Annotated in this window: 50 protein-coding genes and 1 riboswitch (1 of these 51 only partly in view); of the genes, 29 read left to right on the forward strand and 21 right to left on the reverse strand. The window is 71.3% G+C overall.

The window, feature by feature from the left end; all coding sequences use genetic code 11:
• The first annotated feature begins 309 nt into the window (after positions 1-309).
• The 7 genes from KB893_RS02470 to KB893_RS02500 all read left to right on the forward strand — a co-directional run bounded on the left by KB893_RS02470 (position 310) and on the right by KB893_RS02500 (position 7,830).
• The gene (locus KB893_RS02470; protein WP_246505264.1) at positions 310-2,517 is read left to right on the forward strand and encodes a TonB-dependent siderophore receptor; all 2,208 of its coding nucleotides are present in this window, start codon (positions 310-312) and stop codon (positions 2,515-2,517) included.
• 38 nt (positions 2,518-2,555) lie between these two features.
• Positions 2,556-2,873: an iron uptake protein gene (locus KB893_RS02475; protein ID WP_211925687.1), complete on the forward strand. Its 318-nt coding sequence runs from the start codon at positions 2,556-2,558 to the stop codon at positions 2,871-2,873.
• Entirely contained in the window at positions 2,873-4,567 is a 1,695-nt protein-coding gene (locus KB893_RS02480) for a PepSY-associated TM helix domain-containing protein (RefSeq protein WP_211925688.1), read from the forward strand. Before KB893_RS02475 ends, KB893_RS02480 begins: the two co-directional genes overlap by 1 nt.
• Entirely contained in the window at positions 4,560-4,904 is a 345-nt protein-coding gene (locus KB893_RS02485; RefSeq protein WP_213173400.1) for a DUF3325 domain-containing protein, read from the forward strand. Before KB893_RS02480 ends, KB893_RS02485 begins: the two co-directional genes overlap by 8 nt.
• 154 nt (positions 4,905-5,058) lie before the next feature.
• A complete protein-coding gene (locus KB893_RS02490; RefSeq protein ID WP_211925690.1) occupies positions 5,059-5,757 on the forward strand; it encodes a class I SAM-dependent methyltransferase in 699 nt (232 codons plus the stop codon).
• Between the two features lie 185 nt (positions 5,758-5,942).
• On the forward strand, positions 5,943-7,070 hold the full coding sequence (locus KB893_RS02495) for an alpha/beta hydrolase family protein (RefSeq protein ID WP_211925691.1): 1,128 nt from the start codon (positions 5,943-5,945) through the stop codon (positions 7,068-7,070).
• Between the two features lie 178 nt (positions 7,071-7,248).
• Positions 7,249-7,830, forward strand: coding sequence for a hypothetical protein (locus KB893_RS02500; protein ID WP_211925692.1), 582 nt, complete (start codon positions 7,249-7,251; stop codon positions 7,828-7,830).
• 186 nt (positions 7,831-8,016) lie between these two features.
• On the opposite strand, the gene KB893_RS02505 is transcribed toward KB893_RS02500, so the two are convergent.
• The gene (locus tag KB893_RS02505; protein ID WP_211925693.1) at positions 8,017-8,940 is read right to left on the reverse strand and encodes an AraC family transcriptional regulator; all 924 of its coding nucleotides are present in this window, start codon (positions 8,938-8,940) and stop codon (positions 8,017-8,019) included.
• Positions 8,941-9,046: 106 nt separating this feature from the next.
• Between KB893_RS02505 and KB893_RS02510 the strand changes: the two genes are divergently transcribed.
• A complete protein-coding gene (locus KB893_RS02510) occupies positions 9,047-10,003 on the forward strand; it encodes a quinone oxidoreductase family protein (RefSeq protein WP_211925694.1) in 957 nt (318 codons plus the stop codon).
• Between the two features lie 279 nt (positions 10,004-10,282).
• Here the strand turns inward: KB893_RS02510 and KB893_RS02515 are convergent, their stop codons facing one another.
• Positions 10,283-11,176, reverse strand: coding sequence for a LysR family transcriptional regulator (locus KB893_RS02515; protein WP_211925695.1), 894 nt, complete (start codon positions 11,174-11,176; stop codon positions 10,283-10,285).
• A gap of 120 nt (positions 11,177-11,296) precedes the next feature.
• Here KB893_RS02515 and KB893_RS02520 point away from each other — a divergent pair, with 120 nt between their 5' ends.
• On the forward strand, positions 11,297-12,406 hold the full coding sequence (locus tag KB893_RS02520) for an aldo/keto reductase (RefSeq protein ID WP_211925696.1): 1,110 nt from the start codon (positions 11,297-11,299) through the stop codon (positions 12,404-12,406).
• Between the two features lie 164 nt (positions 12,407-12,570).
• On the opposite strand, the gene KB893_RS02525 is transcribed toward KB893_RS02520, so the two are convergent.
• On the reverse strand, positions 12,571-13,179 hold the full coding sequence (locus KB893_RS02525; RefSeq protein WP_211925697.1) for an FMN-dependent NADH-azoreductase: 609 nt from the start codon (positions 13,177-13,179) through the stop codon (positions 12,571-12,573).
• A gap of 211 nt (positions 13,180-13,390) precedes the next feature.
• Entirely contained in the window at positions 13,391-14,584 is a 1,194-nt protein-coding gene (gene hmpA, locus KB893_RS02530; RefSeq protein ID WP_211925698.1) for an NO-inducible flavohemoprotein, read from the reverse strand.
• A 141-nt stretch (positions 14,585-14,725) separates the two neighbouring features.
• Between hmpA and norR the strand changes: the two genes are divergently transcribed.
• Entirely contained in the window at positions 14,726-16,276 is a 1,551-nt protein-coding gene (gene norR, locus KB893_RS02535) for a nitric oxide reductase transcriptional regulator NorR (protein WP_211925699.1), read from the forward strand.
• A 10-nt stretch (positions 16,277-16,286) separates the two neighbouring features.
• Here the strand turns inward: norR and pdxR are convergent, their stop codons facing one another.
• Together pdxR and KB893_RS02545 are read right to left on the reverse strand one after the other, a co-directional pair.
• The gene (pdxR, locus tag KB893_RS02540; protein ID WP_211925700.1) at positions 16,287-17,702 is read right to left on the reverse strand and encodes a MocR-like pyridoxine biosynthesis transcription factor PdxR; all 1,416 of its coding nucleotides are present in this window, start codon (positions 17,700-17,702) and stop codon (positions 16,287-16,289) included.
• A gap of 122 nt (positions 17,703-17,824) precedes the next feature.
• On the reverse strand, positions 17,825-18,745 hold the full coding sequence (locus KB893_RS02545) for an SDR family NAD(P)-dependent oxidoreductase (protein WP_211925701.1): 921 nt from the start codon (positions 18,743-18,745) through the stop codon (positions 17,825-17,827).
• Positions 18,746-19,228: 483 nt separating this feature from the next.
• On the opposite strand from KB893_RS02545, the gene KB893_RS02550 reads away from it, so the two are divergent.
• From KB893_RS02550 to KB893_RS02585, 8 genes are all read left to right on the forward strand, one after another.
• Positions 19,229-20,143 (forward strand): restriction endonuclease, encoded by a 915-nt coding sequence (locus KB893_RS02550; RefSeq protein WP_425491095.1) that lies wholly within the window; start codon positions 19,229-19,231, stop codon positions 20,141-20,143.
• Positions 20,140-20,436, forward strand: coding sequence for an excalibur calcium-binding domain-containing protein (locus KB893_RS02555; protein WP_211925703.1), 297 nt, complete (start codon positions 20,140-20,142; stop codon positions 20,434-20,436). The genes KB893_RS02550 and KB893_RS02555 overlap by 4 nt, the downstream gene beginning before the upstream one ends.
• 60 nt (positions 20,437-20,496) lie before the next feature.
• Complete coding sequence (locus KB893_RS02560; RefSeq protein WP_211925704.1) at positions 20,497-22,065, forward strand: ATP-binding protein; 1,569 nt, start codon at positions 20,497-20,499, stop codon at positions 22,063-22,065.
• A gap of 23 nt (positions 22,066-22,088) precedes the next feature.
• A complete protein-coding gene (locus KB893_RS02565; RefSeq protein WP_211925705.1) occupies positions 22,089-22,811 on the forward strand; it encodes a TOPRIM nucleotidyl transferase/hydrolase domain-containing protein in 723 nt (240 codons plus the stop codon).
• Complete coding sequence (locus KB893_RS02570) at positions 22,808-24,655, forward strand: UvrD-helicase domain-containing protein (RefSeq protein ID WP_211925706.1); 1,848 nt, start codon at positions 22,808-22,810, stop codon at positions 24,653-24,655. The genes KB893_RS02565 and KB893_RS02570 overlap by 4 nt, the downstream gene beginning before the upstream one ends.
• A gap of 104 nt (positions 24,656-24,759) precedes the next feature.
• The gene (locus tag KB893_RS02575) at positions 24,760-26,085 is read left to right on the forward strand and encodes an SNIPE associated domain-containing protein (RefSeq protein WP_213173401.1); all 1,326 of its coding nucleotides are present in this window, start codon (positions 24,760-24,762) and stop codon (positions 26,083-26,085) included.
• Positions 26,086-26,268: 183 nt separating this feature from the next.
• Entirely contained in the window at positions 26,269-26,634 is a 366-nt protein-coding gene (locus KB893_RS02580; protein WP_213173402.1) for a hypothetical protein, read from the forward strand.
• A gap of 134 nt (positions 26,635-26,768) precedes the next feature.
• Entirely contained in the window at positions 26,769-26,987 is a 219-nt protein-coding gene (locus KB893_RS02585; RefSeq protein ID WP_211926821.1) for a hypothetical protein, read from the forward strand.
• 19 nt (positions 26,988-27,006) lie between these two features.
• Here KB893_RS02585 and KB893_RS02590 read toward each other — a convergent pair whose 3' ends face one another.
• A complete protein-coding gene (locus KB893_RS02590; RefSeq protein ID WP_211926820.1) occupies positions 27,007-27,675 on the reverse strand; it encodes a thiopurine S-methyltransferase in 669 nt (222 codons plus the stop codon).
• Between the two features lie 118 nt (positions 27,676-27,793).
• Between KB893_RS02590 and KB893_RS02595 the strand changes: the two genes are divergently transcribed.
• Positions 27,794-29,098: a PQQ-dependent sugar dehydrogenase gene (locus KB893_RS02595; protein WP_213173403.1), complete on the forward strand. Its 1,305-nt coding sequence runs from the start codon at positions 27,794-27,796 to the stop codon at positions 29,096-29,098.
• Between the two features lie 117 nt (positions 29,099-29,215).
• On the opposite strand, the gene KB893_RS02600 is transcribed toward KB893_RS02595, so the two are convergent.
• Both KB893_RS02600 and KB893_RS02605 read right to left on the reverse strand, forming a co-directional pair.
• Positions 29,216-29,593, reverse strand: a complete 378-nt coding sequence (locus tag KB893_RS02600; RefSeq protein ID WP_211926818.1) for a hypothetical protein — start codon at positions 29,591-29,593, stop codon at positions 29,216-29,218.
• Positions 29,590-29,892, reverse strand: coding sequence for an autorepressor SdpR family transcription factor (locus KB893_RS02605; protein WP_211926817.1), 303 nt, complete (start codon positions 29,890-29,892; stop codon positions 29,590-29,592). Before KB893_RS02605 ends, KB893_RS02600 begins: the two co-directional genes overlap by 4 nt.
• Before the next feature lie 220 nt (positions 29,893-30,112).
• Between KB893_RS02605 and KB893_RS02610 the strand changes: the two genes are divergently transcribed.
• The 5 genes from KB893_RS02610 to KB893_RS02630 all read left to right on the forward strand — a co-directional run bounded on the left by KB893_RS02610 (position 30,113) and on the right by KB893_RS02630 (position 36,469).
• Positions 30,113-30,790 carry a TetR/AcrR family transcriptional regulator C-terminal domain-containing protein gene (locus tag KB893_RS02610; protein WP_211926816.1) on the forward strand — a complete coding sequence of 226 codons (678 nt, stop codon included), beginning with the start codon at positions 30,113-30,115 and terminating at the stop codon, positions 30,788-30,790.
• 89 nt (positions 30,791-30,879) lie between these two features.
• A complete protein-coding gene (locus KB893_RS02615; RefSeq protein ID WP_211926815.1) occupies positions 30,880-31,974 on the forward strand; it encodes an efflux RND transporter periplasmic adaptor subunit in 1,095 nt (364 codons plus the stop codon).
• Positions 31,971-35,054, forward strand: coding sequence for an efflux RND transporter permease subunit (locus tag KB893_RS02620; protein ID WP_211926814.1), 3,084 nt, complete (start codon positions 31,971-31,973; stop codon positions 35,052-35,054). Before KB893_RS02615 ends, KB893_RS02620 begins: the two co-directional genes overlap by 4 nt.
• Positions 35,055-35,554: 500 nt before the next feature.
• Complete coding sequence (locus KB893_RS02625; RefSeq protein ID WP_211926813.1) at positions 35,555-35,917, forward strand: VOC family protein; 363 nt, start codon at positions 35,555-35,557, stop codon at positions 35,915-35,917.
• 108 nt (positions 35,918-36,025) lie between these two features.
• The gene (locus KB893_RS02630; protein WP_211926812.1) at positions 36,026-36,469 is read left to right on the forward strand and encodes a TonB-dependent receptor domain-containing protein; all 444 of its coding nucleotides are present in this window, start codon (positions 36,026-36,028) and stop codon (positions 36,467-36,469) included.
• A 224-nt stretch (positions 36,470-36,693) separates the two neighbouring features.
• Here the strand turns inward: KB893_RS02630 and KB893_RS02635 are convergent, their stop codons facing one another.
• Positions 36,694-37,272, reverse strand: a complete 579-nt coding sequence (locus KB893_RS02635) for a DUF308 domain-containing protein (RefSeq protein WP_211926811.1) — start codon at positions 37,270-37,272, stop codon at positions 36,694-36,696.
• Between the two features lie 28 nt (positions 37,273-37,300).
• On the reverse strand, positions 37,301-37,882 hold the full coding sequence (locus KB893_RS02640; RefSeq protein ID WP_211926810.1) for a TetR/AcrR family transcriptional regulator: 582 nt from the start codon (positions 37,880-37,882) through the stop codon (positions 37,301-37,303).
• Positions 37,883-38,308: 426 nt separating this feature from the next.
• On the opposite strand from KB893_RS02640, the gene KB893_RS02645 reads away from it, so the two are divergent.
• Positions 38,309-38,716 carry a nuclear transport factor 2 family protein gene (locus KB893_RS02645; RefSeq protein ID WP_213173404.1) on the forward strand — a complete coding sequence of 136 codons (408 nt, stop codon included), beginning with the start codon at positions 38,309-38,311 and terminating at the stop codon, positions 38,714-38,716.
• 37 nt (positions 38,717-38,753) lie between these two features.
• On the opposite strand, the gene KB893_RS02650 is transcribed toward KB893_RS02645, so the two are convergent.
• The 5 genes from KB893_RS02650 to ahcY form a co-directional block, all read right to left on the reverse strand.
• Positions 38,754-39,446, reverse strand: coding sequence for a DUF2894 domain-containing protein (locus KB893_RS02650; protein ID WP_211926808.1), 693 nt, complete (start codon positions 39,444-39,446; stop codon positions 38,754-38,756).
• Complete coding sequence (locus KB893_RS02655; RefSeq protein WP_211926807.1) at positions 39,436-40,086, reverse strand: OmpA family protein; 651 nt, start codon at positions 40,084-40,086, stop codon at positions 39,436-39,438. Before KB893_RS02655 ends, KB893_RS02650 begins: the two co-directional genes overlap by 11 nt.
• A complete protein-coding gene (locus KB893_RS02660) occupies positions 40,083-42,443 on the reverse strand; it encodes a DUF802 domain-containing protein (protein ID WP_213173405.1) in 2,361 nt (786 codons plus the stop codon). The genes KB893_RS02655 and KB893_RS02660 overlap by 4 nt, the downstream gene beginning before the upstream one ends.
• A gap of 10 nt (positions 42,444-42,453) precedes the next feature.
• Positions 42,454-43,122 (reverse strand): DUF3348 domain-containing protein, encoded by a 669-nt coding sequence (locus tag KB893_RS02665; protein ID WP_211928135.1) that lies wholly within the window; start codon positions 43,120-43,122, stop codon positions 42,454-42,456.
• A 131-nt stretch (positions 43,123-43,253) separates the two neighbouring features.
• Positions 43,254-44,699: an adenosylhomocysteinase gene (ahcY, locus tag KB893_RS02670; RefSeq protein ID WP_211928136.1), complete on the reverse strand. Its 1,446-nt coding sequence runs from the start codon at positions 44,697-44,699 to the stop codon at positions 43,254-43,256.
• A 29-nt stretch (positions 44,700-44,728) separates the two neighbouring features.
• Positions 44,729-44,813, reverse strand: a riboswitch (S-adenosyl-L-homocysteine riboswitch).
• A gap of 129 nt (positions 44,814-44,942) precedes the next feature.
• Between ahcY and KB893_RS02675 the strand changes: the two genes are divergently transcribed.
• Positions 44,943-46,700: a LysM peptidoglycan-binding domain-containing protein gene (locus KB893_RS02675; RefSeq protein ID WP_213173406.1), complete on the forward strand. Its 1,758-nt coding sequence runs from the start codon at positions 44,943-44,945 to the stop codon at positions 46,698-46,700.
• Positions 46,701-46,830: 130 nt separating this feature from the next.
• Here the strand turns inward: KB893_RS02675 and metK are convergent, their stop codons facing one another.
• A complete protein-coding gene (gene metK / locus KB893_RS02680; protein ID WP_211927427.1) occupies positions 46,831-48,042 on the reverse strand; it encodes a methionine adenosyltransferase in 1,212 nt (403 codons plus the stop codon).
• Between the two features lie 247 nt (positions 48,043-48,289).
• Here metK and olsF point away from each other — a divergent pair, with 247 nt between their 5' ends.
• From olsF to KB893_RS02695, 3 genes are read left to right on the forward strand one after another with little or no spacing between them, the layout of a single operon-like run.
• Positions 48,290-50,002: a bifunctional ornithine lipid synthase OlsF gene (gene olsF / locus KB893_RS02685; RefSeq protein ID WP_211927428.1), complete on the forward strand. Its 1,713-nt coding sequence runs from the start codon at positions 48,290-48,292 to the stop codon at positions 50,000-50,002.
• The gene (locus tag KB893_RS02690; RefSeq protein WP_213173407.1) at positions 49,999-50,811 is read left to right on the forward strand and encodes a UDP-2,3-diacylglucosamine diphosphatase; all 813 of its coding nucleotides are present in this window, start codon (positions 49,999-50,001) and stop codon (positions 50,809-50,811) included. Before olsF ends, KB893_RS02690 begins: the two co-directional genes overlap by 4 nt.
• A 34-nt stretch (positions 50,812-50,845) precedes the next feature.
• Entirely contained in the window at positions 50,846-51,901 is a 1,056-nt protein-coding gene (locus KB893_RS02695; RefSeq protein ID WP_211927430.1) for a metal-dependent hydrolase, read from the forward strand.
• Here KB893_RS02695 and KB893_RS02700 read toward each other — a convergent pair.
• The 4 genes from KB893_RS02700 to KB893_RS02715 all read right to left on the reverse strand — a co-directional run.
• Complete coding sequence (locus KB893_RS02700) at positions 51,877-52,968, reverse strand: transporter substrate-binding domain-containing protein (RefSeq protein ID WP_211927431.1); 1,092 nt, start codon at positions 52,966-52,968, stop codon at positions 51,877-51,879. The genes KB893_RS02695 and KB893_RS02700 overlap by 25 nt on opposite strands.
• A gap of 79 nt (positions 52,969-53,047) precedes the next feature.
• Positions 53,048-54,034 carry a tRNA dihydrouridine synthase DusB gene (gene dusB, locus KB893_RS02705; RefSeq protein ID WP_213173408.1) on the reverse strand — a complete coding sequence of 329 codons (987 nt, stop codon included), beginning with the start codon at positions 54,032-54,034 and terminating at the stop codon, positions 53,048-53,050.
• A gap of 200 nt (positions 54,035-54,234) precedes the next feature.
• Complete coding sequence (locus KB893_RS02710; protein ID WP_213173409.1) at positions 54,235-55,266, reverse strand: ribokinase; 1,032 nt, start codon at positions 55,264-55,266, stop codon at positions 54,235-54,237.
• Positions 55,267-55,269: 3 nt separating this feature from the next.
• Positions 55,270-55,434, reverse strand: partial view of a NupC/NupG family nucleoside CNT transporter gene (locus KB893_RS02715; protein WP_211927697.1) — the 3' portion only. 1,164 nt of this gene lie beyond the right edge of the window; only the last 165 of its 1,329 coding nucleotides appear in the window; the start codon falls outside the window, past its right edge; the stop codon is at positions 55,270-55,272.

The raw sequence follows: 55,434 nt of genomic DNA on the forward strand, positions 1-55,434 counted from the left end.
GGGGGAGCGGGGAGCGGGGAGCGGGGCTAAGCGCTTCGCTTCTGGCCTCTGCCACCTGCCGGGAAACGCCGGCCTCGTTGCAGAATGCGACTAATTCGCATTTAATGTACGCGCAGTCTTCACCGGTCCGGAGCGGCCGGCGTCTGCTCCGGTCCGCCCGTCCACCGACGTCCGCAGCCGGCTGCGACGCGTCATCGGCCGCCGGATCCGCGGCGACTGCACATGCCGCGAACGCTCCGATGGGTCCTGCCCGCCGGGCGTCCTCGCACCCTTCCGTCTTCCACGCACCCCCGCAAGGTCATCCGCTCCATGCCATCGACGCCCGCCCGCTTCCCGCACCCCGCATCCGCGCACGCCGCCGCGTCCCGTCCCGCGGGAGGCCGCGCGCTGGCGCTGGCGATCGGACTGGCCCTGGGCGCCGTGCCGGCCGGCGCGATGGCGGCGCCGCAGACGGTGGGCAACCCCGACGCGGTCGAGGACAGCGACCTGAGCCCGACCCAGCTCGACGCCATCCTGGTCGTCGCCCAGCGCGCCGAGCGCGTCAGCAACGGCGCGACCAACCTCGACATCGCGATCAAGGACACGCCGCAGTCGATCAGCGTCGTCAGCCAGGAGCAGATGCAGCGCTTCGGCGCCGACAGCCTCAACGAGGCGCTGCGCCTGGCCACCGGCATCCAGGTCGAGGAGTGGGAGACCAACCGCACCAACTTCACCGCGCGCGGCTTCGACATCGCCAATACCCAGATCGACGGCGTCGGCCTGCCCAACGGCTGGGGCATCGTCACCGGCGCGCAGGACACCTTCGGCTACGAGAAGCTCGAGGTGATCCGCGGCGCCAACGGCCTGCTCACCGGCGTGGGCAACGCCGCCGGCACCATCAACTACGTGCGCAAGCGCCCGACCAACACCGCGCAGGGCCAGGCCGGGCTCAGCTGGGGCTCGTGGGGCACGGTGCGCGGCGAGGTCGACTACTCGACCCCGTTCACCGCCGACGGCACCTGGGCCGGGCGTATCGTCGCCGCCCACGAGCAGGGCGATTCGTACCTGCGCGACAAGGAGGACGAGCGCGACTTCATCTACGGCGTGGTCGACGGCCAGATCGGCGACAACGGCACCCTGACGCTCGGCTACTCCTGGCAGGACGCCCGCACCGACGGGAACATGTGGGGCGCGCTCGCCTTCATGTACAGCGACGGCACCCAGGCGGAATGGGACCGCGGCGCCTCGACCACGCAGGACTGGACCTACTGGGACACCACCACCCAGACCGCCTTCGTCGAATACGCCCACCAGCTCGGTGCCGACTGGCTGCTGAAGCTGACCTACAACCGCCGCGACATCCGCAACGACGACCGGCTGTTCTACGCCACCGACTACGCCGGCACCGGCCTGGAGCCTGGGACCAACCTCGGCCTCTACGGCTATCCCTGGGGCGGCAACGACGAGCTCGAGGCCGACCTCGGCACCGCCACGCTCAACGGCCACTTCGACCTGTTCGGCCGCGACCAGGAACTGATGCTGGGCGTGAGCTGGTCGCGCAGCGAGCAGACCAACAACGAGTACGCCGGCGCCCTCTGCGGCGAGGTGGTGTGCGGCTACCTGCCGATGCCGGCCTTCCCCTGGGACGGCGACGTGGTGCCCGAGCCGGTGTGGGGCGAGGATTCGGTCTACAGCACCCTCAACGAGCGCCTGAAGCGCGCCTACGGCGCGACCCGGCTGTCGCTGACCGACCGCTTCAAGGCCGTGCTCGGCTTCAACTACGCCGAGTACCACCGCGACGGGGTCAACTACGGCGTCGCCTTCAACCAGACCGAGAACGAGACCAGCCCCTACGCCGGCCTGACCTTCGACTTCACCGACCGCGTGCTGGGCTACGTCAGCTATTCCGACATCTACCAGCCGCAGAGCCAGTCCGACGCCGAAGGCCGCTACCTCGACCCGACCCAGGGCAAGAACTACGAGATCGGCGCCAAGGCCGAGTGGCTCGACCGGCGCCTGCTGACCACGCTGGCGGTGTTCCGCGCCGAGCAGAACGGGCTGGCCACCGCCGCCGGCTACAACGACAACAACCAGCTCTACTACACGGGCGTCGACGTCGAATCCAAGGGCGTCGAGCTCGAGGCCACCGGCCGCATCAACGACCACGTCGACCTGCTGTTCGGCTACACCGCGCTGCGGCTGACCGGCCAGGACGGCGACGACACCTACAGCTGGGTGCCGCGGCGCACGGCGAACCTGATGCTGAGCGCGCGCATGCCCGACTACGAGGCGCTGTCGTTCGGCATCGGCGGGCGCTGGCAGAGCGACATCTCCAACGTCGAGACCAGCGGCTTCACCGTGCGCCAGGACAGCTATGCGGTTTTCAACGGCTTCGTCGCCTGGGACTTCGTGCCCGACGCCACCCTGCGCCTCAACGTCAACAACATCGGCGACGAGACCTACATCAACACCCTGCGCTACAGCGGCTACTACGGCGCCCCGCGCAACTACATGCTGAGCCTGAACTGGCGGTTCTGACCGCCGTCCATCCACCGAGCCCAAGACCAGCCGCCGCCATGTCCCACGCCGCCACCCTGTCCGCTCCCCCGCGTTCGCCGCGCCTGCGCACGGCCACGCGCATCGGCGCCGCCGTGTTCGGCGGCTACGCCTTCACCTGGGGCCTGGTCGCCGCCGGCGCCGCGCTGCTGTTCAAGGCGGGGATGGATTTCCACGACGCGGAGTTCCTGGCCAGCGCGAACGGGCTGCTCGCCTTCCTCGGCGTGTTCCTGTGGACGTTCGCGACGCGTCGTCCCGGCCTGGTCGGCCTGGCGCTGGTGGGCACCGGCGCGCTGCTGGCCGGCGCGGCCTCGCTGGTCCAGGCGAGCATCGTCTGATGGCCGCCAGCGCGTTTTCCGCCGCCGCGCCGAGCTTCCGCCAGGCGATGGCCTGGCTGCACACTTGGTTCGGCCTGGTGCTGGGCTTCGTGCTGATGGCCGCCTTCTTCTTCGGCGCGATGTCGGTGTTCGACCGCGAGATCGACCGCTGGGCGATCCCGTCCACCCGTTTCGAACCGCAGCCGATGCCCTCCTACGAGGCGATCCTGCGGCCGGCGTTCGAGCGCATGCAGCCCACGCAGCAGGCGATCGATGCGATGGCGCCGCGGGTCGACGGGCCGATGCCCGAGCGTTTCGACACCGTGGCCAGCTGGAGCGCCTACACCACCCACCGCGACCCGGTGCTGCAGCTCTTCGCCGGCTACCAGGTGCCGAACGCGAAGGACCCGGACGACGCGATCTGGGCCGACGCCACCATCGATCCGCGTGACGGCGCGCCGCTGCCGGTCGATCGCCTCAAGGTCGGCAGCGGGTTCTTCTACCCGATGCACTACAGCCTGACCCTGGACTGGAAGAACCTCGGCATCTGGATCGTCGGCTTCTCCGCGCTGGTGATGCTGGCCGCGCTGGTCAGCGGCGTGGTCATGCACCGCAAGCTGTTCCGCGAGCTGTTCACCTTCCGCCCGGGCAAGGGCCGCCTGCGCAGCGCGCTCGACCTGCACAACCTCACCGGCGTGACCGCGCTGCCGTTCCACTTCTTCTTCGCCTTCACGGGGCTGGTCATCTTCTCGGCGACCTACTTTTTTCCGGTCGGCCACACCCAGCTCCACGACCTGCACGACCTGCATGCGGAGATCGAATCGCGCGAGCTCGGCCTGCCGCACGGCCGCGCCGGCGTGCCCGCGGGGCTGGCCAACGTCGACGCGATGGTGGCCGAGGCGCAGCGGCGCTGGGAGGCGCGCGGCATGGCCGGCGACGTCGGCTTCCTGGTGCTGCAGCACGTCGGCGACGCCAACGGCTACGTGAGCGTGTACCGCGCCGGCACCGACCGCATCGCGCTGGTCGGGCAGGGCATCCACTTCAAGGCCGACACCGGCGCGCTGCTGCGCGAGGACCCGCCGGCCAGCGCGGTCGGCAGGGTCGCGGAGTTCCTGACCGGCCTGCACCTGCAGCATTTCCGCCACTGGCTGCTGCGCTGGCTCTACGTGCTGGGTGGCCTGCTCGGCGCGGTGTGCATCGCCACCGGCTTCGTGTTCTTCGTCGAGAAGCGCAAGCGCCAGCACGCCGCCCGCGGCAGCCAGGGCGCGCGCGTGGTCGACGCGCTGGCGGTGACCACGATCACCGGCATGGTCGCCGCCGCGCTCGGCATCCTGGTCGCCAACCGGCTGCTGCCCGAGGACCTGCCGGCGCGCGGCGACTGGGAGCGCTATGCGTTCTGGGGCACCTGGGCGCTGGCGCTGGTGCATGCGGGCCTGCGCAGCGCGCCGGTTGCGCGCGGCCTGACGAACCCCGCATGGCGCGAGCAGTGCTGGGCGATCGCCGCGCTCGCCGTCGCCGCCGCGGTGCTGAACTGGATCACCACCGGCGACCACCTGCTGCGCACGCTGGCCGCCGGCTACTGGCCGGTCGCCGGCGTCGACCTGGCGTTGCTCGCCACCGCCGCGATCGCCGGCACCACCGCCTTCGCGCTGCGGCGCCGCGCCGCCAGGGCGGTGCCGCTCGCGGCGCCTCCGCACGGTGCCGCCCATGCATGAGGGCGCCGCCGCCGGCTGGCTCCTCGCCGGCGCCCTGCTCGCCAGCCTCGCCGGCATGGGCTGGCTGGCGCTGGCCATGCCCGCGCACGCGCAGCAGGTCTGGGGCCGCGCCGCGTCCCCTGCAGTGGCGCGCACGCTGCGCACCCTCGGCGCGCTCGGCCTGTGCACGGCGCTGGTGCTCTGCCTCGCCGCCGACCACGCGACCATGGCCGCCCTGGTCTGGGTGATGTCGCTGGCCGGCGCCGCCGTCCTCGTCGCCATGACGCTCGCCTGGCGCGCCCCCGTGCTCGGCGTGCTGGCACCGTGGGGGCGGCAAGGCACTGCGACAGAGCGCTGAGCCGCAGGCCGCCTGCGGGCTGCAAGCGGGCGGACGCGAGCATCGGGCCTGTCGCAGCGCCGCTGGCTCGGCGTCGGGCTTGACCCTCCAGGCATGCTGGATGCTCCGCGGCGCGATCCCATCGCGCGCCGCCGCACCGCAACCGGAGCCATGCATGCAGCCCGATGAACTCGTCTCCCTGTTCGACCAGCAGGCCGCCGGCTATGACCGGCAGTGGGCGAAGACCGCGGCGATCCGCGAGTGCCTGTACTTCCTGCTCGAACCGCTGCTCGCCGGGCTGCCGGCCGAGGCGCGGGTGTTGTGCGTCGGCGCCGGCACGGGCGCGGAGATGGCGCGGCTGGCGCAGGCCTTCCCTGGCTGGCGCTTCACCGCGGTGGAGCCCTCCGGCGCCATGCTCGAGGCCTGCCGCGCGCGCGCCGAGGCGGAGGGCATCGCCGGACGCTGCGACTTCCACCGCGGCTTCCTCGATTCGCTGCCCGCGGGCGCCCCGTACGACGCGGCGACCTGCTTCCTCGTCTCCCAGTTCATCGTCGACCGCGCGGCGCGCACGGCGTTCTTCGCCGGCATCGCCGCGCGCCTGCGCCCGGGCGGGCTGCTGGCGAGCTCGGACCTCGCCGCCGACACCGCCGCGCCGGCCTACGACATCCTGCTGCCCGCGTGGATGCGGATGATGGCCGCCGCCGACGTTCCGCTGGAGGCGCTCGCGCGCATCCGCGAGGCCTACGCGCGCGACGTGGCCGTGCTGCCGCCGGCCGAGGTCGCCGCCCTCATCGCGGCCGGCGGCTTCGGCGACCCGGTGCAGTTCTTCCAGGCCGGGCTGATCCACGGCTGGCTGAGCCGGCGTCTGGGGTAGGACGTGCGCCGGGACCGACCGCGGCGCTCGTGAATCGGCAGGATGCGGACGGCCGCGCCGGCGCGCGTGCCGCAGCGCGCAGAGGCCTGGTCGCGGTCCGCGGCCGTCCGTCGGCACGGCAGCAGGCCCGTCAACCCTTGCCCTGCGGCCAGCATCGAAGCTGGGAAAGACCGGAGCCTGCCGCTATGCATACCCGCCGCGACCTCCTCGCGCTCATGTTCGCGGCACCGCTCGGTACCGCCCTCGGGATCGACTTGGCATCCGCGTCGTCCGGCTCCGGCGTGCGCCGCGCCGGCGCGATCGCGCCGCGCTCGTCCCTCCTGCCCCTGCTGGGCGACATGCCGCGTCGGCCGACGCCGGCGTGGCGCGTCCTGGAGACGGTGCCCGTGGAGGGAGGCACGCGCGCGCTGATCGAATACCTGGCCGAACCGGCCGGCGTGCTGGGGCAGCCGGAGGACCGCGTCCGCGCCTGGCTCTTCCGGCCGCCGCTCGGTCGCGGCGCGCGGCGGCCGGCGATCCTGGCCATCCACCAGGACGGCGCGCACACGCACATCGGCAAGGCGGAACCGGCGGGTCTGGCCGGGGATGCCCAGTTCTTCCAGGGACTCGACCTGTTTCGTCGCGGCTACGTGGTGCTGTGCCCGGACCGCTTCTATCACGCCGAGCGCCGGCGCCGGCCGGACAACGGCCCCGATGCCATCGACCCGGCCCGCGACGAAGCCCTGCTCGGGCACCGCCTCGGGCAACTGCTGATGGCGGGGCGCACCGGCTTCGGCAAGGAGGCCTACGACCTCATGGTCGCCGTCGACGTCCTCGCTGCGATGCCGGAGGTCGATGCCGCCCGCATCGGCGCGATCGGGCACTCGGCGGGCGGCAATGCGCTGATCTACGCCATGTGCTGCGACCCGAGGATCGCCTGTGGGGTGTCGTCATGCGGGTTCTTTGGACTGGAAGCGTTCTTCGACGAGCACGCGCCCAGGCCACGTTCGCCGCTTGGCGCCCTGCCCGGGCTGCTGCGCGTCGGCACCACGGCGGATTTCCTCGCCGCCATCGCGCCGCGGCCGATGCTGCTGACCCGCGGCCTGTGGGAATGGGGCGGCGACGACGCGACGCAGCGTGGGTGGAGCCGTGCCCACGTCGCCGACACCCGTGCCATCGAGGCGCACGCCCGGCCGGCCTGGGGCCCGCACGGCGACCGGCTCGACGTGCGGTACTTCGCCGAAGGCGGCGGCGCGCATGCACTGCCGCCAGGCGAACGCGCCCACGCCTACGCGTGGCTGGACCGCCAGCTCGCCGCGCCTTCTCCTGCCTGACCCCCGTCCACCCCGGCGCCTGCCGCCGGCCGTCGATCCGGCGGCCGGAACGGCGCAGCGCGCGCTACCTGCAGGTGCCGGGCCAGGGTAAGCGGTGCGTGCGGGACCGAGGCATTGCCGGTCTCTTCAGCACCGCACCGGTAGGACTGCATCCGCCCTCCGCCCGACAGGAGCTTCCATGCGTCCGAACCGCCTGCTGATCGTCCCCCTGCTGCTGGCCTGCGCGTCGTGGATCGCCGCGTGCGGCGGCACGCCGCCCACGTCCGTCGAAGCCGAGGCGCCTGCCGCCGTTGGGGTCCCGATGCCCGGCGTCGATCGCCGCGCCGCGCAGGCGCCCGCCGATGCGGATGTCGCGCCGGACCAGGCCTCGACGTCGCCTGACGACGCGGGCGCCGCATCGCCCGACGACACCCGCGCCCGCATCGACACGCTGCTGGGCGACGCCGGGCAGTACGAGGCGGTGTTCGACGGCTTCAAGGCGGCGGTGACGGCCGACGACCGCACGGCGGTGGTCGAGTACCTGCGCTTTCCGCTCCGCGTCGGCGCCGGCAGGGAGGTCGCCGACGCCGAGGCCTTCCTGCGCGACTACGACGCAATCGTGACCCCCGACGTCGCCGATGCCGTGGCGGCGCAGGAGTTCGGGGACCTGTTCGTGAACCAGGACGGCGTGATGATCGGCCGCGGCCAGGTCTGGTTGAACGGCACCTGCCTCGACGACGCCTGCGCGCGTACCGAGGTGAGGGTGGTCACGATCCAGTAGCGGGCATGAGGGTCGCAATCGACTCCCGGCCTGCCGAGTGCCGCAGTGGCCCGTACGACCTGCGCCAGGCAACGTCGGGGCACGCTCGACGCACCTACGCGCCCGCGTCCATCCGCCAGCGCGCGGGGCGAAGATGCCGCGTGCGCACGACGGCAGGGGCGGCAGCCAGGCCGCCGTGCGCCGAGGTCAGTCCACCGCGCGTCGCGCGGACGCGTAACGCCGCGGCGAGTCGCCCATCACGCGCGCGAACGCGGTGTTGAACGCATTCTCCGAGTCGTAGCCCACGGCTTGCGCGATGCGGGCCAGTGGCTCGCGGCCCTGCAGGAGGCGTTCGGCCGCCAGCAGCATCCGCCACCGGGTCAGGTAGGCGATCGGCGTCTCGTCCAGGACCTGGCGGAAGCGGCGGGCGAACACCGTGCGCGACTGGCCGGCACATCGGGCCAGATTCTCCAGCGTCCAGTCGCGGGCCGGATCGGCGTGTATCGCGCCGAGCGCCGCGCCGAGATGCGGATCCGCCAGCGCGGCGAACCAGCCCATGCCCGTACCCGACTGCCGCGCCAGGTACAGGCGCAGGGTCTGGGCCAGCATCATGTGGGCGAGGTGCTGGGCGATCAGCGAGGCGCCGGGTTCGCGGTCCTGCAGCTCCTGCATCATCAGCTCGATCGAACTGCGCAGCAGCGCCTGATCGCGTGCCGCATGCAGGTGGATGACCGCCGGCAGGCTCCGCAGCAGGCCTGCTGCATGCTGGCCGCCGAGCTCGAAGCGGGCGCCGACCAGGAGCACGTCGCCGCCGCCGTTGTAGACGACGGTCCCGCCGTCGCGGTCGGGCGCGAGCACCTCGCTCGCGCGGGCCGGCGTCAGCGTCAGGTTGCTGCCGATGCGGGCAGCGCGACCGGTGGGCAGGACGAAGCAGTCGCCGGTGTCGAGCCGGACCGCCCCGGCGGCGTCCTCCTCCACCTCGAGCCAGCAGCTGCCCCGGACCACGGCGTAGCACTTGATGCGTCCGTGCAGGTCGTCGAGGCGCAACAGCCAGTCGCCTCCGGCATCGAAGCCGGCGGTGATGTAGCTGCGCGGCCTGAGCAGGGACAGGATGTCGGACAGCGGGTCCACGCGCGGGACGATAACGAAGCACTTCCGCACTGTCAGCTAGAGAAGCCGGCGTGCGTGGCTTCTATCGTCCTGTCGCCGGCGATGGGCCGGGACGGTGGAGATCCACATGAAGGCTGCAGTGGTCGAGAGTTTCGGAACGCCGCCGCGCTACGCCGAGTTCCGCGAGCCGGTCGCTGCGGTCGGCGAGGCCGTGGTGCGGGTGCATGCTGCCCCGCTGAGTCCGATCGTCCGTGCGCTGGCGGCGGGAAGGCACTACACCAGCGCCGCGCAGGCCGGCTTCGTGCCGGGCGTCGACGGCGTCGGCACGACGGCCGATGGCAGGCGGGTGTATTTCCTGTTCCCGAAGGCGCCCTTCGGTTCGCTGGCCGAACGCGCGCTGGTCGGGACGGAGATGATGGTGCCGGTGCCCGACGACCTCTCCGACACGCGCGCCGTGGCGGTGGCCACCGGCGGGCTTGCCGCCTGGACGGCGCTGAGCCGCCGGGTGCCGCTCGAAGCGGGCTCGACGGTGCTGGTGAACGGAGCATCCGGCATCGCCGGCGGCATGGCCGTGCAGATCGCCCGCCACTTCGGCGCAGGCCGCGTGATCGCCGTCGGCCGCAACCGCGCCCGCCTGGAAAGACTGGATGCGAATGCCTGCATCGCGCTGGACGAGGCTGCGGATGCCGCGCTTCATGCCGAGTTCCGCCGCGGCGTCGAGGTGGTGCTCGACTTCATCTGGGGCGAGCCGGGGCAGCGGGTGATAACGGCGGCCACGCGCGACCGTGCTTCGGGCCGCGGCGAACCGCGCCTGCGCTATGTGCAGCTCGGCAATGCGGCCGGAGAGACGGTCGCCCTGCGCGCCGACGCGCTCCGCAGCTCGGGGCTGGAACTCCTCGGATGCGGCATCGGCAGCGTCGCCGTCGCCGAGATGGTCGCCGGCGCCCGCGAGCTGCTCCAGGCGAGCCACGCCGCGGGCTTCGATGCGCCGGTGACGGTGCTCCCGCTCGGGGCGCTGGCGGAGGCCTGGGCGGGGCCGCCGGAGGTGCGCTACGTGCTGTGCCCGGGCGACGCGGCCGCCTGAAGCGACTGCCGCCGGGAGGAGGCATCACCAGTTTCCTCGCCCGGCGCTTCGGCTTTTGCTCCTTCCCCCGCTTGCGGGGGAAGACTGGGATGGGGGTGAGGCGCGCAGCGCGCGCTGCTTCCGACGAGCTGGAACGCTCCGCGGCTGCGCCGCGCCCCCACCCCAGCCCTCCCCCGCGTCGCGGGAGAGGGAGCCAGGTCGCTCGGCTTCGCCCGTTTTCCCTTCGCGGGAGAGAGACGCCCGACAACCGCCGCGCTGTCCCCCGCGGCGGCCCGCGCTTCAGCCGTCGACCTTCAACCAATCGATCAGCGCGCGCAGCGCCGGCGGAGTCTGCCTGCGGCTCGGATGGTAGAGGTGGTAGCCGGGGAAGGTAGGGCAGTAGGCGTCCAGCACCTGCACGAGGCGGCCCGCGGCGAGGTCTTCGGCGACCTCGTGGTCGAGCACGTAGCCCAGGCCGACGCCGGCGCGGGTGGCGGCCAGTGCCAGCGACACCTCGTCGGCGATCAACGGGCCGCGCACGCGCATGTTGATGTCGCGGCCGTCGTGTTCGAACTCCCACGGCAGCAGTCCGCCGGTGCTCTTGAGCCGGTAGCCGATGCAGGCGTGGCGCTCCAGGTCGGCCGGCGTCCGCGGCGGCGGGTGGCGGCTGAAGTAGTCGGGCGTGCCGACCACGATCGTGCGCAGGTCCGGGCCGACCCGCACGGCGATCATGTCCTTGTCCACGTGCTCGCCGAAGCGGATGCCGGCATCGAAGCCTTCCGCCACCAGGTCGGTCAGGCCGTTGTCGATGCTGACCTCCACCTGCACCCCCGGATGGGCGAGCAGGAAGCCGGGCAGCTTCGGTTCCAGCACCATCAGCGCGGCGTAGGAGAAGGTGGTGAGGCGCACGCTGCCGGCCAGCGTCCCGCGCCATTCGCCCAGCGCCAGCAGGCCTTGCTCGATCTCGGCCAGTGCCGGCTCGAGCGACTGCAGCAGGCGCTCGCCGGCATCGGTGGGCGCGACGCTGCGGGTGGTGCGCGCCAGCAGGCGCACGCCGAGACGGTCCTCCAGCCCGCGCATCGCATGACTGAGCGCGGAGGGCGACAGGCCCAGCGCCGCGGCGGCGCGGGTGAAGCTGCGCTCGCGCGCCACGGCGGCGAAGGCCGCCAGATCGTTGAGGTCCCGCCGCTGCATTGCTGCATTCTGCTCACAGGCCCATGCCGGCGGCAACGGCTAATCCCAACCCACCCCGGCCCATAGCCTTGCGAATTCCGGCCGCGCAGCCGTTGCGGCCCAAGACCCGAGGAGATCTACATGGACCTGACCCACTACCGCAGCCTCGGCCGCTCCGGCCTGCTGGTGAGCCCGCTCGCGCTGGGAACGATGACCTTCGGCGCGCAGCGCTGGGGCTCGGACGAGGCCGCCTCGCGCGCGGTGTTCGATGCGTATGTGGATGCCGGCGGCAACTTCGTCGACACCGCCGACCTCTACTCGGGCGGGCGCAGCGAGGAACTGCTGGGCGCCTTCATCGCCGACGCCGGCGTGCGCGACCGCCTGGTGGTCGGCACCAAGTCAGGCTTCCCACGCCAGCCGGGCAACCCCAACGCCGGCGGCAACGGCGCCAGGAACATCCGCCTGGCGCTGGAGCAATCGCTCCGCCGGCTGCGCACCGACTACATCGACCTGTACTGGATGCACGTCTGGGACCGAGTCACCCCGCCCGAGGCCGTGCTGCAGACGCTGGCCGACGCGGTGCGGGCCGGCAAGCTGCTGCACTACGGCTTCTCCAACACGCCGGCCTGGTACGTCGCCCGCGTCGCCACGCTGGCGCAGGCGCACGGCCTGCCGGCGCCGATCGGCCTGCAGTACCAGTATTCGCTGCTCGACCGCGGCGTGGAGCTGGAGATCCTGCCGGCCGGCAATGCGCTGGGCCTGGGCCTGATGCCCTGGAGCCCGCTGGGCGGCGGCCTCCTCACCGGCAAGTACGGCCGCGAGATGCTGGCGCACGGCACGCGCGCGCCCGGCCTGCCGGCGGACGGAGAGGCCGCGGGACACGCGCGGCCCAGGGACGACGGCCGCCTGCACGGCGACAACCCCTTCGGCGGGATGCTGTTCACCGAGCGCAACTTCGACATCGTCGACGTCCTGCGCGGCGTGGCCGAGGAGGTCGGCCGTACGCCCGCACAGGTCGCGCTGGCCTGGGTGGCGCAGCGGCAGGGCGTGTCGTCGGTGCTGATCGGCGCCAGCCGCGTCGAGCAGCTCACCCAGAACATCGCCTCGCTCGCCGTGGCGCTGACGCCCGACCAGCAGCAGCGCCTGGACGCCGCGAGCCGCCCGCCCGGCATCAACCCCTACTTCATCTTCGAGCTGCCGGCGGCGATGCGGTTCGGCGTCGAGCACGTGCAGGGGTGGCGGGCGGCGTAGGGCTGAGGGGCATCGCCGGCGAAGGCGCACCCTTCGGAGACGCACCAGCCCACGCCGCTTCTGCCCCTGTCTCTTCCGGCACGCGGGAAAGGCCGGGGTGGGAGGCGCGAAGCCCGTCCACTGCCTGCGGCGCATTGCCCGGGAGTGGGCGGGTGCCCCGGGTGCTAGAGGACGGTATCGCAGGCGACGACGTCGGCAAGATCCTGGGTCGCGCGGTCGATCTGCGCTTGCACGTGCATGCCGTCGGGCGTGGCCAGGCCCTGGAGGTAGACGAAGCGCACGCTGTGCAGCCCCAGCGTGGCGAGCACGCACCTGAGGTAGTCGCTGAAGAAGTCGTCCTGGTTCTTCCGCGGCCCCTGGATGTAGCCGCCGCTGCTGGCGACGACGAACACCGGCCGGTCCGCGAGCCTGCCGACCTTGCGCCCCTCCACGTGGGCGAACGTGCGCTCGCGCCGCAGCACGTGGTCGATCCAGAGCTTCAGCGCAGCCGGAACCGTGAAGTTGTGCACCGGCGTGGCGATGACCAGCGCGGTGCTGGCCTCGAGCTCCTGCACCAGCCCCTCGGACGCCGCGAACACCGGCGCGTCGAACGGCATCGTGCGGACCAGCGCCGCGGCATAGTCCGCGGTCAGCGCCGGCAGCGGCGTGGCCTCGAGATCGCGCGTGCACAGCGCGCCATTCGCGGCGAGATCGCTCGCCAGCCGCGTGGCGAGCCTGGTGCCGGGGGAGGCCATGCCCCTGGGGCTGGCGTTGATCAACAGGACGTGGGACATGGATTGCGACCAGAAGGGCGGGAGGAAGGGAAGTGCGCGGCACGCGGTGGCATCCGCATGCGGTCCTTGCCTTGGAGCAGCGGCGCATCGCATGCGCCGCATCGCCGCCTGGGTGGGAGCGGGCCGCATCCTAGCGACCGGATCGATGCCTCCATAGGACCAAGTTCTCCCGCGCGCCATGGACCGATCCCCGCGCGCGGGACGCCGACGCTCACTGCAGTGCCGTGGCCGGTCCGAAGAACTCGTAGTGCACCTGCGCATCCGGCACCCCGGCCCGGCGCAGGTTGCCGCGCATGGCACGCATGAAGGGCTTGGGCCCGAGGAAATAGGCATCGATATCCCGGATGCCGTCGGCCTCCGGCGGCAGCCAGTCCTCCAGCGCCCGGGCATCCAGCAGGCCCAGGCGGTCCGGCGCCGGGTGGCCGACGGCGGCCTGCTCGTAGCAGTAGCGGCGGGTCAGCTGTGGATGCATGTCCGCGAGCGCGTCGATGTGCTCGCGGAAGGCATGGACCTCGCCACTGCGCGCGCAGTGGATGAAGGTGATGCGGCGTCCGGTCGCCAGCGCCTGGTGCAGCAGCGGCAGGGTCGGCGTGATGCCGACGCCGCCACTGATCATCGCGATCGGCCGGTCGCCGGGCGCCAGGGTGAAGGCGCCGCTGGGCGCGTTGAGGTCGAGCACGTCGCCCACGTGCCTGTGGTCGTGCAGGTAGTTGGAGACCACGCCACCGGGTTCGCGCTTGACGCTGATGCGGTAGGAGCGCCCGTTGGCCGGCGCCGAGAGCGAATAGTTGCGGCGCAGTTCCTCGCCCTCCACATGGAGCCGCATGCCGATGTACTGGCCCGGCAGGAAGTCCATGACCGGCTGGCCGTCGGCCGCGGCCAGGTGGAACGAGGTGATCTCCGCGGACTCGCGCACCCTGGCGGTGATGCGGAACGCGCGCTCGCCGCGCCACCCGCCCGCGGCGGCCGCCTGTTCGTCGTAGCGGCGGCCCTCCGCCTCGATCAGGATGTCGGCGAGCTGGCCATAGGCGAGGGTCCAGGCCCGCAGCACCTCGGGCGTGGCGACCTCCGGGCCGAGCACGTCGGCGATCGCCCGGATCAGGCAGGTGCCGACGATGGCGTAGTGCGGCGGCTGGATCTGCAGGGCCACGTGCTTGTTGACGATCTGGGTGGCCAGCGGGCCGAGCGCGGCCAGGCGGTCGATGTTGCGTGCGTAGGTCAGCACGCCGTTGGCCAGTGCGCGCGGCTGGTCGCCGCTGGCCTGGTGGGTGGCGTTGAAATAGGGGCGGACCTCGGGGTGCTCGGCCAGCATGCTGGCGTAGAAATGGGTGATCAGCGCTTCGCCGCCGGCTTCCAGCAGCGGGACGGTGGAGGTGACAATGGCGCGGTCGGTCTCGGAAAGCATGGCAATGTGTCGGGGTGGGGGTGCTCTTCTCCAGCAGGTGTCGTGCCAGGTCCGGGCGTTCGTCCCATCAATCACTTACTGGTGCTTCGGAGTCGTTCCGACACGCTGTGCAGGTGTCGAAGTGACTTCGCCGGAGTCGAAATGACACGCCCCCGCCAGCTCGCTGCGCTGCTCCCCCTGATGGCCGACCTGGCCCAGGACCTGCCCGACGCGGAACGCTACCGGCGCCTGCTCCAGGGCCTGCGCGCGCTGCTGCCCAGCGATGCCGCCGCGCTGCTGCGCCTGGACGGCGACAGTCTGGTTCCGCTGGCGGTGGACGGCCTCACCGCCGACACGCTCGGCCGCCGCTTCCGCGTCGCCGACCACCCGCGCTTCGAGATCCTGCTGCAGCACGCCGGGCCGGTGCGCTTCGAGGCGGACAGCCCGCTGCCCGATCCCTACGACGGGCTGGTGGAGGGCCTGCACGGGCACCTGCCGGTGCACGACTGCCTGGGCTGCGTCCTGCGCGTCCACGACCGGCCGTGGGGCCTGCTGACCCTCGACGCGCTCGAAGGCGACCGCTTCTCCGCAGTCGAGCTGGACCTGCTGCAGGCGTTCGCCAGCCTGGCGTCCGCCTCCGTCGCGGTCGCCGCGCGCATCCATCAGCTGGCCGAGCAGGCCGAGCTCGCGCGCGCGTCGGGCGACGCCGGCGGCGAGCCGCCGCGGCGCCGGCTCATCGGCGCCGGTGCCGCGCATCGCCAGCTGCAGCGGGAGATCGAGCTGGCCGGCCCCAGCGACCTATGCGTGCTGATCCAGGGCGAGACCGGGGTCGGCAAGGAACTGGTCGCGCAGGCGCTGCACGCGGCCTCGGCGCGCGCCGGGCGCCGCATGGTCAGCGTCAACTGCGCCGCGCTTCCCGATACGCTGGTGGAGAGCGAGCTGTTCGGTCACGTGCGCGGTGCCTTCACCGGTGCCGGCGCCGATCGCAGGGGCCGGTTCGAACTGGCCGACGGCGGCACCCTCTTCCTCGACGAGGTCGGCGAGCTGCCGCTGGCCACGCAGGCCAAGCTGCTGCGTGCGCTGCAAGATGGCCACGTGCAGCGCCTGGGCTCGGACCGCGAGCACTGCGTCGATGTCCGCGTCATTGCCGCAAGCAACCGCGACCTGGCCGACGAGGTGCGCCGGGGCAGGCTGCGCGCCGACTTCTACCACCGCCTGAGCGTCTATCCGCTGCATGTGCCGCCGCTGCGCGTGCGCGGCCGCGACGTGCTGATGATCGCCGGGGGATTTCTCGAAGAGGCGCGCTCGCGGCTTGGACTGGGCGGGCTGCGGCTGGATCCGCCTGCGCAGGCCGCGTTGCTGGGCTACGACTGGCCCGGCAACGTGCGCGAACTGGAGCACGTGATCGGCCGCGCGGTGGTCAAGGCGCTCGGCCGCCAGCCGCAGCGGCCGCGGATCGTCACCGTCACCGCCGCGGACCTGAGCCTGGTGCCGGGCGTCGACGCAGCGCCGCCGCCCGCCGCGGGCGCGCCGGAGCCGCCGGCGCTGGGGCTGCGCCAGGCCGTGGACGCCTACGAGGAAGGCCTGATCCGCGAAACGCTGGAACGGCACGGCTACCGCTGGGCGGCCGCGGCGCGGGCGCTCAGGGTCGATCGCGCCAACCTGGCGCGCAGCGCGCGGCGACTGGGCATCGCGCCGCCGCCGAAACGCTAGGTCCGCGCGCTCAGTCCCGGCCGCGCCGGTCGAGCACCGCGCACAGCCGGTCGCAGGCCTCCGCGACCGACAGCTCGTCCAGCGTGGCGACGTTGAGCAGCAGCCCCCGGCGCAGGGAAGCACCCGCGTACCAGGGCGACAGCGGTGCCGGCGCCAGGCCGTGCGCACGTGCGCGCAGCGCCAGCTCGACGTCGTCCGCGTCCGCCGGCAGCGAAAGCAGCACCGCCAGGCCGCTGGCCTGCACCCGATGGCCGCGTTGCTCAAGGCATGCCAGTACGGTCTGGCTGCGCTCGGCATACAGGCGCTTGGTCCGGCGCAGGTGACGCAGGTAGTGGCCCTGCGCCATGAACTCGGCCAGCGCCCACTGCAGGGCCTGCCCCGGTGCCGGCGCCAGCATGGCCGCCGCCTCCGCGAGGGCCATCCGCAGCGCCGGCGGCGCGACGACGAAGCCCAGCCGCAGCGTCGGGCTGAGGGTCTTGCTGAAGGAGCCGATGTGGATCACCCGGCCGTGCCGGTCCAGCGACGCCAGCGCCGGCGCCGCGCGTCCCTCCAGCTGCAGCTCGCTGAGGTAGTCGTCCTCGATGACGAAGGCCCCGCGCGTGGCCGCCCACGCCAGCAGCGCATGCCGGCGCTCGGGCGACATCGGCATGCCCAGCGGCGCCTGCTGCCCGGCGGTCACCAGGGCCGCGGCCGCGTCGGGATGGCGTGCGATGCCGTCGCCGACGTCCATGCCGTCGGCGTCGACCGGCACCGGCACCGGGCGGGCGCCGGCCAGCGCCAGCGCGCGGCGCGAGCGCGGGAAGCCCGGCTCCTCCGTCCAGACCGCCTTGCCGGCGAGCCCCAGCACATGCAGCACGAGGCCCAGCCCGCCGGAGAATCCGGAGGTCACCAGCACCTGCTCGGGGGCGCACTGGATGTCGCGCACGATGGCCACGTGCGCGGCGATGCGCGCCCGGAGCTCGGCCTCGCCGGTGGGGTCGGGCGCGGCGGCCAGGGTTTCGCAGGCGCGCCTGACCGCCTTCCGGCGCAGCCGGGAGAGCAGGGGCGCAGGGAAGGCCGAGCCGCTCGGCAGTCCCATCTGGAACACGAGCGGCCGGTCGACCGCGGCGCCGGAGAACGGCTGCCCGGCGAGGGGGGCAGGCAGCGTATCGGGCGACGGCCGTGGCGGTGCGCGACCCGCCACGCGCGTCCCGCCGGCGCCGGCCGAGACGATCATGCGCGCGTCGATCAGCTGTTCGTACGCGCGCTGGACCGTGCCGCGCGACACGCCGAGCTGTGCCGCCAGGTCCTTCCAGGAGGGAAGCCGGCTGTGCGGCTGCAGCGTGCCGTGCTCGATGCCCGCGGCGATGGACCGCCGGATCTGCTCCGCCAGCGGAACCGGAGACTGCCGATCGATGGAAAGCGGGCGTGGGCCGCCGACGGCCATGTCGTTCCTGCGGGGTGGTGCGCCGGCGGACAGTCTAGGACCGGCCGCGCGTGCGGCGGAGCCGGCACGGCCGCGACCGCGCGCAGGTGCGCACGATCGTACAGGCGTCGGCGCGCGGGGGCTCAGGCCTGCGCGACCAGCCGCTCGCCCATCCGCCACAGCCGTTCCGCGTTGTCGGCGTCCAGCGCGTAGGGCGCGCATCCGCTGAACTCCGTGGTGCGCCGTGGCACCACCGCCGCCTCGTTGCAGTCTTCGAAATAGCGCCCGCCGACGCCGTCCAGCAGGGGCGAGGCGGCCAGCAGGACGGTCGTGGCGGCGCCCTGCGCCGGCGACTTGCGGCGCTCTTCGGGCGTCTTCAGCCCGCCGGTGTGCTTCTGCAGGCCGGTGGCGATCGCGCCCGGATGCAGCGCGTTGGCGAGGATGCCGTCGTCGGCCCAGCGCCTGCTGATCCCGACCGCGGCCAGGATGGCGGCGGTCTTGGACTGCCCATAGGCCCCGAACGGCGTGTAGGGGATGAAGTCGAAGCCGATGTCGTCGAACACCACCGGCGAGAACAGATGGCCGCTGGATGCGACGCAGATCACGCGCGCACCGCCGGCGGCGGCCAGCGACGCGCGCAGGCCCAGCGTCAGCGCGAAGTGCCCCAGGTAGTTCACCGCGAACTGCAGCTCGTGGCCCTGCGCGGACCGGGTCAGCTCCGGCAGCGCCATGATCCCCGCGTTGTTGACCAGGACATGCAGCGGCCCGCGATAGCCCGCGGCGAAGGCGGCGACGCTGCGCAGATCCGCCAGGTCGAGCCGCGCGACATCGATCGCCGGGTTGCCGGTCTCCTCCCGCAACGACGCCACCGCGGCGGCGACCCTGGCGGGATCGCGGACCGCGACCAGCACCTCCGCGCCTGCCCTGGCCAGCGCCCGCGAGGTCTCCAGGCCGATGCCCGCAGCGCCCCCGGTCACCAGCACGCGCTTGCCGGCGAGATCGACGCCTTCGAGGACGTCGGCGGCCGTTGAATGGCGTCCAAACCCGGTCCGGATATCGGACATCGATGTCTCCCTCGTGTGGTGGTGGTGCTGTTGCCTGGATCGGTCCTGCGAAGGTGCCGGGCCTGCGCGCGGCGGCGCTGCGTCGTCCGGTCGCCGTCGAGGCCGGCGCGCCGCACCGGTGCCGTGGACTCCGCACCCTAAGGCCGCCGCCGCCGCGGCAACAGGCGCAAATCCTTGCCGAACGAGTGGACCAAACGGCGCCGTCGCCGACCGCTCGCGGACCCGGGCCGCGCCGCGCCCCAGCGGGTCTGTCCCTTCCCCCGCCTGCGGGGAGGCGTGGGATGGGGGTGCCGCGCAGCGCGCCCCCACCCCAACCCTCCCCCGCGTCGCGGGAGAGGGAGCCAAGCTCGCGCCACGCCCGCGTGGTTGCCCCTTCCCCCGCTTGCGGGGGAAGGTTGGGATGGGGGTGAGCGCGCGAAGCGCGGTCCGAACCGTCCAGCCTGATGCTGCCGCGCGTGATGACCCCGCCCGCCGGACAGCGGTATGGTCCGCCGCAGGGGGAACCGCATGGCACGCGGGAAGCAGGGGGCATTGGATGCCTTGGCCGCATGGCCCTGGCCGGTCGGCGTGGGCGCGGGCGTCGTCGCCTTCGTCGCGATCCGCCACGGCATCGCTTGGTGGCCGGGGCAGGCCGGCGGCCCGCTCGGGCAGGCGATGGGCCAGCAGGCGCACGCCTTCGCGCCGCTCGCCTGGGTCGTGCTCGGCCTGTGCTGGCTGGCGGCACTCGTGTCATGGGCGAAGCAACGCCATCGCCGCCGCCTGCTCGAGACCCGCACCGGGCTCGACAGCCTCGCCGCCATCGGCTGGCGCGATTTCGAACGCCTCGTCGGCGAGGCCTTCCGCCGGCAGGGCTACGCCGTGGAGGAAACCGGGCTGGGCGGCGCCGACGGCGGCATCGATCTGATCCTGCGCAGGGACGGCAGGCGCACCCTCGTGCAGTGCAAGCAATGGCGCCGCCAGCAGGTGCCGGTGAACGTCGTGCGCGAGATGTTCGGACTGCTGGCGCACCACCGCGCCGATGCCGTGCTGATCGCCGCCCTCGGCGGCTTCACCCCCGACGCGGCGCGCTTCGCCGCCGGCAAGCCGATCACCCTGATCGACGGGCCGGCGCTGCTGGCGATGGTGCGGCGCGTGCAGGGCGAGCCGTCCGCGGCGGACACCGCCGCGCCCCTGCGGACGGAGGCCAACGACGACCCCGCAGCCGCCGCAGCCGGCGCGCGCCACGCCACAACGCCCGACTGCCCGCGCTGCGGCACCGCCATGGTCCAGCGCGCGAACCGCGCCACCCGCGCCCCGTTCTGGGGCTGCGCCCGTTATCCCTCGTGCCGGCAGACCGTAGCCGCCGACGCATCCGGATTCGTCCTGTCCACGCTGCCTGCAGGGGAGGGCACACCATGAAAAGCCTGGTCGTCCTGCTGATCCTCGGTCTCGCGGCCTGGGGCGCCTACCGCCAATTCAACCCGCCCGCACCGCCCGCCGCGACGCCTGTCGTCGCCAGCGGCACCGCCGCCCGGCAGGCCCCGGCACGCGCGCTTCCCGCACCCGCGCCGGCCTACACCTGCGACGGGCGAAGGCACTGCTCGCAGATGCGCTCGTGCGCGGAGGCGACGTACTTCATCCAGCACTGCCCGAATACCGAGATGGATGGCGACGGGGATGGGGTGCCGTGTGAGAGGCAGTGGTGCGGGTGAGGGGGAGTGAACCTGACCCTGTTCTTTTGAAACCTAACTGTTGAAGCAAGGGATCTCGTAGTGCACATCGACTTCGTTGAAATCTCGAACTTTCGCAAGTTGCTGGCAGTTCGCATCGACATTGCGAAGAAGAGCACGGTGTTCGTCGGGGCAAACAATAGTGGAAAATCCTCGGCGATGGTCGCGTTGAGGCGGTTCCTTGTTGATCATGGCGAGCTGTCAATCAACGATTTCACTCTCAGCCACTGGGCTGCTATCAACGCACTTGGAAGGGCTTGGGAAGCAGAGACTGAGGGGGGTGAGGCGGAAGAGTTCGACTGGGGCAGCGTTGCGCCGTCGGTAGATGTCTGGCTCTCAGTACCCGACAACCAAGTTCATTTCGTTCAGAAGATCCTCCCCACGCTTGATTGGGATGGATCTCCGATCGGAGTTCGACTTCGCTTTGAGCCGAAGAAGATCGAGGATTACAAGCGAGAGTATCTAGCAGCCCGGAGTGCTGTGAAAGCTGTTCTGGCCGCTGTGGACCCCGGCGAGGAGGACGAGTCGGAACCGTTCTCGCTCTGGCCAAAGTCGATGGTCGAGTTCCTTTCGAAGCGCCTGAACGCCCTGTTTGAAGTGAAGTCCTATCTCCTCGACCCCTCTGCGCTTCAAGATCCGAAGGAGGGTGAAGCGTTCCCTCAGGCGCTTCCCCCCGACAGCGAGCCACTGGCGGACGATCCTTTCAAGGGTCTCATCAGGATCGATGAGATCAGCGCCCAGCGCGGGTTGGGGATGCCGGTCCGGAAGGGCGGAAAGGGCGATGGCGATCCGGAGAATGGACCGCGCGTTAGCACCAAGCTCTCAGCGCAGCTCCGCGGCTACTACGCGCAGCACCTCGATCCCTTCGATCAACCAGAAGCCGATGACTTGGTCGCCCTGCAGGCGTTCCATGCAGCTCGCGTCAAGTTCGGTAAGCAGTTGGCTGATTCGTTTGCGTCCGCGATCGAGGAGCTTGAGGGAATTGGCTATCCCGGCTTGACCGACCCAAAGCTATCGCTGGCGGCTGATTTGCGTCCACTGGATGCGCTCAGGCACGGCTCGGCGCTGAACTACGAGGTTCCCACGCACCTTGCCGACGCAGACCTCATCAACCGCCTGCCCGAAGACTCCAACGGGCTGGGATACCAGAATTTGGTCTCCATGGTGTTTGCCCTTATGGCGTTTCGCGACAAGTGGATGCGTAGGGGAAAGGCGGGAAAGAAGGACGCTAACGAGTCGCACGTGCCCCGGTTGCACCTTGTTCTCGTGGAGGAGCCCGAAGCTCACCTACATGCGCAGGTGCAGCAGGTGTTCATCGCGCACGCTTACAGCGTGCTTCGAAAGCACGAGCTGCTAGGCGAGTCGGAAGAGTTTCAGACGCAGATGGTAGTCAGCACGCATTCGAGTCATGTTGCCCACGAGGCAGATTTCGCCTCACTGCGCTACTTCCGTCGTATGCCGGTCCACGCCGTCAGAGGCGCTGTCCCCGTCTCTCGTGTTGTAGGGCTGTCTCGCACGTTTGGCGACGATGAAGACACGAAGCGATTCGTCCGCAGATATCTGAAGTCACTCATTGCGATCTGTTCTTTGCGGACGGCGCGATCTTGGTAGAAGGTCCTGCCGAGCGGATCATCATGCCCCATATGGTCCGCAGCCGGGATGCTTACAAGTATCTGACGCGGTGCTACATCACGTGGCTTGAGATCGGCGGAAGTCATGCGCATCGCCTGAGATCGCTGCTCACTGATCTAGGCCTCAACACGCTAGTCATTACCGATCTAGACGCCAAGGCGGCGACGAATGCGAAGGTGCTTCCAAAGCGAGGCGATGCGCAGATATCGCGCAACCACACCTTGAAGACATGGGTTCCGGAGGAAGAGGGCCTGGATGCGCTGCTTGACACAAGCGAGGACTCGCTCGCGAAGCTTGATAAGAGCGGGTTTGGTGTTCGGGTTGCCTATCAGCAGCCCGTGAAGATCGCCTTTGGAACAGATATCGACGCGGAAGCTATCGCCAACACGTTTGAAGATGCGCTGGTGTATCGGAACATCGAGTTCTTCAGGACACTCCCGGGCTCCGGACTTGCAAAGAAGTTTCGTGACGCGATCGCCGAAAGCACAACGGTGCATGAGCTGGCGACCAAGCTCCACGCTGATCTTTCTGCCGGCGATAAAGCGGAGCTGGCGATGAACATCCTTGAGGAAAAGAATCTGAAGGAACTAGATTTGCCTGGCTACATCGACTCTGGACTTGCTTGGCTGATCAAGCAGCTTCGCCGGAAGGAAGACGACATGGTTGGGAAGATTCCCCCGCCAGATGACGAAGATCAAGCGCAGACTCAGGCCGCGCTGGCATGAACAATGCAGCCGACGTTCCGAACGATGAGGTTGACGTCGGAGCCGATGCGGAGATCGCCGCGTGTCTCGATCCCGATACACTGACGAGCTTTTTTCTCTTCGCGGGCGCTGGATCAGGTAAGACGCGATCTCTTGTATCTGCGCTAACCCATGTGCAAGCCGCTTGGGGCGCTCGACTTCGTCAGCGTGGTCAGAGCATCGCAGTCATCACCTTCACGAATGCGGCGTGCGATGAGATCAAGCGACGCGTTCAGTTCGACCCACTGTTTGATGTTCGGACGATCCACAGCTTCGCTTGGTCTCTGATTGAGGGGCTGAATAAGGACATCCGTGCATGGTTGGCCGACTACCTCACTGCCGAGATCGAGGATCTCCGTCGAAAGGAAGCGACTGGCCGAGCAGGTAAGGCGAGGGACGAACGAATTGCCAAGATCGCGGCGTATGAGGCGCGCCTGGCTGCCCTACCTGGCATTCGTAAGTTCATCTATAGCCCGACAGGCGCGAACCGCACACGTGATGCGCTTAACCATACAGAGGTCATCAAAATCACCGCGCATTTTCTGAGCGAGAAGCCCCGAATGCGTAGCATCTTCGTCGGGCGCTACCCGATTCTTTTGGTCGACGAGAGCCAAGATACTAATGCGGCACTGGTCGACGCATTCTTTCGCGTTGACGCTGAGCACTCGGGCGCTTTCGCGATGGGCCTGATCGGGGACATGATGCAGCGCATCTACGCCGATGGAAAAGAGGATCTCGGCGCGGATTTGCCGCCTGGATGGCGCACTCCCAAGAAGGTGATGAATCATCGGTGCCCGTCGCGCATCATCGAGCTTCTGAACGCTGTGCGACGCTCGACCGATCAGCAAGAGCAGAAGCCGAGATCTGACGCTATTAAGGGATTCGTCCGTCTTTTCATTCTTCCCGCTGAGCATCCCGACGTAGGCGGTGTAGAGGCTGAGATCGCGCAGAGGATGGCCGAGGTCACCGGCGATGAGGCTTGGGCCGTGCCAATGGAGGTGAAGACGCTCACACTCGAGCACAAGATGGCTGCGAGGCGGCTAGGTTGTTTTGAAGTCTTCAGCGCTCTGTATGCCCTCGACTCCCAGAGTCTTCTCCAGCGCACGCAGTCCGTAGCTCTGTTCTTCACAGATCAAGTGCTCCCAGTGCTCGAAGCGCGTCAAGCTGGAGATCGCTTCGGGCTCATGCGGCTTCTGAAGCTGCATTCCCCCCTCATGGCGCCAGAGGCGCTTGCAGCGAATCAGGGACGTGGATACCTAGCGGATGTTCAAGCCGCGGTCGACTCGCTCGCAGGTCTGCTGAATGACGCTCAAGATCCACCGCTCCTCGTTATTCTCCGGGAAGTTGCGAGGTCCAATATCTTGGAAATCCCAGAGCGACTCGCAGCCTGGGCAACGGAGTTGAATGCAGAAGCTGACATGGAGGAGGGTGAGCCAGAGCCCAACGCGAAGACGCTCGCTCGCATCGAAGCAATTGATGAACTACTTGCGGCTCCGTTTTCTCAGATCGCTCCACTGCGGGAATACCTCGAAGGGCGCGCGCGGTTTGATACGCATCAAGGTGTCAAAGGACTTGAGTTCGAGCGTGTGATGGTTGTGATGGATGACTTCGAAGCGAAAGGGTTTTCATTCAAGTATGGAGATCTGTTTGGCGGCAAGGATGAGGGAAAGATCGTCGAATCGACCAGGCGACTGTTCTACGTCGTCGCAAGTCGCGCTGAGAAAAGCTTGGCGCTGGTTGCTTACACGAAAGATCCTTTCCGAGTGCGAGATTTTGCCTTGCGCTCAGGTTGGCTGCTGGATGACGAGATCGTTATCTTCGAATGATCTTTTTTGGCGTGGAGGCGGGGTTAGGGTTACTCGAGCGCGGATCGGAAACGCGCGGCATAAGGCGCAGCTGGTCATCTGGGCGTACATTTATGGAGGGTTTGATGAGTGCCGGACGAACGATCCCTCTATTCGGGGCGAGGCGCTTTGCGCGGCAATTGCTCGCCGACTTGGCGGCGGTCTCGAAGGACCGAGATGACCTGCATGCGACGCTTGCGCGAACTGGCGCTCTCACACAGCTTGAGCGCGAGAAGAGGCTCGAGCAGCTCCGTGGGGAAATTGCTGCCGCGTCCGCAGCGCAGGAAGCGCAGCGAATCGAGTTCGCCGCGGAGCGTGAGCGGCTGACGGCCGAGCTGGCGGAGCTGCGCAATGATGTGGTCGAGACGCGGGAGCGCGTGCTGCTGCAGGAGTCCGGCGTCTACGAGTACACGCATCCGCTTGAGGATGCGGTCGCGTGCAAAGTGCGACTCGACGCGATCCGGCTGGACATCAAGGCGATGAACAAGGCGGAAGGTCGCGCGGTGTCTGCTGCCAAAGGCTGGACGGTCAACGGCTCTGAGGCGAAGGGCCGCACCATGATTCGCGACTATTCGAAGTTGATGCTGCGTGCCTTCAATTCTGAGGCGGACATGCTGGTTCGCGGCCTCAAGCCCTATGCGTTGCCCGCGGCTGTCGACAGGCTGGAGAAGGTCGCCCGCACCATCCAGCGTCTGGGCAAGACGATGAGCATCGAGATCACCTGTGAGTACCTGCAGTTGCGCATCGGGGAGCTGCGGCTAACTGCTGATTTCATCCAGAAGAAGGCGGAGGAGAAGGAGCTAGAGCGCCAGGAGCGCGAGCGTCTGCGCGAAGAGCGGAAAGTCCAGCAGGAGATCGAGCGCGAGCGTACCAAGCTGGAGAAGGAGCGGCAGCACTATCTGAATGCGCTTGAGGCTCTGCAGGCGAAGGGCGATCTTGAGGCCGCCGAGAGGCTTCGCACGCAGGTGGATGAGGTGGATCGCGCGATCTCCGACGTTGATTTCCGCGCCGCCAATATCCGCGCGGGCTACGTGTACGTGATCTCCAACATCGGCTCGTTCGGCGAGTCGCTGATCAAGGTCGGCATGACCCGACGTCTCGATCCCATGGATCGCATACGTGAATTGAGCGACGCCTCGGTCCCGTTCAACTTCGATGTCCACGCGCTGTTCTTTTCGAATGACGCTGTGGGCATCGAGTCGGCGATGCACAGCCGCCTTGCAAGCGCTCGCGTCAACCTGGTCAACCAGCGCCGCGAGTTCTTCCGAGCGACGGCGTCAGAGGCAAAGGCGCTGTTGGTTGAGCTGGCGGGAGACCTTCTGACCTTCCACGACGTTCCGGAAGCATTCGAATTCAGGCAAAGCCAGAAGCTGGCTCATGAGCGAACGATTGACTCAGGCCGGCTTGAGTAACCTAACTTCACGGGTAGAGCTGCTCTTGAATTTTGGAATGTCTGACGGCTGCCGAATTCGCCTCGCGACAAAGTCGCGATCGAGGGCTGCGCGGGGCGCAGCGAGATGCGAGGGCGCGGGTTCGTGAATAGGGGTCCAGTCCTTGCCGGAGGGAACAAGGGAAGGCGTTCGCGCCACTCGATCGTGCTCTGTGTTCTCGTCCTGCCGTCGCTTGCCCTTGCGCAAGGCAAGCGCTACGGCGACATCGACTACAGCCGGCCGCAGGACTGCAGCGTCATCACGCGCGAGCACCGGGCGAATCCCTACGCCTATCTGTTCCGCGATCTGTGCGAGCGGAGCGACGCGCGCTCGAAGCAGGGCGTGGCGCGGATCATGGGGCGGCCGCAGCCGTCGACGCGTGTCTTGGACGTGCCTGCGCATGGCACCGAAGACGCCAGGCGCCACGGTGTGGCCTGCATGGGCGGGCTGGTGATGCTGCGCATCGAGAACGGCTGGGAGCAGGCGCTGGATTCCGAGCATCGCTATTACACCTGTCGCGCCAGCAATTAGGGGGGGGCGCAGTGCAGACCATGAGCCTGCGGCGCGCGTGGATTATCTGTTTTTCAGATATCCGGCGGGTGCGGATAAGGTCGGGTGCGATGAGTCGGAGTTGGTCCGGCTCACGCTCGCACAGGAGACCAGCCATGGACAGCAACGGATACACGTTCGGCGTCACGCTCCACCAGATCGACCAGCTCAATGCCCTGGTCGGGGCGATCCGCGCGCAGGGGGATGTGCTCGCGGTGAGCCGCGGCGAGCTGCTGGAGGCGCGGAGCCTGCCGACGCTCGGCGACGCGATCTTCGATGCGGCGCTGAGCGCCGGGAAGATCCTCGGCGAGGTGGAGGCGCAGCCGCTCCGCTGAGAGCGGATCGGGCGCGCCGCTACGGCGCGGATGAGCGGCGCACCAGCCGGTACGCGCTGGTGTGCAGCTCGGTGAGGCCGGCGCCGAGGCCGTCCTGTTCCTGGGCGAGGATGTCGCGGCGCTCGAGCAGGTCGATCGACCAGTCGTTCGCGAACAGGGTGCGGACCTCGGCATCGTGCACGGCGAAGGGCGGGCCGTCCTTCTGCTGCTGCGGGTAGTCGAGGGTGATCAGCAGGCCGCGGCAGCCGCGGGGCAGGCGCGCATAGAGTTCGCGGGCGTAGCGCTGGCGCATCGGCGGCGGCAGGGCGATCAGCGCGGCGCGGTCGAACACGGCGGCGCAGTCGCGCAGGGCCTCGGCGTCGAGCGCGAAGGCGTCGCCGCAGATGATCTCGATGGCGCCGGCCTCGAAATGCCGGCCATGGCGCGTCGGCGTCACCCGCGGTTCGAGCCCGGCCTCGGCGAAGAACTGCTCGACCGCCGCCTGCGAGAGCTCCACGCCGAGCACGCGATGGCCGCTGTCGGCCAGCCAGCGCATGTCCTGCGACTTGCCGGCCAGCGGCACGAACACGCGGCCGCCCGGCGCCACGCCCAGCGCCGCCCAGTGCGCCGTCATCAGCGGCGTCGGCCGGTCCTGCTGCCAGCCGGTGCGGCCCTCGTTCCAGCGGTCGAGCCAGTACTGCGGGTCCATCGGATGCCCTGTCGTCGATGCGGCGCCTGCGATGCGGGGCGTCCAGTGTGCATCGACGAGTGACGGCAAGCCGGGCCGCCGCCATCATGCGCGCCCTCAACCGGAATGGCGGAAATCCATGCAGAGCCTGCGCGCCTGTGTCCTGATCGTTCTGTGTCTGTGGCCTGCGGCGACACCATTCGCGCGCGAGCGCCATGCCGTGGAGGGCGTGCCCTGCGGCGGCTATCCGCGGCTGGCGATCGGCACCCTGCGCGGCATGTGCGCCGGGCTGGTGCTCGGGCCGACGACGGCCGATGGCTCGCGGCCGATCCGCCTGCCGCGGTCCCTGCTGCAACTCGATGCGAAGACCTGGCTGATCACCGATCTCGGGGCGTGGGAGGGCGCGCGCGGCGCGGTGTGGCGGCTGCGGACCGGCCCGGGCGCTGCGGTCGCGGTGGAGCGCGTGCTCGACGGGCTGCATCTGCCGCACGCGATCGCGCGGGGGCCCGACGGGCTGGTGTACGTGGGCGAGATGAGCCGCATCCTGCGTTTCGATCCGGAGGCGGACGACCCGGGCGCGGGCGTGGAGACGGTGATCGGCGGCCTGCCCGATAACCGCCTGCATGCGCATCGGCATCCGCTGTCCAAGTTCGTGTTCCTGCCGAACGGCGACCTGCTGGTCAACGTGGGCGCGCCCAGCGACCAGTGCGCGGATGCCGCGGCACGCACGGCCTCGGGCCTGTGCGCGGAGAGCGAGGGCGAGGTGGATGCCGCGAGCCTGCGCGTGTACCGCTACCGCGGCGAGGGGCGCTGGTCGCCGGACCATGAGGTGCTCGCCCGGGGGCTGAGGAACTCGCTGGCGCTGGCGGTGCATCCATCGGGCACCGTGCTGCAGGCGGAGAACAGCTACGACTTCGACAGCCGCTGGTCGCCGTTCGAGGAGCTCAACGTCATCGAGCCCGGACGGCACTACGGCTGGCCGTACTGCTACGACGCGGACGCGGCCGCGCCGGTCTGGCCCGAACGGACGGAATGGTGCCGCTCCGCGGCGCATACGGCGCCGGCCGTGCTGCTGCCGCCGCATGCCGCGCCGCTGGACATGCTCTGGTACGAGGGCGCCATGTTCCCCGCGCTCAAGGGACGCCTGCTGATGAGCTGGCACGGCCATCGCTCCGTGGGCGGCCGCATCGCCAGCTTCGCGGTGGATGCGCGCGGCGTGCCGGTGCCGGACGCGAACCCGCGCTTCCCGGCCTACGGCCTCGGCTTCCGCAGCTACGGCGTCGCTCCGGCCGCGACACCGGTGGTGCTGACGCCCGGCTGGGGCCTCGCGCCGGGCCTGCGCCCGCAGGGTTCGCCGGTGGGCCTCGCCGTCGCCGGGGACGGCGCGATCTGGGCCACGGACGACCGTGCCGGGCTGGTGATCCGCTTCGCGAAGGACGATTGAGACGCAGGGAGCGTGGGCCGTTTCCGCAAGGGCAGGTGGATCGCAGGACCGGCCGGTGGAATGACGCGACGCGCGGCAGACCCCGCGCCCGGCGGCGCACCGCGTGCTCTACGTCGCTCAGGCCCGTGCGCGGTCCTTGTCGCGCAGCGAGAGGCAATAGCCGAAGGTGAGCGCGATGCCGGCCAGGACCGCGGCGCTGCCGCCGGCGACCGCCACCGGGATCGGCGCGAACGCCCAGAGCGCGGCGTACACGAGCCCGCTCAGCACCATCGACCAGCCGCCGATTCGCTTCACCCGGCGGATGGCCGCGGTCGGGGCCACGGCCTTGGGCATGCGGTTGCCGATCCAGGCGATCATCAGCCCGTTCGTCCCGATCACCACGCGGGTCATCGTCTCGCCATCGATATGGCCGAGGTCGCGCGCATGGCTGGCGACCAGCGCCAGGACGACGATGCCCACGCCCCAGGCGAGGTGCTTGATCAGTTCCCGGTTCATCGTGCGATCTCCTTCTTGCCCCGCGACGCGGGCGCGCCGGCGCCGACGCCGAATGAATGGACGAAGCCCAGCAGCGCTTCCTCGAGCACCGAAAGCTTCAGGTGGTAGATCACGGACTTGCCGGCCTTCTCGGCGTGCACCAGGTCGGCTTCCTTCAGCACCGCGAAGTGCGCCGACATCGTCGGCCTGGACACATCGAATCGCTCGCTCAGCTCGCCCGCGCTCAGCGGCCCGTCGCGCAGCAGCTGGAGCACGCGCCGGCGGGTGGGGTCGGAAAGCGCCTTGAAGACCTGGCTCATGCTGCGACGATTAGCTAATTATCTAAATGTGTCAAGGGGCACGCGACCGCTGGCAGCAGCCCGGGCGGTGGTGCAAGGGCGCGGCTGGGACGGCGCCCGAGCCGCGCCGATGCCGGCGCGCACGGGGTGGCGGGACCGGCTGGCCCGACCTGCCACAGCGGTCTTGCCGACGTCGCTCTAACGCTGTTAGATTCCGCTGCCTTACAACGTTAGGGCGGCCATGCGACGGAGCATCGGGCGGGAGCAGATCGTGGAGGCCGCGTTCCGCCTGCTGGACGAGGCGGGCATCGAGGGCGTGACCCTGCGCAAAGTGGCCTGTGCGCTGGGGATCCGCGCGCCGTCGCTGTACTGGCACTTCAAGAGCAAGCAGGCGCTGACCGACGCGATGGCCGACGCGCTGATCGCCGACGTGGCCCGCGACATCCATCCGGGCCAGCCGTGGCGGGCGACGCTGATGCAGGTCGCGCACGGGTTCCGGCGCGGCTTCAGGCGGCACCGGGATGGCGCCCGGGTCTATGCCGGCACCTACCTGGCGACCGAGAACGTGTTGCGCGTGGGCGAGGCGTCGATCGGCGCGCTGGTCGAGGCCGGCGCGCCGGTGGACTTCGCGGCGACCACGGCGATGGACGTCGCCTACTACGTCATGGGCTTCGTCATCGAGGAGCAGGCGCTGCCCGAGTACCGGCACTTCGAAGACGTCGGCAAGGCCTTCCTGGCGCTGTCCCAGGCGCGCTTCCCCTACTGCTGGCAGGCGCGACACCTGCTGACCGAGCCGGATTTCGACCGGCGCTTCGAGCAGGGCCTGGGCCTGATGCTCGACGGCATCGAGCGCTGGCTGGCGCAGCACGGCGGGCGGCCGGACGGCGCCGACCCGGCAGCGGGCGCCGGCACGTCGTGAGCGTTCCCGGTCTTGTCTCCCTTCCCCGCCGGTCAGCGCCGGCGGGCCACCCTCCAGCGCCCGGGCGTCCCGGGGCAAAGGCATCCTGCATGCGACTCCATCTCCTGCGTTGGTCCCTCTTCGTACTGGCCGGCGCACTGCTGTCGGCCTGCGGCGGCGCCGACGAGACCCCCGACGGGGCGGCGAGCGCCTCCGCGCTTCCGGTCACCGTGGCGCCCGCGCAGGTCCGGGCGCTGGCGCGGACGGTGGTGGTCTCCGGTCCGGTGTCGGCCTACGAGGAGATGCAGCTCGGGGTCGAGCTGTCCGGCCAGCGCGTGACCGCGCTGAAGGTGGACGTCGGCGAATCGGTGGAACAGGGCCAGGTGCTGCTGGAGGTCGACCACCGCACCCTCGACAGCGAACTCGCCCAGGCCCAGGCCGGGCTGGAGCAGGCCCAGGCCGCGGAGGAACTCGCGCGGCTCAACTTCGAGCGTGGCCAGCAGCTTGGCGCCCGGCAGTTGATCAGCGCCAGCAGCCTGGACGAACTTCGCGCGGCGCTGGCCAATGCGCGGGCGCAGACCGCCACCGCCCGCGCCCGCCGCCAGGCGTCGCAGCTGCAGCGCGATTTCGCCGAACTGCGCGCGCCCGCCGATGGCGTCATCTCCAGGCGCCTGGTGCAGCCGGGGCAGGTGGTCGCCGCCGGCACCGAACTGTTGCGCCTGATCCGCGACGGCCGCCTGGAATGGCGCGCGGAACTGTCGGAGGACCAGCTCGCCGCCGTCGCCGTCGGCGACACCGTCGCGCTGGCCTACGCCGGAGAGGCGATCGAGGGCCGCATCCGCGCGGTCAGTCCCGGGGTCGATGCGCAGACCCGCACCGGCACCATCTATGCCGACCTGCCCGAGCCCGGCCCGCTGAAGCCCGGCGTCTTCGTCGAGGGCCGCATCGTCACCGGCACCGGCGAGGCGCTGACGGTGCCGACCGCGGCGATCGTGCAGCGCGACGGCCATGCCTACGTGTTCACCGTCGGTGCGGACCAGCTCGTGCAGCGCCGCCGCGTGGGCACCGGGCAGGCGGCCGAGGGCCGCACCGAGGTCATCGAGGGCCTCGAGGCGGGCGAGCAGGTGGTCGTGGACGGCGCCGGCTTCCTCGGCGAGGGCGACCGCGTGCGCGTGGTGGCCGGTGCGGAGGCGGCGACGCCATGAACATCTCCGCCTGGGCGATCCGCCGCCCGCTGCCCGCGATCCTGGTGTTCCTGGTGCTGTGCGTGGCCGGGCTGTGGGGCTTCCACCAGCTGCCGGTGGCGCGCTTCCCGGACATCGCCTTCCCGATGACCACGGTCACCGTGACCCAGCCGGGCGCCTCGCCCAGCCAGCTCGAGGCGGAGGTCACGCGCAAGGTCGAGGACTCGGTCGCCACGGTCAACAACGTCAAGCGGGTGATGTCCACGGTCAGCGAGGGCGTGAGCACCACCACCATCGAGTTCGAGCTGGAGGCGGACCTCGCCACCGCGCTGGACGACACCCGCGACGCGGTCACCCGCATCCGCACCGACCTGCCGCAGGACATCCAGGAGCCGGTGATCTCCAAGGTCGACATCGGCGGCTCGCTGATGACCTATGCACTAGTGGCGCCGCGGATGACGCCCGACGAGGCCAGCTGGTTCGTCGACCGCGAGGTCGCGCGCGCCATGTACGGCGTGCCGGGCGTGGCCCGGGTGACGCGGGTGGGCGGCGTCGACCGGCAGGTGCGCGTGGACCTCGACCCCGACGCGCTGCTCGCCTTCGGCGTCACCGCCGGGGCGGTCTCGCAGCAGCTGGCGCAGATCCAGGTGGAGCGCGCCGGCGGCCGGGCGGAGCTGGGCGGTGCGCAGCAGACCATCCGCACGCTCGGCACGGTGGCCGATGCGCAGGCGCTGCGCGATTTCTCGATCAGCCTGCCGGACGGGCGCTCGGTGCGCCTGTCGACGCTGGCGACGGTGACCGATGCGGCCGCCGACCCCGCCGAGGCCGCGCTGCTGGACGGCGAGGAGGTGGTCGCCTTCTCGATGTCGCGCACCCGCGGCTCCAGCGAGATCGCGGTGGAGGCGGGCGTGCACGAGGCCCTGGACGAACTCAAGGCCGCGCACCCGGGCATCGACTTCCGCCTGGTCACCACCGCCATCGACGAGACCCACCGCGCCTACGGCTCGTCGATGACCATGCTCTACGAGGGCGCGCTGCTGGCCCTGCTGGTGGTGTGGCTGTTCCTGCGCGACTGGCGCGCGACGTGGGTCTCGGCGCTGGCCCTGCCGCTGTCGATCATCCCGACCTTCGCGGTGATGTACGTGTTCGGCTTCACCCTGAACATCATCACCCTGCTGGCGCTGTCGGTGGTGGTCGGCATCCTGGTCGACGACGCCATCGTCGAGATCGAGAACATCGTGCGCCACCTGCGCATGGGCAAGCCGCCGCTGGAGGCGGCGCGCGAGGCCGCCGGCGAGATCGGCAACGCGGTCATCGCGACCTCGCTGACCCTGGCGGCGGTGTTCGTGCCGGTGGCCTTCATGCCCGGCATCGCCGGCAAGTTCTTCCGCGAGTTCGGCTGGACCGCGGCCACCGCGGTGCTGTTCTCGCTGCTGGTCGCGCGCCTGCTGACGCCGATGATGGCGGCCTACCTGCTCAGGCCGCACGGCGAGGAGCAGGGCGACTCGCGGTTGATGCGCTGGTACCTGGGCTGGGTCGACGCGGCGCTGCGCCATCGCGGGCGCACGCTGTGGATCGCGACGGCGCTGTTCGCCGCCTCGCTGGCGCTGGTGCCGCTGATCCCGGCGACCTTCATCCCGCAGTCCGACCTCGGCCGCAGCAACCTGAGCCTGGAGCTGCCGCCGGGCACGCGGCTGGAGGACACCGTGGCCGTCGCCGAGCGCGCGCGCACGCTGCTCGCCGACATTCCCGAGCTCAGGCAGGTCTACACCGCCGTCGGCAGCGTGCTCGACCTGGGCGATCCGAGTGCGTCCGGCGTGGGCGAGGTGCGCAAGGCCACGCTCGTGCTCGACTGGGGCGTCGCCGACGAGCGCGACCGCGACCAGCGTGTGCTGGAACGCGAGGTGCGCGCGCGCCTGGCCGACCTGCCGGGCGTGCGCGTGAGCTACGTGAGTTCTGAGCCGGGCAACCTGTTGCAGCTGGTGCTCGCCGGCGACGACCCGCAGCGCCTGCAGGATGCCTCGACTGCGCTGGAGCGCGACCTCCGCGGCATCGCCGGCCTGGGCAGCGTCAGTTCGACCGCCTCGCTGCTGCGGCCCGAGATCCAGATCATTCCCGACCCCGCGCGCGCGGCGGACCTGGGCGTGGCCACCGCCGACATCGCCGAGGCCGCACGCATCGCCACCGCCGGCGACTACGAGCAGCGCCTGGCCAAGCTCAACCTGCCCGACCGCCAGGTGCCGATCCGCGTCGGCTTCGCCGAATCCGCGCTGGCCAACCCGGCCCTGATCGGCCAGCTGCGCGTGCCCGGCCGCTACGGCCCGGTGCCGCTGTCGGCGGTGGCGGAGATCCGCGCGGGCAGCGGCCCGTCGCAGATCTCGCGCTACCAGCGCCAGCGCAACGTCACCCTCACCGCCGAGCTCAACGGGCGGCCGCTGGGCGACGTGATGGAACAGGTCCAGCAGCTGCCCAGCGTGCAGCAACTGCCTCCGGGCGTGAGCTTTCTCAACACCGGGGACGCGGAAGTCTTCGTCGAGCTCTTCGTCGGCTTCATGCTGGCGATGGTCGCCGGCCTGGTGTGCATCTACATGGTGCTGCTGCTGCTGTTCAACCACGCGCTGATGCCGGTCACCATCCTCGCGGCGGTGCCGCTGTGCGCCGGCGGCGCCTTCGGGGCGCTGCTGCTGACCCAGAACATGCTCTCGCTGCCGGCCCTGATCGGCCTGCTGATGCTGATCGGCATCGCCACCAAGAACTCGATCCTGCTGGTCGACTACGCAGTGATCGCCGAGGACGAACTGGGCATGAGCCAGCACGATGCGCTGATCGACGCCTGCCGCAAGCGCGCGCAGCCCATCATCATGACCACGCTCGCCATGGGCGCCGGCATGATGCCGATCGCGCTGGGCTTCTCCGGCGATTCCAGCTTCCGCGCGCCGATGGCGATCGCGGTGATCGGCGGGCTGATCACCTCGACCCTGCTGAGCCTGATCGTGATCCCCGCCACCTTCACCCTGGTCGACGACCTCGGCGAATGGCTCTCGCGCAGGCTGCGGCACCGCTCCTCGCACCCCGCCGCGAGCGAGGCGGCGCAGGAGTGAGGCCGGGCGGGGATGAAGCGGGAACGTAGACCGGGAATGGGGAACGGGGAACGGGGAACGGGGAACGGGAGTCTCCATGTGCCCGCACCCGCTCTCCCGTAGGAGCGGCTTCAGCCGCGACCCGTCGCGACGCTTCGCCTGGGCAGCGCCCACCTGTGGGAGGGGCTTCAGCCCCGACCGGCATCGCGGCTGCGATCGGGCGAATGCGCTCCTTCTGTATCGGCGCAAGGGTATCCCGCACGACCGACCGACCGACCGGTCGCGACGCGTCGCCTGAGGCAGCGCCCCCCTGTGGGAGGGGCTTCAGCCCCGACGGGCGCCACGCCCGCGAGCGGGCGAGTACGCTTCCCCTGTGTCGGCGCGAAGCCCCCGCTCGTGCGCACGAGCGGTCGCGGCTGAAGCCGCTCCTACAGGGGCCAGCTCGCGGCGGTCGATGCGGGCGTCGGGCATCCGCCGGACTCCGCGCCGCCACGGCCGACGAGCACAGGGAGCACAGCCGCATGACCGACTTCACCAAGACCCGCTACACACTCGCGGTGCGGGATCTCGACCGCTCGACCGCGTACTACACCTCCGTCCTCGGCCTCGGCATCGACTTCAGCGCGCCTGGCTGGAGCTTCCTGTCGCGCGGCAGCTTCCGGGTGATGCTGGGCGAATGCATCGACGCAACGCCGCCTGCGGAGCTCGGCGACCATGCCTGGTTCGGCTACGTGACCGTCTCCGATGCCGCGGCGCTGTTCGGCGAGTACCGCGACGCAGGCGCGGAGTTCACCCAGCCGCTCGCCGACAAGCCCTGGGGCATGCGCGAGTTCGGCATCCGCACGATCGACGGCCACCGGATCATGTTCGGGCAGGAGCTCTAGCGTCCTCCCGCCACGGTGGGAGCGCGACGGCTGCGCGGCGCGGCGGTCACGGCGCCGGAAGGCCGGACCTGCGGTTCTTGATCCACGCCCGGAGCCTGGCGTGCACGGGTGCGTCGTGGAGCACCGAGGCGCCCCAGGCGAAGGCGACCATGGCTCGGCCACCAGCTGTCGCCGGCCGCGCGCCTGACCCTGTTCGGCGACTACGTCGACACCGACGTCAAGAACAGCGACGACAACCTGCCGCGGATTCCCCCGGGGCGGCTAGGCCTGCGCTACGACTGGGGCCAGGGCCCGCTGACCAGCGACGTCGAGTACTACCGCACGTTCGAGCAGGACGAGGTCGCGGCCTACGAGACGGAAACGGCGGGCTACGACATGCTCAACGCCACCGTCTCGTACCGCTTCGACGTCGGTCGCGGCAGGTCGCTGGAAATCTACGCGCGCGGCACCAATCTCACCAACGAGCTGGCGTTCGCGCACACCTCGTTCGTTAAGGACCAGTCGCCGCTGCGCGGACGCAACCTCGTCGTCGGCCTGCGGCACGACTTCTGAGGACGGACGGAGTCGACAAGGGCCTGCATGCGGATGTGCGCCCGCCGGTTGCCGATACCTGCGTCCTTGTAGGAGCGGCTTCAGCCGCGACCCGTCGCGACCCTTCGCCGAGGCAGGGCTCATGCTGGGGCAAACCTTCACCTGTGGGAGGGGGCTTCAGCCCCGACGGGCATCGAGCTGCGGCCGGGCCGTCTGGATGACGACCGGTCGGCCCCGCAACAGGCTCAGGCCCCGACGGGCTCGCCCGCGCCGCCGCGGCGCGCCTTCAGCGCCAGCCAGATCGCCGAGACGAGGAAGTAGAGCGCGCCGATGGCGGCGTAGCCGGCGATGGTGACGATCGGGGGCGCGACCGGCGCGAACGCCTGCTTGATGAAGAAGCCGCCGGCCAGCGCGGACTGCGCGCCGCTCAGGACCGACGCCCACTGCGCGCTCTGCGTCTTCCATCGGCGGACCGCGGTCGCGAGCTGGAGCAGGCCCGCGACGATCGCCCAGGCGCCGAACAGGCCGAGCACCGGTCCGGGACCGCGCTGCACGGCGAGCAAGGCCATCGCCGCCGCGACCAGGCTGACGACCGCGTTGAGCGCCTGCGTGGGATTGCGCCTGAGGCCGCCGCTCCGGACCGCGTCGACGTAGTTCGCCACGGCGTCCCAGGCCGGATACAGGCACAGCAGGACGGCAGCGACGGCCGCATGGCCGCGTCCGAGCGCGAAGGCTGCGGCGACCCATGCCAGGGAGAAGGCGGCGCGGGCGGAGTAATAGCGCGTGAGCCAGCGGCTCGCGCCGGAGAGCGAGGGAGTCTGCATGTCGGGATCCTCTGGGAGTGGGGCAGCCCTAGGGGGCGGGCTGCAGGCGTTCGAGATGGGTGGTCATGACGGCGCGGAAGACGCCGGGGTTGGCATACGCGCGGGCCGAGAGCAGGGCGCCGTGCACGGTGGCCACGAGCGCCTCGGCCTCGGCCTCGACGGCGCCGCCGACGGCGAGGCTGCCGACGTCCTTCGCCTGGCCGAGCACGGTCGCGAACCACTCGGCCAGCGCCTGGAAGTGGCCGCGCACCTCGGCGGCGATCTCCGGCGGCAGCGACGGCGCCTCCGCCGCGAGCAGGGCGCACAGGCAGAAGGGGTCGGTGTCCGAGGTCACGCAGCGGGCCCAGTAGTCGATGTAGGCGTCGAGCGCGGCGGCCGGGTCGGGATGCCGCTCGCGCAGGGCCTGCAGCCCGGCGATCGCGTCGCGCCGGTAGTTCGCGACGAGGGTGCCCACCAGGCTGATCTTGGTCGGGAAGTAGTGGTGGATGCTCGCCTTGCGGATGCCGACCTCGAGCGCGATGTCGGCGAAGCTGAAGCCGTGGAAGCCGCGCTGGATGATCAGCACGTGCGCGGAGCGAAGAATGCGGTCGATGGTCGGGATGTCGGGCATGCGGCTAGCCTACCTTCTGGTAGGTAGGCTACGTCAAGGGCGGCAGTGGCCTTGACGGACGAACGGTCGCCTGGCCGGTCCTGCCGCAGCCCCGCGCCGCGAACAGCTCCGCCAGCCGGTCGACGAGGCACGCCACGCGGGCGCCGGGGATAGCGGTTGAACGAGTACCACCGGGCAGAACGGGAGCGGCTCGAGCGACCCGTCCTCCAGCAGTGGCACCAGGGTTCCGGGGGGCATGGGCCCGGCCACGGACGCCAGCGCACCGGCGTGCTAGGCAGGCAGGCCCGGTCTCGGGTCGACTGCAGGAGGCGGCTCCGGTCACCAGGCCATCGCCGAGCGCAGGCACGGTGCCCGGTCGTGCCGATCCCCTGCAAGCTCGTCGACCTGCCCCGCAGCCCGTCCATCCATCGCACCGAGCCACCCGTCATGGAATCCGTACAACAGCCCGCCGCCGGACTGGCACGCCAGGAGCCCGACTACGACGCCCTGCTGCGCGCCAACCTCGAGCGGGTCTTCAACGAGCGCGACCCATCCGCGCGCCTGCGGGCGGTCGAGGCGCTGTTCGTCGCGCAGCCCACGATGTTCGAGCCGGACGGCATCGTCGAGGGCCGCGCGGCGATCGCCGACGTCGCCGGCGCCCTGCTGGAGACGTTCGGTCCCGGCTTCGCCTTCGTCCCGGACGGCACCGCCCGCGGACACCACGGCCTGGGCTGCCTGCGCTGGCGCGCCGGGCCCGGCGACGGCACCGTCACCGTGACCGGTGCCGACGTGGCCGCGATCAGCGAAGGCCGGATCGCGCGCCTGTGGGTGCTGCTCGATCCGCCTGCGCGCTGAGGCCGCGGTCGCACGGCGCCCTCCGCGCTGCGCCGGGTCAGCGCGGACGTCGGGACGCGCTGCGGCGGGGGCGCGCGGCGCTGCCGTCCTGCTCCGTCGACCTCGGCGCGGCGAAGGCGCCCGAGTCGGCCATCGTCTGCAGGCCCGACAGCGCGTCGAGATAGGTCAGGACGTGCTGGAGGTAGTCCGGCGACGCCTCGCGCATCAGGGCGATGGCGCGGTGGACGAGGACGGTTGAGTGCATCGGTCCGGCGTCGGCGGGCAGCTCGCTCGCGGTGGCGCGGACCTGGCTCTCGGCGCGCACCCGGGTCCAGGTCGCCCGGAAGTCGTCGAGGGCGGGCAGGGCGGGGAAGGCGTGCGCGTCCGGGCCTGCGCCGGCGCCCGTTCCTGCCGGATCCGGCTCGTCGCGTCGGACGCATCCGGACGCGGGCATCGCCGCGGCGCGGCGACGAGCCAGGTGTGCGAGCAGGTCGGCGAGCGGGCGCGGGACGGTGCGTTCGCATGCCTGGGCGGAGCGGATGGCCGTGTTGTCGTCGGCGCCATCGCTGCCGTCCGCTTCGATCAGTGCCGCGATGCGCGCATCCAGCCGCCGCCGCGCGGCGCCCTGGTAGTGGCCGGCGCGCGCGGACAGCGCCTCGATGCGCCGGCTGCGCAGGCTCGCCGGCGCGTCGGCGCGGGCGGTGCGCCATGCGTCGAGCAGGGCCGCGATGTCGGGGGCGTCACTGGCCATCGGGCGTCGCCGCCGTGGTGCGGGGCCGGGGGACCGGCGCGATCTCCACGCGGCGATTGCGCGCGCGCCCGGCCTCGTCGTCGTTGGAGTCGACCGGCTGCTGCGAGCCGAAGGCGGCGGCGAACACCGAATCCGCCGGCACGCCGGCCTCGATCAGCGCGCGGGTGACGGTCAGGGCGCGCTCGGCGGAGAGTTCCCAGTTGTCGGCGTAGCGCACGTTGCCGTCGAGCACGGGACGGTCGTCGGTGAAGCCGCTGACCATCAGGATCTCCTCGCGCGCGGCGAGATAGGCGGCCAGCGGCGCGGCCAGGCTAGCGAGCACCTCGCGCCCCTCGGGCTGCAGCCGGTCGGAGTTGAGGGCGAACAGCACGTTGCCGCGGATGCCGATGCGCCCGTCGACCAGGGTCACCCGGCCCGCCGCCAGCGGCGCGGCGAGTGCGCGCTCCAGCGTGCGCAGCTGCTCGGCCTCGCGCTCGCGGCGGACGGTCTCCTCCTCCAGGCGCCCGGCGAGCTGCATCTGCATGGCGACCACGCCGAGCAGGATCAGCACGAACACGCCCAGCATCACCGACATCAGGTCGCCGAACGCGGCCCACACCGAGGCGCCGGCGTCGGTGTCGAACTCCAGCTCCTCGTTCACGCCTTCGCCGCCCGCTTCGGCCTGGCGGGCGCCTGCGCAGGCGCACCGGCGACCCGCTGCAGTTCCTCGATGATCTGCTTCTGCGAGAGCACGCTGAGGTCGACGACCTCGCGCGCCTGCGCGACGTAGTAGGCGAGCTGCTCGTCGCTGCGCGCCAGCGAGGCGTCGAGCGCGCCGGCGATGTGCTGCAGGCGTTCGCCGAGCGCGGCGCTGGAGGCGCCGAAGGCCTCGACCGCGGCGCCGAAGGCGTCGCCCAGGCTCGCCACCTCGACCGCGCTGCCGGTGACCTCGGCGGCAGCGCCGGCGAGGCGGCCGGTCTCGATGTCGAGCCGTTCGCTGAAGCGGCTGCCGACGCGCTCCAGCAGGTCGGCGGAGGTGCTCACCAGCGCGTCCACCGCCGTGCGCTGCTCGGTGGAGGCGTGGTTGACCGCGTCGAGCAGGGTCTCGAGCGTGGCCAGCAGGCGCGTGCGTTCCTCGAGCATGGCGGTGTCGCGGACCATGCTCTCCGACAGCGACTGGCGCAGTTCGGCGACGACCTCGGCCGCGGCGCGGGGCGCCTCCGAGGCGGTCTGCACCAGGCGCGAGACCTCGGCGATGGTGTCGCCGGCATGCGCCCTGGCCTGGCTCGCGATCTCGTCCGCGGTGCGGGCGAGGGCGGCGCAGATCGCCTGCTGGCGCTCGGCGACCTGTTCGCCGGTCTGCGCCCAGCGCGCGGCGAGTTCGGCAGCGGTGGACTCGAACGCCGCCGACCAGGCGCCGAGGCGTTCGCCATCGCGCGACTCGAGCGCGGCCTGCAGTCCGGCATGCGACTGCCCGAGGGTCGCGACGAGCGCGCCCGCCTGGCGCTCGAAGCTGGCCGCGGCGGCGGCCAGCGCCTCCTGCGTGCGGGCGGCGAGCGTCGCGTGCGCGTCGTCCTGCTTCGACAGCGCCCGGTTCCAGGCCTCGGCGCTGGCCTCGGCGCTGGCGGCGAAGCGCGCGGCGGCGGCGTCGAGCGCCTGCGCATTGCGTTCGGCCAGCGCCGCGTTGGCGGCCTCCTGCCCGGCCAGCGCCTCGCGCCAGGCCGTGCCTGCGGCCTCGGCACCGGCATCGAGCCGGGCCGCGACGGCGTCGAAGGCCGCCTGGTTGCGGGCGGCCAGGGTGTCGTTGGCGGCCTCCTGGCGGGCGAGCGCGTCGTTCCACCCCTGCGCCGTGCCCTCGACGGTGGCGGCGAGCCGTGCCGAGATCTGCTCGACCAGTTCGCCGGCGCGGCGCTCGTGGGCGACGGTGGCGCGTTCGAGCGCCTCCCGCAGCTCGGCGGCCAGCGCCGCGTTGGCGCGCTGCTGCCCGGCGTGGGCGGCGGTCCAGGTTTCCGCCGCGCGCGCGGTCGCGGTCTCGAAGCCGGCGCCGATGCCGTCGAGCTGGCGCTGCACGGCGTCGGACACGGCTTCGCGCATCGCCGCGCTCTCGCGGGCCATGCCGGCCAGGGTCGCCTCGATCACCGGCTGCAGGGCGGCGCCGACCGCGCGGCTGCTCGCGGCGATGCTGCCCTCCAGCGATTGCCCGACCGAGGCGGCAAGCTCGCCGTAGGCGCGCCCGGCCTCGGCGTGGAAAGCCTCCTGCCGGGCCTGCAGCTGCGCGTTCGCCGCGGCACCCTGCGTCTCGATGGCCGATGCCATCGCCTGCAGGCGGTCGACCAGCGCGGGCATCAGCTCGGTCTGGCGCTGCAGCAGGGCGAAGGCCTGTTCGCGCTGGTGGGTGTGCGAGTGCACGCGCAGGGTGGTGGCGATCGCGGCGTCCAGGCGTTGCACCGCCTGCAAGCGCTCGCGCCGGCACAGCGTCGACAGCAGGCCGAGCGCGGCCGACGCGGCGACGCCGGCGATCGAGGTGCCGAAGGCGAGGCCGAGTCCGCGCACCGGCGCCGCCAGGGAGCCGCGGATGGCGTCGAGATCGGTCGCGCTCTCCAGCGCCAGTCCGGTGCCGCGCAGCGTGGCCATCATGCCGAGCAGGGTGCCGAGCATGCCCAGCAGCACCAGCAGGCCGACGAGGTAGGGCGTCAGCGCCGGCGCCGGCAGCGCGGCGCGCTCGCCCTCGATGCGCAGGCGCACCGGGTGGCGCAGCCCGGCCGGCAGCCGCGCGAGCCAGGCCGGCAGGTCGGACGTGGTCTGCCGGGTATCCGCGAGCGCCTGCGCCAGCGTCGCGCTCGCCTTTCGGTAGCGCAGCAGTTCGGCGGCGCCGGCGAGGTAGCAGGCGCCGATCAGCAGGGCGACGGCGGCGCCGAGCGGATTGCCGCCGACGTAGCCCAGGCCGATCCAGCCGACCACGGCGAGACCGGCGAGGAACACGAGGAGGGCGAGCGGATCGAGGAGGCGTCTGGACATGGGATCTGGATCAGCGGGTGCGAAGCGCCGCGAGCAGCGCGTCGATCGGGAGGAAACGGACGTCGAGCTCGGCGCGCAGCACGCCGCGCATGTCGAGCCGGAAGATATCGAGCCAGGGACGCGCGCCGCCGCTGGCGGCAGGCCCGCGCAGCCGTTCGAAATGCAGGCCCAGCAGCGTAGGCACCTGCGCCAGCAGGTCCTGCTCGCGCGGGCTGAGCGTCTGCTCCATCACCGCGTCGATCGCGGCCAGGCGCGCGCCCGCCGGCGACGCCGCGGCGAGCCGGTCGCGCAGGCGCCCGCGCAGCTGGCCGGTGGCGGTCTGCATCCGGCGCTGCAGGGCGACGTGGCGCTGGCGGAACGGAGCGAAATCGCCCGCCCCGGCAGTGCCGGCGGACGCGGCCAGCTCGGGTGCGGCGTCGATGGCATCGCCGAGCGCGCGGCGCATGCGCGCGCACTCCGCCGCCTCGTCCTCGTCGAAGGCCGCCGCGTCCGCGGCGGGCGCGGGCAGGCGGCCGTCGAGCGCGCCCGCGAGCGCGACCGCGCGCGACCAGTCGATCCACTGGCTCAGCCGGTCCGCCAGCGCCGGCCCGGAGGCAGGCAGGCGGGCGTCGGTGAGCCGCGCGAGCAGGCGGATGAACACCGGGCCGGGGACGGATGTCCGTTCAGGAGCTTTCGCCATGCGTGGTGCGTCGGGACCGGTGGATCGGGAGGGACGGGGCGTCGCGGCGCGGCAGGGCGGCGTCGGGACGCAAACGACGCCGGGCGCCCTGCGGCGCCCGGCGTGGTGCTGCGCGATTGACCGGCGTGCGATCAGTAGCGGTAGTGCTCCGACTTGAACGGGCCCTCGACCGGCACGCCGATGTAGTCGGCCTGTTCCTTGCTGAGGCGGGTCAGCTTCACGCCGATCTTCTCCAGGTGCAGGCGCGCCACTTCCTCGTCGAGCTTCTTGGGCAGCATGTAGACGTGCTTCTCGTAGCTGTCCTTGTGCGCCCACAGGTCGATCTGGGCCAGCGTCTGGTTGGCGAAGGAGTTCGACATCACGAAGCTCGGGTGGCCGGTGGCGCAGCCCAGGTTCACCAGGCGGCCCTCGGCCAGCAGGAAGATCGCGTTGCCGTTGCCGAACACGAACTTGTCGACCTGCGGCTTGATGTTGATGCGCTCGGCGCCCGAGGCGTACAGCGCGTCGACCTGGATCTCGTTGTCGAAGTGGCCGATGTTGCAGACGATGGCCTGGTCCTTCATCGCCTGCATGTGCTCCAGGCGGATGATGTCCTTGTTGCCGGTGGTGGTGACATAGATGTCGGCGCGGCCGAGGGTGTCCTCGACGGTGGCGACCTCGAAGCCCTCCATCGCCGCCTGCAGCGCGCAGATCGGGTCGATCTCGGTGACGATCACGCGGGCGCCGTAGGCGCGCAGGCTGTGCGCCGAGCCCTTGCCGACGTCGCCGTAGCCGCAGACCACGGCGACCTTGCCGGCCAGCATCACGTCCATCGCGCGCTTGAGGCCGTCGGCCAGCGACTCGCGGCAGCCGTAGAGGTTGTCGAACTTCGACTTGGTGACCGAGTCGTTGACGTTGATCGCCGGCACCAGCAGCTTGCCCTGCTGGGCGAGCTGATAGAGACGGTGCACGCCGGTGGTGGTCTCCTCGGAGACGCCCTTCCAGTCGCGCACGACGGTGGTCCAGAAGCCCGGGCGCTCGTCGGCGACGCGCTTGAGCAGGTTCTTGATGACCTGCTCCTCGTGGCTGGCGGCCGGGCTGTCGACGAAGCCGCGGTCGCCCTGCTCGAGCTCGTAGCCCTTGTGGATCAGCAGGGTCACGTCGCCGCCGTCGTCGACCACCAGCTGCGGGCCGAGGAAGCCGCCCTTGCCGTCGGGGAAGGACAGCGCCTCCAGCGTGCAGTCCCAGTACTCCTCCAGCGTCTCGCCCTTCCAGGCGAACACCGGGGTGCCGCTCGCGGCGATGGCGGCGGCGGCGTGGTCCTGGGTCGAGAAGATGTTGCAGGAGGCCCAGCGCACGTCGGCGCCGATGTCCTTCAGGGTCTCGATCAGCACCGCGGTCTGGATCGTCATGTGCAGCGATCCGGTGACGCGCACGCCCTTCAGCGGCGCCTCGGCGGCGTGCTTGCGGCGGATCGACATCAGGCCGGGCATCTCGTGCTCGGCGATATCGATCTCCTTGCGGCCCCAGTCGGCCAGGCCGATGTCGGCGATCTTGTAGTCGCCCTCGGTCGAGAAGGTCTTGGGTACTGCGTTCATGGGTGAGCTCCGTGCATTGAGTCGTGGACTCGTCGCGGGCGCCGTTGGAAACGGATGATCCCGCCGAGCCTGAGCCGGCCGCGGTCGCGGTGGCATGCAGCGCCCCTCGGCGGAACGGGGCCGGCGATTATATCGCCCCGGCGCGGCCGCACCTGAGGCCGGCATGACCTCGGGTCGGCCCCAGGTGTCCGCTGTCCGCCGCGCTGCCTAGGCTCGCGTCCATTCCCCGCCCCCGAGCGCACCATGCTGCCGCCCGATCTCGCCCCCTCCCGCCCGACGCTTCCGCCGCCGCCACCGCCGCCGGAGCCGCGCGCGGAGATCCAGGCCTACACGGCGCGGGCGGGCGATTCGCTCGAGAGCATCGCCCGCAGCTTCAAGGTCAGCGAGGCCGACCTGCGCGAGGCGAATCCGCAGGTGTTCGGCAACGTGCCGCCGGCGCTCGCGCACCCCGACCCGCAGATCGACCCCGGCACGGCGCTCACCATCCCGGCCGCGCCGATGAGCGCCCTGGTCGACGAGCCGCTCGACACCGGCTTCAACCCGACCTATCCCTCGTCCAACAGCGAGTACACCGTCGGCGCCGATGGCCAGACCGGCGGTGGGGCGCTGACCTGGAATCCCGGCGACGGCAGCGTCAAGCTCGGCGGCAGCCGGATCGCCACCCCGCCGGGACAGGCCGAGACCGCCGCCGTGCAGTGGGAGGCGCGCGCGGACACCGCGGTCACCCTCGGCCAGACCAACAAGGACGGCAACACCGAGGTCACGGTCGAGGTGCAGTACACCCAGAGCGTGGGTGTCGAGGCCGGGACCCGCACCAGCCGCGGCGTGGTCGAGGGCGAGGCCAGCGCCGGCGCCGGCGGGCGCGCGCGCTACAAGGTCACCCTGCCCGGCGAGAACCAGAACCCCGAGCTCGCCGCGCGCATCAATCCGTTCGATCCGACCACCATCCCCGAGGGCGCGTCGGTGACCCTGGACGGGCAGAACTTCGTCCAGGGCGAGCTGGCGGGCTCGTTCCGCCACATCGGCACCGCGACCCGGGTCACCGAGGCCGCGGGCGCCAGCTATTCGGTGGAGCGGGTGGACGCCGACCACGTGCGGGTGACCATGGGCCCGAACGCGGCGGTGGAGGCGTTCAACGGCGTCGGCCTGCGCTCGGACATCGCCACCGCCATGCTCGGCCGCCAGGACAATCTCGGCGACCAGGCCGTGGCGACCGCGACCTTCGACCTCTCCAGCGCCGACGGCCAGGCCGCCTACGCGCACTTCGTCGCCACCGGCGAGGTCGCGCACGAAACCGCCGGCGTCGGCGACGTGGCCACCATCGAGAAGCTGGACTACGCCTCGCAGACCCGGCTGCAGCTCGAGCTGGGACCGCTGTCGGCGGATCTCGCCGGCGCGCAGAACACCGGCGCCTTCGTCAGGACCACCTATCCCGACGGCTCGTCCGCGGTGACGATGGACCTGCGGTATTCCGGCAACGTGCCGCTGAGCGTGACCCAGCGCTTCGATGCCGAGGGTGTCGAGCTGGTCGACGAGCGCGCGTACGAATTCGAACTCAGCACCGACCACGACGTCGATCTGAGCTGGTGGGACAACCTCCTGGGCCGCAGCGACGCCGAGGCCGAGGCCGCGCTCGAGCAGTCGCATGCCGAGCTGCTGAACTGGGCGATCAACGGTGGCGCCACCGGTCCCGCCCACGTGCGTCCGGGCGAGACGGTGACGCTGCAGTTCAGCGAGGACCAGCTCGCCGCGCTGCTCGACCAGACGCGTACGGCCGCCGCCGCGAACGAGTCCGGCATGGACGCCCTGGCGCTGCTGGCCGGCGGCGAGAACGGCATGCTGGCCAACGGCACGATGGATTTCGCCGTCGCGATGGCACGCAACCTCGGTGGCGACGACTATGGCTTCGCCCAGCGCCTGTTCGACATCTCGCAGGGCGCCGACGGCGACCTCGGCGACCGCGGTGCGGTGCCGCTGGACGTGACGATCGAGCGCGACTGACGCCGCGACGGGTGGATGGGTCGCGGCTGGAGCCGCTCCTGCGAAGCCGTCGTGCCGGGCGCGACACAATGCAGAACGGGCCGCTTGCGCGGCCCGTTCTGCGTTCCGGTCATGCCCGTCGCGGGGACGGTCAGCCGAGCTTCGCCGCCTCGCGCAGCTCCGCGGCCTTGTCGGTCTTCTCCCAGGAGAAGGCGGTGGCGGTGCGGGTGTTGCCGGCGCCGTCGACGTAGCTCACTTCCTTGGGCTTGCGGCCGAAATGGCCATAGGCCGCGGTCTGCTGGTAGACCGGGTGCACCAGGTCGAGCATCTGGATGATGCCGTAGGGGCGCAGGTCGAAATGGCGGCGGATCAGCTTCTCGATCTTGTGGTCCTCGATGCGCCCGGTGCCGAAGGTGGTCACCGAGATCGAGGTCGGCTCGGCCACGCCGATGGCGTAGGAGACCTGCACCTCGCAGCGGTCGGCCAGGCCGGCGGCGACCACGTTCTTGGCCACGTAGCGTGCGGCGTAGGCGGCCGAGCGGTCGACCTTGGACGGGTCCTTGCCCGAGAACGCGCCGCCGCCGTGGCGCGCCCAGCCACCGTAGGTGTCGACGATGATCTTGCGCCCGGTGAGGCCGCAGTCGCCGACCGGGCCGCCGATGATGAACTTGCCGGTCGGGTTGATGTGGAACTTGGTGCCCTTGTGCAGCCACTTCTCGGGCAGCACCGGCCTGATGATGTGCTCGCGCACCGCCTCGATCAGCTCCTTCTGCTTCACGCCCGGGTCGTGCTGGGTGGACAGCACGATGGCGTCGATGCCCGCGACCTTGCCGTCCTCGTAGCGCAGGGTGACCTGCGACTTCGCGTCCGGGCGCAGCCAGGGCAGCGGCGAGTTCTTCTTCTTGCGGATCTTCGCCTGCTGCTCGACCAGGCGGTGCGAGTAGTGGATCGCCGCCGGCATGAAGTCGGGCGTCTCATTGGTGGCGTAGCCGAACATCAGGCCCTGGTCGCCGGCGCCCTGTTCCTCGGGCTTCTTGCGGTCGACGCCCTGGTTGATGTCGGGCGACTGCTTGCCGATCAGGTTGAGCACGCCGCAGGTCTCGCCGTCGAAGCCGACCTGCGAGCTGTTGTAGCCGATGTCCAGGATCACCTTGCGGGTGAGCGCCTCCAGGTCGACCCAGGCGCTGGTCGAGATCTCGCCGGCGACGATCGCCACGCCCGTCTTCACCAGCGTCTCGCAGGCCACGCGCGCGCGCGCGTCCTGGGCGAGGATGGCGTCGAGCACCGCGTCGGAGATCTGGTCGGCGATCTTGTCGGGATGGCCTTCGGAGACGGATTCGGAGGTGAAGAGGTAGCTGCTCATCGGGTTTCGGCCTGCTCCAACGAAAGGGAAGGGCGGATGCGTTGTATCCCTCGATTCGGATGGAGGGATTTTGAAGGCCGCGCATCATACACGCGGGTTTTCGAGTATGCATGCCGGGCGTTAAGCCTTCATGCGGTTGCCGCGCAGGCGCGCTCCGCCCGCGCTGTCATCGCCCTTACCCACGGCTGCAACGCGCGCGTCGTTCCGATCCCGCAGGCTTCGGTCGGGTTCGCAAGGGGAGCGGGCGATGCTGGAGATCGAGGCGCGGCTGGAGGCGCGGTTTCCGCAGTGGTTCCGGGGCCGGCGCGCGCACGTGGCGCGGCCGCTGGTCCGCGGCCTGCAGCGCTGGTCGCGGCTGGACGAGATCGAGACCTTCCTCGCCGCCTGCACGGGGCTGCGCGACGACGCCTTCCTCGAGGCCGCGCTCGACTTCCTGCAGGTGCGCTACAGCGTCGACCACGTCGAGCGTCGCCGCATTCCTGTGTGCGGACGCCTGCTGATCGTCGCCAACCATCCCTCCGGCGCGGTCGATGCGCTCGCGCTGCTGCACCACGTGCGCAGCGTGCGCCGCGACGTGCGCATCGTCGCCAACGACCTGCTGACGATGTGCGCCAACCTCGAATCGCTGCTGCTGCCGGTGCGCATGCTCGGCGGCGTGCCGCAGGCCTCGAGCCTGAAGGCGATCGAGGCGGCGCTGGCCGAGGAGCAGTGCGTGATCGTGTTTCCCGCCGGCGAGGTCTCGCGGCTGGGCGTCGGCGGCATCGCCGACGGGCGCTGGCGCCGCGGCTTCCTGCGCTTCGCGCGCGCCTCCGGGGCGCCGGTGCTGCCGGTGCGGATCGAGGCGCGGAATTCCGCGCTGTTCTATGGCGTGTCGGCGGTGTTCCGCCCGGCCGGGACGGCGCTGCTGGCGCGCGAGATGATGCTGCGGCGCGCGCGGCCGGTGGTGCTGCGGATCGGCGAGGCGATGCACCTGCCCGAGGGCGTTCCGCCCGAGCGGGCGGTGCGCGAGGTGCGGCGTGCGCTGCACCGCATCGGCACGCGGCGCGAGACGCGCCCGGCACCCGGGCCGGCTCCGCTGGCCGCCGCGGTCGAGCCGGCGCTGCTGCGTCGCCACGTCGCGGCGCTGGCGCTGCTCGGGCGCACCTTCGACGGCAAGGAGATCCGTGCCGGCCGGCTGGCGATGGGCTCGCCGCTGCTGCGTGAGGTCGGGCGCCTGCGCGAGGCGACCTTCCGCGCGGTGGGCGAGGGCACCCTGCGCGCGCTCGACCTCGACGTCTACGACGCCTGGTACGAGCACATCGTGCTGTGGGACGCGGCGGCGCAGCGCGTGGCCGGCGCGTATCGCGTCGCCCACGGCGGCCGGGTGCTGGAGGCGCGCGGCCTCGCCGGCCTCTACACCGCGTCGCTGTTCGACTACGCGCCGGCGATGCAGGCGCGGATCCGCCAAGGGGTCGAACTCGGGCGCAGCTTCATGGTGCAGGACTACTGGGGCAGTCGCAGCATCGACTACCTGTGGCAGGGCATCGGCGCGTGGCTGGCGCGGCATCCGGACGTGCGCTGGCTGTTCGGCTCGGTGTCGATCAGCGCGGCGCTGCCGGTCGCCGCACGCGAGCAGATCGTCGCCTACTACGCGCGCTACCACGGCGACGGCGAAACCCACGCGCGGCCGCTCAATCCCTTCGCCTACCGCGAGGCGCCGCCGGAGTTCGGGCCGCTCGACGCCGACACCGCGCTCGGCGTGCTCCGCGCCAATCTCGCCGCACAGGGTGCGGCGCTGCCGATGCTCTACAGGCAGTACGTCGACCTGTGCGAGCCGGGCGGCGCCCGCTTCCTCGCCTTCGGGGTCGACGCCGCCTTCAGCGATGCGATCGACGGGCTGATCGAGCTCGACCTGACCCGCCTCAAGCCCCGCAAGCGCAGCCGCTACCTCGGCCAGCCCGCTCCAGGAATCGCCGCATGACCACGATCGCCGTCCTTCCGCCGCGCCGTCGCGCCGTCTTCGTCTCCGACATCCACCTGGGATCGCGGCACTGCCACGCCGCCGAGCTCGCCACCTTCCTCGGGCGCCTGCGCTGCGACCGGCTCTACCTGGTCGGTGACGTGGTCGACCTGTGGTGGATGGCCGAGCGCCGTGCGGCCTGGGGTGCGGCGCAGCAGCGCGTGGTCGAGGCGCTCGACGCGCTCGCCCGCGGCGGCACCGAAATCATCTACGTCCCCGGCAACCACGACCGCGCCGCGCGCCGCCTGTGCGGACTGCTGCTGCCGCGCGCGCAGGTGCGCCGGCGCGCGATCCATACCACCGCGGACGGTCGTCGGCTGCTGGTGGTGCACGGCGACGACTACGACCACCTGACCCAGTTCGGCGGCCTGCAGGAGCGCATCGGCGACTGGCTGTACGAGTGGATCCTGACCGGCAACGGCCTGGCCAATCGCCTGCGCCGCCGCTTCGGCCTGCGCTACTGGTCGCTGGCCGATTTCCTCAAGCGCCGCAGCGAGGCGGCCGAGCGCTACATCGGGCGCTTCGTCGACGCCGGGCTCGCCGACGTCGCGCGGCGTGGGCTCGACGGCATCGTCTGCGGCCACATCCACCGAGCCGGACTGGTCGAGACCGACGGCCTGGTCTACGCCAACGACGGCGACTGGGTGGAATCGCTGACCGCCCTGGTCGAGGAGCCCGACGGTCGCCTGCGCCTGGTCACCCACCTGGACGAGACGCTCGCCGAGGTCGCGCCGCGGCGCGCCGAGCGCGCCTACGCCGCCGCGGCCTGAGCCGGCGGGCACCATCCCCGCGTAGCATGGGCGGATGGATTCGCTGACCCAGATCGTCCTCGGCAGTACCGTCGCCGCCCTCGCGGTGCCCGCCCGTCATCGCCGTGCCGCGCTCGTCGCCGGCGCGGTGCTGGGCACCCTGCCCGACCTCGACGCGCTGCCGCTGATGCTCGTCGACGACCCGGTGCTGCGGATGACCTGGCATCGCGGGCCCTCGCATTCGCTTCTCGTGCTGCCCCTGGTCGGCTGGCTCGCCTGGGCGCTGCTGGCGCGGTTCTCCGAACGCGTGCGCGAGGCGCCGCGGCGCTGGCTGGCGGCGGTGATGCTCGCCCTGCTCACGCATCCGCTGCTGGACGCGTTCACCGTCTACGGCACGCAGCTGTTCTGGCCGATCCCGAGCCGGCCGGTGATGGGCTCGAGCGTGTTCATCATCGACCCGGCCTACACCCTGCCGCTGCTCGTCGGTGTCGCGATCGCCGCCTTCGCCGGCGCACGGCGGCTCGCGCACCGCGCGCTGCTGGCCGGCGCTGTGCTGAGCAGCGCCTACCTGGGCTGGTCGCTGGCGGCCAAGGCCATGGTCGACGCCGCGGCCTCGCGCGCGCTGGCCGCGCAGGGGCTGGGCGATGCGCCGCGTTTCTCGGTGCCGACGCCGTTCAACACCCTGCTGTGGCGGGTGGTGGCGATGACTCCGGACGGGTTCGTCGAGGGCGAACGCTCGCTGGTCGCCGACGCCGGCCCGATGCGCTTCCGCCGCCACGATTCGGATACCGCCGCGCTCGCCGCGGCCCGCGACGTGCCTGCGGTGCGGCGCCTGACCTGGTTCAACCACGGCTTCGAGAAGGCCGAGGTGGAGGAGGGGCGCCTGGTCCTGTCCGACCTGCGCATGGGCCAGGAGCCGGACTACACCTTCCGCTTCGCCGTCGCACGCCGCGACGGGGAGGCGTGGACGGCGATCCCGCCGGAACAGCTACGCGCCTCGATGCGCATGCGCGGCGGCTTCGACGCGCTATGGACGCGGATCTGGCACGAGCCGCAGGCGCAGGCGCCGGGAACCGAGCGCAGCGCTCAGTCGCTGTCGTCGCCGAGGTAGCGCGCGCGGCGGAGGTTCCAGTCCGGCGCGTTGATGCGCGCGAGCAGGGCCTCGTTGAGCGGTTCGCGCAGGGGACTGCCGGTGGGCAGGGCGAAGGCGTAGTCCTGGCGTTCGAGCGTCAGCGGCAGGACCTCCAGCGCGCTGCCGGTGCGCTGGGCGATGGTCCAGCGCAGCAGCGGCGCGTCGTAGACCACCGCGTCGGTGGCGTCGGTGCCGAGCCGCTCGAGCGCGGCGTCGAGATCGGGCGTCTCCTCGAACGCGAAGCCGCGCCGCTGCAGCCATTGCGCGCTGGTGGTCGCCGCCAGGCTGGTGACGCGCGCGGTGGCGAGGTCGTCGGCGCTGCGGATCCGCGTCGAGAGCTGGCCGACGGTGAGCGCGCTGGTGATCGCGGCGGTGAACGTCGACACGATGATCAGCGCCGCGAACATCCACAGCAGGCCGACGATGCGTCCGCCGAGCGTCGCCGGCGCCTTGTCGCCGTAACCGACCGTGGTCATGGTCACCGCCGCCCACCAGAAGCCCGAGCCGATGCCGCGCGCGGGCGTGCCGCCGAACTGCGCCGCGTTGCGGCGGCGCTCGAACAGCCAGGTGAGGGTGCCGATCGCCAGCAGCAGGGCGCCGAGCGCGAGCAGCACCTTGAGGAAGGCCAGCGAGAAGAACGCGCGCGCCACCGCGACCCAGCCGGCGCTCTGCTGGCTGCGCACGGCGACGCCGAGGCCGGAGCTGGTGATCGGATGGCTGAAGTCCATCCGCTCCTCGCGCGCCGAGGTGGCGGTGATCGCGCCGATGGCGACGTCCACCTCGCCGGCGCTCACCGCACCGAGCAGGGCCGGCAGGTCGTAGCTGCGGAACTCGTAGCGCCAGCCGTGCTCGGCGGCGATCTCCCGCCACAGGTCGATCGACAGGCCGGCGTAGCCGTCGCCGCGTTCGATCACGAACGGCGGTGCCGGCTTGATCCCCACCACCAGCGTGCGCGCGTCATCCGACGGCGCGTCGGCCTGTGCCAGCGCGGCGCCTGCTGGCATCAGCACGACGACGAGCAGGAGGAGGCAGCGGACGAAGAGCATTGCGGCGGGATCCGTTCGGCCGCTCCATGGCGGAGCGCGGCCGGCCACCTTAACGCGATGCACGCTCGGCGCCGGCGGCTCAGGCGGCCATCGGTTCGATCGCGGCGAGGCGCTCGAAGTAGTCGCGGGTCAGCGCGATCTGTTCGTCCGCGCTCTCGGCGCGGTTGACGACCGCGCGGAAGCCGGCGTTCTCCGGCCGGTCCTTGGCGTACCAGCCGAGGTGCTTACGCGCGATGCGCACGCCCATGCGCTCGCCGTAGAAGGCGTGCAGCGCCTCGAGGTGGCCGATCAGGATGGCGCCGACCGCTGCCGCCGACGGCGGCGGCAGGCGTTCACCGGTGGCGAGGTGGTGCGCGATTTCGCGGAAGATCCACGGCCGGCCCTGCGCGGCGCGGCCGACCATCACCGCGTCGGCGCCGGTGTGGCGCAGCACGTGGGCCGCCTTCTCCGGCGAATCGACGTCGCCGTTGGCGATGACCGGGATCGACAGCGCAGCCTTGATCGCGGCGATCGTGTCGTACTCGGCCGAGCCGGTGTAGTGCTGGTCGCGGGTGCGCCCGTGCACCGTGAGCGCGGCGATGCCGGCATCCTCGGCGATGCGCGCGATCGCGGGCGCGTTGCGGTGCGCCGCGTCCCAGCCGGTGCGGATCTTGAGCGTCACCGGCACGTCCACCGCCGCGACCACGGCGGTGACGATGCGCCGCACCAGGTCCTCGTCGCGCATCAGCGCCGAGCCGGCCCAGGCGTTGCACACCTTCTTCGCCGGGCAGCCCATGTTGATGTCGACGATCTGCGCGCCGTGCGCGACGTTGTGCCGCGCCGCGGCCGCCAGCTGCTCCGGCTCGGTGCCGGCGATCTGCACGCTCACCGGCGCCGGCTCGCCCTCGTGGTCCATGCGGTGCCGCGATTTGGCCGTGTCCCAGAAGCGCGGATCGGCCGTCGTCATCTCCGACACCGCCAGCCCCGCACCCATCCGCTTGCACAGCAGCCGGAACGGCTTGTCGGTGACGCCGGCCATGGGCGCGAGGATCACGCGCGGGGCGATGGGGTGGGGGCCGAGGTGCATGGGGGTGGGGCGGGAATGGGGTTGGGTGGAGCGGGAAGGGGGAGTCGGGAATCGGGAATCGGGAATCGGGAACAGGGAACAGGGACCTGGGACCTGGGACCTGGGACCTGGGACCTGGGACCTGGGAACTGGGAACTGGGAACTGGGAACTGGGAACTGGGAACTGGGAACTGGGAGTTTCCGGAGGCTTGGCGCGTGCGTCAAAGCGGTCGGTCGAGGACCGTCTTCCCCGATGCACCGGGCTTCAGTTTCCCGTTCCCCGTTCCCGCTTCCTGCCCTTCAGCCTGTAGCCGCTCCACCTCGTCCCGCAACGGCATCGCCAGGGCCGCGCCGGGGCGCTGGACCTGCAGGGCGGCGACGGCGGTGGCGAAGCGGACGGCGTCGGCGAATGCGCGGCCTTCGGCAAGGGCGACGGCGAGGCCGCCGTTGAAGGCGTCGCCGGCACCGGTGGTGTCGGTGGCGTCGACCGCGCGTGCGGGGACGCGGTGGCAGGGCCCGCCGTCCTGCCCGGCGTCCGCGTGCGAGACGAAGGCGCCGCGTGCGCCGAGGGTCAGCACCAGGCTCGGCGGCGGCAGGCGCCGGCACAGCGCGTGGAGTTCGGCATCGGCGAGCGCATGCAGCGCGTCGGGATCGATGTCGAGCCCGCAGTGCGCCCGCAGCAGGGCGGCGAACTCGCTCTCGTTCGGGGTGAGCACGTCGACGAGCGCGAGCGGGGCGGCGGCATCCGCCGGCACGTCCGGCGCGGGGTTGTGGATGCGCAGGGCGCCGGCCTCGCCTGCGAGCTCCAGCGTGCGCCGGGTGGCGTCGGGGTGGATCTCGTGCTGGGTCAGCACCACGCGCGCGGCGGCGATCGCCTCGCGCTGCGCTTCGACGTGCGCAGCCGAGAGCGCCAGGTTGGCGCCCGGATCGACCACGATCATGTTCTGCCCGGCGGCGTCGATCCAGATCGCGGCGCTGCCGCTGGCGAGCGTGGGATGGCCTTCCCAGCGCGCGTCGACGCCCTCGGCCTGCATCAGTGCGATCGCCTGCTGCGCGATCGCATCCTCGCCGAGCGCACCGATGAAGGTGGTCGTGACGCCGAGGCGGGCGCAGGCGATGGCCTGGTTCGAGCCCTTGCCGCCGGGGCCGCTGGCGAAGCTGCCGAGCTGCGTCTGTCCCGGGGCGTTGAAGCGCGGCACGCGCCAGACGAAGTCCTGGTTGAACGACCCGGCGACGACCACCCGCCCACGCATGGTTCAGCCCGCCAGCTGCGACAGCACGCCGGCGATGGTGGCCGTCATCAGCGTCGCGATCGAACCGCCGAGCACGGCGCGCAGGCCCAGGCGGGCGAGCTCGCCACGGCGCTCCGGCGCGATGCCGCCGATGCCGCCGATCTGGATCGCGATCGAGGAGAAGTTGGC

It is taken from the genome of Coralloluteibacterium stylophorae (genome assembly GCF_018122625.2).
In the GTDB taxonomy this organism is placed as follows: domain Bacteria; phylum Pseudomonadota; class Gammaproteobacteria; order Xanthomonadales; family Xanthomonadaceae; genus Coralloluteibacterium; species Coralloluteibacterium stylophorae.

What these genes read in the sequence shown, in the direction of transcription:
- KB893_RS02690 (WP_213173407.1), top strand. Translation starts at nt 49,999, where the DNA reads ATGACCACGATCGCCGTCCTTCCGCCGCGCCGTCGCGCCGTCTTCGTC.
- KB893_RS02475 (WP_211925687.1), top strand. Translation starts at nt 2,556, where the DNA reads ATGTCCCACGCCGCCACCCTGTCCGCTCCCCCGCGTTCGCCGCGCCTG.
- KB893_RS02570 (WP_211925706.1), top strand. Translation starts at nt 22,808, where the DNA reads ATGAACAATGCAGCCGACGTTCCGAACGATGAGGTTGACGTCGGAGCC.
- KB893_RS02595 (WP_213173403.1), top strand. Translation starts at nt 27,794, where the DNA reads ATGCAGAGCCTGCGCGCCTGTGTCCTGATCGTTCTGTGTCTGTGGCCT.
- KB893_RS02635 (WP_211926811.1), bottom strand. Translation starts at nt 37,272, where the DNA reads ATGCAGACTCCCTCGCTCTCCGGCGCGAGCCGCTGGCTCACGCGCTAT.
- KB893_RS02640 (WP_211926810.1), bottom strand. Translation starts at nt 37,882, where the DNA reads ATGCCCGACATCCCGACCATCGACCGCATTCTTCGCTCCGCGCACGTG.
- KB893_RS02500 (WP_211925692.1), top strand. Translation starts at nt 7,249, where the DNA reads ATGCGTCCGAACCGCCTGCTGATCGTCCCCCTGCTGCTGGCCTGCGCG.
- hmpA (WP_211925698.1), bottom strand. Translation starts at nt 14,584, where the DNA reads ATGCTTTCCGAGACCGACCGCGCCATTGTCACCTCCACCGTCCCGCTG.
- KB893_RS02665 (WP_211928135.1), bottom strand. Translation starts at nt 43,122, where the DNA reads ATGGCGAAAGCTCCTGAACGGACATCCGTCCCCGGCCCGGTGTTCATC.
- metK (WP_211927427.1), bottom strand. Translation starts at nt 48,042, where the DNA reads ATGAGCAGCTACCTCTTCACCTCCGAATCCGTCTCCGAAGGCCATCCC.
- KB893_RS02695 (WP_211927430.1), top strand. Translation starts at nt 50,846, where the DNA reads ATGGATTCGCTGACCCAGATCGTCCTCGGCAGTACCGTCGCCGCCCTC.
- KB893_RS02480 (WP_211925688.1), top strand. Translation starts at nt 2,873, where the DNA reads ATGGCCGCCAGCGCGTTTTCCGCCGCCGCGCCGAGCTTCCGCCAGGCG.
- KB893_RS02645 (WP_213173404.1), top strand. Translation starts at nt 38,309, where the DNA reads ATGGAATCCGTACAACAGCCCGCCGCCGGACTGGCACGCCAGGAGCCC.
- KB893_RS02575 (WP_213173401.1), top strand. Translation starts at nt 24,760, where the DNA reads ATGAGTGCCGGACGAACGATCCCTCTATTCGGGGCGAGGCGCTTTGCG.
- KB893_RS02600 (WP_211926818.1), bottom strand. Translation starts at nt 29,593, where the DNA reads ATGAACCGGGAACTGATCAAGCACCTCGCCTGGGGCGTGGGCATCGTC.
- KB893_RS02550 (WP_425491095.1), top strand. Translation starts at nt 19,229, where the DNA reads ATGGTCCGCCGCAGGGGGAACCGCATGGCACGCGGGAAGCAGGGGGCA.
- pdxR (WP_211925700.1), bottom strand. Translation starts at nt 17,702, where the DNA reads ATGGCCGTCGGCGGCCCACGCCCGCTTTCCATCGATCGGCAGTCTCCG.
- KB893_RS02605 (WP_211926817.1), bottom strand. Translation starts at nt 29,892, where the DNA reads ATGAGCCAGGTCTTCAAGGCGCTTTCCGACCCCACCCGCCGGCGCGTG.
- KB893_RS02520 (WP_211925696.1), top strand. Translation starts at nt 11,297, where the DNA reads ATGGACCTGACCCACTACCGCAGCCTCGGCCGCTCCGGCCTGCTGGTG.
- KB893_RS02610 (WP_211926816.1), top strand. Translation starts at nt 30,113, where the DNA reads ATGCGACGGAGCATCGGGCGGGAGCAGATCGTGGAGGCCGCGTTCCGC.
- KB893_RS02515 (WP_211925695.1), bottom strand. Translation starts at nt 11,176, where the DNA reads ATGCAGCGGCGGGACCTCAACGATCTGGCGGCCTTCGCCGCCGTGGCG.
- olsF (WP_211927428.1), top strand. Translation starts at nt 48,290, where the DNA reads ATGCTGGAGATCGAGGCGCGGCTGGAGGCGCGGTTTCCGCAGTGGTTC.
- KB893_RS02615 (WP_211926815.1), top strand. Translation starts at nt 30,880, where the DNA reads ATGCGACTCCATCTCCTGCGTTGGTCCCTCTTCGTACTGGCCGGCGCA.
- KB893_RS02525 (WP_211925697.1), bottom strand. Translation starts at nt 13,179, where the DNA reads ATGTCCCACGTCCTGTTGATCAACGCCAGCCCCAGGGGCATGGCCTCC.
- KB893_RS02620 (WP_211926814.1), top strand. Translation starts at nt 31,971, where the DNA reads ATGAACATCTCCGCCTGGGCGATCCGCCGCCCGCTGCCCGCGATCCTG.
- KB893_RS02710 (WP_213173409.1), bottom strand. Translation starts at nt 55,266, where the DNA reads ATGCGTGGGCGGGTGGTCGTCGCCGGGTCGTTCAACCAGGACTTCGTC.
- KB893_RS02545 (WP_211925701.1), bottom strand. Translation starts at nt 18,745, where the DNA reads ATGTCCGATATCCGGACCGGGTTTGGACGCCATTCAACGGCCGCCGAC.
- dusB (WP_213173408.1), bottom strand. Translation starts at nt 54,034, where the DNA reads ATGCACCTCGGCCCCCACCCCATCGCCCCGCGCGTGATCCTCGCGCCC.
- KB893_RS02485 (WP_213173400.1), top strand. Translation starts at nt 4,560, where the DNA reads ATGCATGAGGGCGCCGCCGCCGGCTGGCTCCTCGCCGGCGCCCTGCTC.
- KB893_RS02590 (WP_211926820.1), bottom strand. Translation starts at nt 27,675, where the DNA reads ATGGACCCGCAGTACTGGCTCGACCGCTGGAACGAGGGCCGCACCGGC.
- KB893_RS02650 (WP_211926808.1), bottom strand. Translation starts at nt 39,446, where the DNA reads ATGGCCAGTGACGCCCCCGACATCGCGGCCCTGCTCGACGCATGGCGC.
- KB893_RS02660 (WP_213173405.1), bottom strand. Translation starts at nt 42,443, where the DNA reads ATGTCCAGACGCCTCCTCGATCCGCTCGCCCTCCTCGTGTTCCTCGCC.
- KB893_RS02565 (WP_211925705.1), top strand. Translation starts at nt 22,089, where the DNA reads ATGCCCCATATGGTCCGCAGCCGGGATGCTTACAAGTATCTGACGCGG.
- KB893_RS02625 (WP_211926813.1), top strand. Translation starts at nt 35,555, where the DNA reads ATGACCGACTTCACCAAGACCCGCTACACACTCGCGGTGCGGGATCTC.
- ahcY (WP_211928136.1), bottom strand. Translation starts at nt 44,699, where the DNA reads ATGAACGCAGTACCCAAGACCTTCTCGACCGAGGGCGACTACAAGATC.
- KB893_RS02585 (WP_211926821.1), top strand. Translation starts at nt 26,769, where the DNA reads ATGGACAGCAACGGATACACGTTCGGCGTCACGCTCCACCAGATCGAC.
- KB893_RS02700 (WP_211927431.1), bottom strand. Translation starts at nt 52,968, where the DNA reads ATGCTCTTCGTCCGCTGCCTCCTCCTGCTCGTCGTCGTGCTGATGCCA.
- KB893_RS02490 (WP_211925690.1), top strand. Translation starts at nt 5,059, where the DNA reads ATGCAGCCCGATGAACTCGTCTCCCTGTTCGACCAGCAGGCCGCCGGC.
- KB893_RS02470 (WP_246505264.1), top strand. Translation starts at nt 310, where the DNA reads ATGCCATCGACGCCCGCCCGCTTCCCGCACCCCGCATCCGCGCACGCC.
- KB893_RS02495 (WP_211925691.1), top strand. Translation starts at nt 5,943, where the DNA reads ATGCATACCCGCCGCGACCTCCTCGCGCTCATGTTCGCGGCACCGCTC.
- KB893_RS02555 (WP_211925703.1), top strand. Translation starts at nt 20,140, where the DNA reads ATGAAAAGCCTGGTCGTCCTGCTGATCCTCGGTCTCGCGGCCTGGGGC.
- KB893_RS02510 (WP_211925694.1), top strand. Translation starts at nt 9,047, where the DNA reads ATGAAGGCTGCAGTGGTCGAGAGTTTCGGAACGCCGCCGCGCTACGCC.
- KB893_RS02675 (WP_213173406.1), top strand. Translation starts at nt 44,943, where the DNA reads ATGCTGCCGCCCGATCTCGCCCCCTCCCGCCCGACGCTTCCGCCGCCG.
- norR (WP_211925699.1), top strand. Translation starts at nt 14,726, where the DNA reads ATGACACGCCCCCGCCAGCTCGCTGCGCTGCTCCCCCTGATGGCCGAC.